Source organism: Streptomyces sp. NPDC001381, assembly GCF_042895685.1.
In the GTDB taxonomy this organism is placed as follows: Bacteria; Actinomycetota; Actinomycetes; order Streptomycetales; family Streptomycetaceae; genus Streptomyces.
On record NZ_JBIAWO010000004.1, the window covers coordinates 640,383 to 697,127 of the forward strand.

Genomic DNA, 56,745 nt, shown 5'->3' on the forward strand with positions numbered 1-56,745 from the left:
GGGGTTGGTCGCGCAGTTCCCCGCGCCCCTTCATGTGCTTGGCTGCGGCTGGCGGGTCGGCTGCGGGCCGGTGGGGGTTGGTCGCGCGGTTCCCCGCGCCCCTTTCGCCGCGGTGGCTGCGCGCAGTCGTGCCGCTGGGGGCGGTCGGTCGCGCGGTTCCCCGTGGCCCTTCGCCGCAGCTGCGGGCAGTCGTGCCGCTGGGGCGGCACGGGTGGGCGCAGCGGCACCCCGTGGGCGCCGGGCCGCGCGACCCACCCCCGCCCAGCCCCCGCGCCGGTGCGTGCCGGGCCGGCCCGCCCGACACCGCCGTATCCCCCACACTGGACCCATGTCCATTCACGAGAACCTCCTCGGGGGCCCGCCCCCGACCCACCTCCCCGACGACCCGGAGCCCCGCGACCTCCTCGCGAGCGGCACCGCGCCCGCCGACGTCGCCGCGAAGTACCCGACGTCCTCGCTGGCCTGGGCCCAGCTGGCCGACGACGCGTTCGAGCGGGGCAGCGTGGTGGAGTCGTACGCGTACGCCCGTACCGGGTACCACCGCGGCCTGGACGCCCTGCGCCGGGGCGGCTGGAAGGGCCACGGCCCGGTGCCCTGGGAGCACGAGCCGAACCGCGGCTTCCTGCGCGCCCTGCACGCCCTCGCCCGCGCCGCGCAGGCGATCGGCGAGCAGGAGGAGTACGAGCGCTGCACGCAGTTCCTGAAGGACTCCTCCCCGACGGCGGCCCAGACCCTGGGCTAGCCGCCGCCCGTCCCCCGCGGGCCCGTCCGTGATCCGGGCGGGCCTTGCGGGATCCGGGTCTGATGCGGAAGATGCCGGTGGGGACCGGGGCCCCCGTGTCGGCATCGGCAGGGGCGGACCGCTACCCGGAGTACTACAGGAGACAGCGATGTCCCAAGAGGCTCACGCGACCCACGAGCCCGAGACCCCGCATCTCGACTTCGCCGGCACCACGCCGTACGAGGACTACGTCAAGGCCGACGTGCTCACCCATCTCCAGCACACCCTCTCCGACGACCCCGGAGAGATGGTCTTCCTGGTCACGACCCAGGTCATGGAGCTGTGGTTCACCGTCATCGTCCACGAGTGGGAGACCGCCGCGCAGGCGCTCCGCGAGGACCGGGTGCCGGTCGCGATCGACGCGCTGAAGCGTTCCGTACGGGAACTGGAGGCGCTGAACGCCTCCTGGCGGCCGCTCGCGCAGCTGACCCCGGCGCAGTTCAACGCGTACCGTGCCGCCCTCGGTGAGGGATCCGGCTTCCAGTCGGCGATGTACCGGCGGATGGAGTTCCTGCTCGGCGAGAAGTCCGCGTCCATGCTCGTGCCGCACCGGGGCGCGCCCCGCGTCCACGCCGAGCTGGAGAAGGCCCTGCACGAGCCGAGCCTGTACGACGAGGTGCTGCGGCTGCTGGCCCGGCGCGGGCACGCCGTCCCGGACGCCGTGCTGACGCGCGACGTGTCGCAGCGGTACGAGCCGTCGGCGGAGGTGGAGGCCGTCTGGACGGCCCTCTACTCCGGTGACGAGTCCGCCGAACTCGCGCGTCTCGGCGAGGCGTTGACCGATGTCGCCGAGCTGGTGTGGCGCTGGCGCAACGACCATCTGGTCGCCACCCGCCGCGCGATGGGCGCCAAGACGGGCACCGGCGGCTCGGCCGGGGTGGCCTGGCTGGAGAAGCGCGCGCAGAAGAACGTCTTCCCCGAGCTGTGGACGGCGAGGTCGTATGTCTGACCTCGCCTTCAAGGCACGGGAGCTGGACTCCGGCGACCCGCTCGCGGACAAGCGCGCCGCGTTCGTGCTCGACGAGGCGGTCTACCTCGATGGCAACTCGCTGGGCGCGCTGCCCGCGTCCGTCCCCGGCCGGGTGGAGGACGTCGTCCGCCGCCAGTGGGGCGAGCTGCGGATCCGTTCCTGGGACGAGAGCGGCTGGTGGACGGCGCCCGAGCGGATCGGCGACCGGATCGCCCCGCTGGTGGGCGCCGGGGCCGGGCAGATCGTCGTCGGCGACTCCACCAGCGTCAACGTCTTCAAGGCGCTGGTGGGCGCGGTGCGGATCGCGGGCGACGACCGGACCGAGATCCTCGTCGACGCCACGACCTTCCCGACCGACGGCTACATCGCCGGGTCGGCGGCCCGGATGACCGGCCGCACCCTGCGGCCGGTGACCCCGGCGGAGGTGCCGGGCGCGCTGTCGGACCGTACGGCCGCGGTGCTGCTGAACCACGTCGACTACCGCACCGGCCGTCTGCACGACCTGCCCACGCTCACCGCGGCCGTGCGCGCGGCGGGCGCCGTCGCCGTCTGGGACCTGTGCCACAGCGCGGGCGCGCTGCCCGTGGGCCTCGACCGGCACGGCGTGGACCTCGCGGTCGGCTGCACCTACAAGTACCTGAACGGCGGCCCTGGTTCACCGGCGTACCTGTACGTCCGCCGCGATCTCCAGGACCGCTTCGACTCCCCGCTGCCCGGCTGGAACTCGCACGCCGAGCCGTTCGGGATGCGGCCCGGCTACGAGCCGGCGGAGGGCGCGGTGCGCGGCCGGGTCGGCACTCCCGACATCCTGTCGATGCTGGCCCTGGAAGCGGCGCTCGAGGTCTGGGAGGGCGTCTCGGTCGAGACCGTCCGTGCCAAGTCCCTCGCCCTGACGGACTTCTTCCTGGAGTGCGTGGCCGATTACGTACCCGAAGGGCGCGTCGAGTCGCTGACTCCGGTGCGTCACGAGGAGCGGGGCAGCCAGGTGGCGCTGCGCTGCGAGGACGCCGGCGACGTGATGCGGCGGCTGGTCGAGCGTGGGGTCGTCGGGGACTTCAGGCGCCCTGACGTGCTGCGGTTCGGGTTCACCCCGCTGTATGTCGGGTTCGCGGACGTGGAGCGGGCGGCCCGTGTGCTGGGGGAGACCCTGGGCTGAGCGCGCGCCGGACCGACACCGACCACCGATGTTCTGAGTGACGTCGGTGGTCGGCTGCGTATGGGGGGTGGGGTGCGGGGACGGCGCGTACAGAACCGTTTACCCTCACCGAGCGTGACATCCGCGTGTCCGCGCACGTCACCGGCCTGATACCGTCCCCGCCAACGGCCGAATCCTCACCTGGTCCGCCACCCCGTACCGTCCAAAACCGTTTCGTCGCTGAGAGGTTGGAGCATGTCGGACGACGTCGTCGCTGCCCGGGCCGTTGCCGAGGAGAAGTCGGCCTTCTCCCACCCGCCCGTCGACCCCGACGCCACCGCCGCGTACGGAGACCACCCCGACCAGGTGATCGACTTCTACGCCCCGAAGCGGGACGCCGGTCCCGGCGGCGCCGCGCCCCTCGTCGTGGTGCTGCACGGAGGCGCCTGGCGGGCACCGTACGACCGGCGGCACATCACGCCGTTCGCCGACTACCTGGCGCGCCGCGGGTTCGCCGTGGCCAACGTGGAGTACCGGAGGGGCCCGGAGGGCGCCGACGGCACGCCTCCGGTCGCCGGGCGCTGGCCCGACACCTTCGACGACGTCGCCGCGGCCCTCGACGCGCTCCCCGCGCTCGTACGGCGGACGCTGCCGGGGGCCGACCCTCGCCGCACGGTGCTCACCGGACACTCGGCGGGCGGTCACCTCGCGCTGTGGGCGGCGGCCCGGCACCTCCTGCCCGCCGACGCGCCCTGGCGCACCACCGGCGCCGCCCCGCTGCGGGGCGTGGTCGCCCTCGCCCCGATCGCGGACCTCGCGGTCGCGGACAAGCTGGACGTGTGCGGGGGCGCATCCCGTCAACTGCTCGGCGGCGACGAGCTGTTCGCCGAGCGCCAGCCGTACGCCGACCCCGCGCTGCTGTTGCCGACGGGCATCGCCACGACCCTGGTCCAGGGGCGGACGGACCTGGTCGTCCCGCAGGCGGTCGCCGAGGCGTACGCCGACGCGGCGGCCAAGGCGGGGGAGGTGGTGGGGGTGACGCTGCTCGAGGACGTGGGCCACTTCCCGCTGATCGATCCGGTGGCGGACGCCTGCGCCGTGGTGGCGGAGGAGATCGCCCAACTGGCGTGGTGATCCCCTGGGTGTCGTACCCGTAGTACCTGAGAGCTACGTCGCAGGAGAGTCCCCCAGCGGGACGCGAACGACGAGCTCCGATCCGTAACTTCCAAGCCGGAAAGGCCCGATGTCGGGCGAACCGGCGGGGGAGGGGCGGGGATGAAGCGGTTCGACGGGGTCCGTCGCCGGATGCGGCCACAGCGCGCGGGGCGTGACGACCGGGACAGGGGGACGGCTCCCGGCCGGCGCCCGCTGCGCCTGCTTCTGGCCGTCCTGATCACCGCGGCCGTGGTCGTCCCCCTCACAGCGGCGGCCCGGCCCGACATCCCCGCCCCGGCCCCGGCCCGCCTCGCCCCGCCGACGGCGGCGACGCTCGACGAGGTGTACGCCGCGAACCGTGCCAACGCGGCCCTGGCGTCCCGGATGGCCGCGACCCACGGCGACCACCACCGGGCGGCGGCCGACCGGGCGCTGGCGGCCCCCTCGCGCAGGCTCCTCGCCTTCGACGGCCGGGGGGAGGGCCGTGCCACGGAGGTGTTCGGGGACCTCGGCCACGCCGACCGCGTCGCGGTCCTCATACCGGGCTCCGACACCTCGCTGGACACCTACGGCCGCTTCCGCGCCGGCGCGGCGGCCCTGTACGAGCGGCTCGCCCGCCGCACCGGCGCCGGCAGCCGTACGGCGGTGGTGGCCTGGCTCGGCTACACCACACCGGGCACGGTCAGCACGACGGTGCTCACGCCGGCCCGCGCCGACGAGGCGGCACCGGAACTGCGCGACCTCGTACGCGCACTGCGCGCCGTCACCGGTTCGGACACCCGCATCGCCCTCCTGTGTCACTCGTACGGCTCGGTCGTGTGCGGCCGTGCCGCTCCCCGCCTGGACGTGGACGACATCGCCCTGATCGGCAGCCCCGGCACGGGCGTCGACACGGCGGCCGGCCTGCACACCCGGGCGCGGGTCTGGGCGGCCCGGGGCGCCGACGACTGGGTGGCGGACGTTCCGCACGTCAGCGCCGGCCTGTTCGGGACGACGGTCGGCTTCGGCACCGACCCGGTCGCCGCGTCCTACGGCGCCCGTGTCTTCGCCGCCGGTGCGGGCGGCCACAGCGACTACTTCTCCCCGGGCTCGGTCTCCCTGGCCAACCTCGCCCGGATCGTGCTCGGCGAGACGACGGAGGTGACCCGTGGGTGAGACACGGCAGGTGCGCGGGCTGTCCGGCGCACGGCGGGCCGCGGCCCGCATCGAGGCCGCCACGCCCCCGCGGCGCGACCGCGCCGTCGACGCCCTGCGCGCCCTGGCCATCCTCGGAGTGGTCCTCGGCCACTGGCTGGTGACGGCCCTGGTCGCGGACGGCGGCACCCTGCGTGCGGCGAGCCCCCTCGGCCCGATGCCCTGGCTGGCCCCCGTCTCCTGGGTGTTCCAGACCCTCGCGGTGTTCTTCATGGTGGGCGGCCATGTGGCGACCCGCAGCCTGGCCTCCGCCCGGGCGCGCGCGGCGGCACCGGGGCAGCACGGGCGCCACGGGGTCTACGGCGCCTGGCTGCGGGCGCGCCTGGCCCGGCTGTTCGGGCCGGTGACGGCCGTACTGGCGGTGTGGACGGTGGCCGCGGCGGGCCTGCTGCTGGGCGGCGCGTCCTTCGTCACCGTGCACACCGTGGTCAAACTGGCGCTGTCCCCGCTGTGGTTCCTACTGGTGTTCGCCGCGCTGACGGCCGCGACCCCGCTGCTGGCCCGGCTCAACCCGCTGTGGCCGCTGGCGGTCGTCCTCCATGTGGACCTGGTGCGCTTCGGCCTCGGCGGCCCGTCCTGGCTCGGCTGGGTGAACCTCGCGGCCGGCTGGCTGGTGCCGTACACCCTGGGCGCGGCATGGACCCGGGGCGAGCTGGAGCGCCCGCGCGCCGGCTGGGCCCTGCTCGTCGGAGGTGCCGCGGCGACGGCGGTGCTGGTCGGCGGGGCGGGCTACCCGGCGTCGATGGTGGGCGTGCCCGGCGCGGCGGTCTCCAACCTCAACCCGCCGACCCTGGCCGCCGTCACCTTCGGCCTCGCCCAGTGCGGGGTGGCCCTGCTGCTGCGCGACCGGCTGCGCCGCGCCATGACCCGGCCGTCGGCCTGGGCGGCCGTGGCCCTGGTGAACCTCTCCGCGATGACCGTGTTCCTCTGGCATCAGACGGCCATGATGGCGACCACGGCGACAGGCCTCCTGGCAGGCCGTCTGCCCGGACTGCACACAGCTCCGGCCGGCCTGGACTGGGTCGCGGCCCGACTGGTGTGGCTGCCGGTGTTCGCCCTGGTCCTGGGGGTGTGCCGGGCGGCGTTCCACGGGTTCGAGAGCCCGCGCACCCGTCGGACCCCGAAGCCCCCGGTGGCCCGCTCGCGGGTCGTACGCACGGGAGGCGGCCGGAAGCCGCCGGGTCTGCGGGAGGTGCACCGTATCTAGGGTGGACCGGGTGAGGAGCGGGGTGGAGATGAGGCTGACCGGGGTGCGGGCGCGGGCGGTTCGCGGACTGAGAGTGCTGCGGGACGATCTGTGGACGACGCGCTCGGCGCCGCTGCCACCCTCGGTCCGGGTGCGGTGGCTGCCGCACGGGCTGGTGATCCTCGTCGCCTTCGGCGTCACGCTGGCCGGCGTCGACCTGATCGCCAACGCCTTCCACCAGGCGGCGGAGTACGGCCTGCTCTGCTCGGCGGTGCAGGGCATGGCGGTGCTGCTCGCCCTGCGCAGGCCGGTTCCGGCGTGGTGGCTGTCGACGGCCCTCATGGTGGTCGTCGCCCTGGCCGCACGCTCCCAGCTGATCTCGGGCCAGGCCACCCCCGACGCCTCCTGGCCCTGGATCCCGAGCGCCCTGATCGGGCACGCCATGGTGCTGCTCCTGCTGGCGCTGCGCGTGCCCACCCGCGCCTCCGTGGCGGCGCTGGGCCTGACCGCGCTGGCCACCTATGTCGTCCAGGGACTCATCGGCGCCGCCGACTACGCGCCGACCGGCGCCGTCGCGGTGATCGTGTTCGCGGTCGTCGTCCTCCTCGGCACCGCGCTGCGCGGCCGCCGTGAAGCCCGCAGCCAACTCGTCGAGCAGGCCGGCATCACCGCGGAGGAGCGTGCCCGCCGCACCCTCCTGGAGGAGCGCAACCGCATCGCGCGCGAGCTGCACGACGTGGTCGCCCACCACATGTCGGTGATCTCCATCCAGGCCCAGGTGGCTCCCCACCTGGTGGAGAACCCGTCCGAGGAACTGAGGGAGAACCTCGCCGGCATCCGGCAGAACGCCCTGGAGGCGCTCACCGAACTGCGCCGGGTGCTCGGCGTGCTGCGCTCGGAGAACCCCGAGGACCCCTACGGCCTCGGCGCGGCCGGGGACGGCTCCGCCCCCGACACCCCGCAGCCCACCCTCGACCGCCTCGACGCCCTGCTGGAGAACACCCGCGCGGCGGGGCTGGACGTCGTCGCCGCCGTCGAGGGCGAGCCGTCGGGGTATTCGCCGGGCGTGCAGCTGTCGGCGTACCGGATAGTCCAGGAGGCGCTGAGCAACGCCCTGCGGCACGCACCGGGGTCCACGGTGCGCGTCCAGGTCACCCACCATGCCCAGGGCCTGAACCTGGACATCACGAACTCCCGTCCGAGCCGCCCGGTCCGGCCCTCGCCCGGCGCGGGGCACGGGCTGCTCGGCATGCGGGAGCGGGCGACGATGCTCGGAGGGCAGGTCGTGGCCCACCCGACGCTGCAGGGCGGGTTCTCGGTCGTGGCGTTCCTGCCGAGGGACGGAGTCGCGCTCCCGGAGAAGGATCCCGAAACCCCGGAGGACCTGGAACTCGTCTTCCCGCCCGACCCGCCCCCTACAGGAGACGAGAAGCGATGACGAGCGGCGCCACCATCCGCGTACTGATCGCCGACGACCAGCAGATGGTCCGGCAGGGCTTCACCGTGCTGCTCAACGCGCACCCCGGCATCGAGGTGACCGGACAGGCGGTGGACGGTCTGGACGCCGTGGCGCAGGTCGCCGAACTCGCCCCCGACGTCGTCCTGATGGACATCCGCATGCCCGGGCTCGGCGGCATCGAGGCCACCCGCCGCATCACCCTCGCCCACCCCACCGTCAAGGTGCTGGTGCTCACCACCTTCGACCTCGACGAGTACGTGTACGAGGCGCTGCGCGCCGGGGCGTCCGGCTTCCTGCTGAAGGACGCCTCCGCGGACCAGCTCGCCGAGGCCGTCCGGGTCGTGGCGGCCGGTGACGCGCTGCTCGCCCCGGGCATCACCCGCAAGCTGATCTCCGAGTTCTCCCGGCTGAACGGCACGCCGAGACCACCGCTGAAGGAGCGCGTCGGCGACCTCACCGAGCGCGAGACGGAGGTGCTCACCCTGATCGCGCAGGGACTGTCCAACGCGGAGATCGCCCGCCATCTCGTCGTCGCCGAGCAGACCGTGAAGACGCACGTGGGCCGCATCCTGGTGAAGCTGGGTCTGCGCGACCGCACCCAGGCGGCGGTGTTCGCGTACGAGTCGGGGCTGGTGAGACCGTCGGGGTACTGAGCGGGGCGCCGGTCCGGCCCGGTCCGGTCCGTGGTGGGCGCCGGTGCGACCCGTAGTACTTGAGACGGACGTACCGGAACCCCCCTCACTGGTGACGACCGCGACCCCCGTTCCCGCCTACCGTTCTGAACGTGACGGAGACGACGCAGACGCACATGACGCCCCAGGACGACCCCTACGGCGCGTACCAGCCGAAGAGCCCGGAGGTCCGGGCGGCCATGGACGCCCTGCGCGGGATGCGGAAGGACCTGATCGACGACGCCCTGGTCTACCGCCCGCTCCCCCCGAGGGAGCCCACCGGCCGCATCACCGGCCGGCTGAAGGGCCGCAAGCGGGAGTACGCGACCTGGTCGCGGCACATCCTGGTCGCGGCGGCCGGCATGGTGGCGCTGCTGAGCGCCACGCTGCCCGGGAACGGCTCGACGGATCTTCTGATCGGCCTGTTCGTCCTGGCTCCCGTGCTGATGACGCTGGTCCGCCCGGCCGCCGCGTTCTGGCTGTCGCTCGTGTCGACCACGTTCGTCGCCGCCATGGGCAGCGCGTACGGCAACTGGCCCTGGCTGCCCCCGAGTTTCATCTCCCACCTGGTGGTGCTGACCGTCGTCGCGATCCGTACCCGTCCGCGCACGGCGGCCTGGATGTGGCTGCTGACGGCGGCCTACGGCTTCGTCGCCGAGACCGCCTTCGGCTGGGGCCACTACGACACGAACGTGGCGCCCATGCTGGTCTTCTCCGCGATCGTGCTGCTCGTCGTCACCGTCCGGCACATCCGCCGGGAGGCCGAGCAGGAGGTGACGGCCCAGCAGACGGTGACCGAGCACGAGCGCTCCCGGCGCACCCTCCTGGAGGAGCGCACCACGATCGCCCGCGAGCTGCACGACGTGGTCGCCCACCACATGTCGGTGGTCGCCATCCAGGCGGAGGCCGCCCCCTACCGGGTGGAGAACCCGCCGGAGGAGCTGGAGAAGGCCTTCGCGACGATCCGGGAGAACGCGGTCGCGGCCCTCACCGAGCTGCGCCGGGTACTGGGCGTGGTCCGCGCCGAGGACTACGAGGCGCCGGACGCCCCGCAGCCCACCCTCGCCGACCTGGACGCGCTGCTGGCGAACGTACGGGAGGCGGGGGTGGACGTGACCAAGACGGTCACCGGCGCGGTCCGCGAACTCCCGCAGGGCGTCGAGCTGTCGGCGTACCGGATGGTCCAGGAGGCCCTGAGCAACACCCTGCGCCACGCCCCCGGCGCGAGCGCCCGCGTGGAGATCGGCTACGTCCTCGGCGGCCTCGGCCTGCGCATAGTCAACGACCCGCCGCCGAACCCCGCCCTCATCAAGCCCTCCCCGGGCGCGGGCCACGGCATCACGGGAATGCGCGAGCGGGTGACGATGCTGGACGGCGAGATGACGGCGGAGCCGACACCGGCGGGGGGCTACGAGGTGACGGTGTTCCTGCCGGTGGCCGTGACCGAGGGTGGAGCATGACGATCCGTGTGCTGATAGCGGACGACCAGATGATGGTGCGCGAGGGCTTCTCGGTCCTGCTGAACGCGATGCCGGACATCGAGGTCGTAGGTGAGGCGGTCAACGGCCGCGAGGCGGTGGACCGGGTCCGTGAACTGTCCCCCGACGTGGTGCTGATGGACATCCGCATGCCGGAGCTGAACGGCATAGAGGCGACGCGGGAGATCGTGGCGGCGGACAGCACGGCGAAGGTTCTGGTGCTGACCACCTTCGACCTCGACGAGTACGTCTACCAGGCCCTGCGCGCGGGTGCCTCCGGCTTCCTGCTGAAGGACGCCTCGGCCCGCCAACTGGCCGACGGGGTACGGGTGGTGGCGGCGGGCGAGGCCCTGCTCGCGCCCTCCGTCACCAGACGTCTGATCACCGAGTTCTCCAGACTCACGGACGCCCCCCGCCTGGCCCGCACCGCCCAGGCGTCCTACGGCGAACTGACCGAACGGGAGACGGAGGTACTGGTCCTGATCGCCCAGGGCCTGTCCAACGTGGAGATCGCCGGCCGCCTGGTGGTCGCCGAGTCGACGATCAAGACCCATGTGAGCAGGATCCTGGTCAAGCTGGGCCTGCGGGACCGGACCCAGGCGGCGGTGTTCGCGTACGAGGCGAGGCTGGTGACGCCGGGCTAGCCGGTGGCGGGGTGATCCCTCGGACGGGCGGCCATCCGGTGCAATCGGTCACCCCGAAGGGCGAACAGCCTCCCGTGAGGGAAGCTTTCGACCCGCCCGAGGAAGTCCTTCCGCATGCGAAGAATCTTCACGGCCAGGCGCCGGGTCCTCGCGGCCGGCGCCGCGTTCGCCGCGGCCGCCGCGATGGGAAGCGGTGCCGTCCCGTCCGCCGAGGCGGCCCCGGCCGCCGGGCGGGTCCTGCACGAGAACTCCCCCTACGGCATCGACAACAGTTACCTCGTCGTGCTGAAGAAGTCCGCCCGGTTCAGAGCGGCCTCACCGGAGGGCACCAGACTGGCGGCCAGGTACGGCGCCACCGTGGACCGGGCCTACCGCTCCGTGATGAACGGCTACGCCGTCAACGTCAGCGCGGCCGGGGCACGGAGTTTCGCGGGGGATCCGGCCGTCGCGTTCGTCGAGAAGAACCAGAAGGTCACCCTCGACGCGACCCAGGTCAACCCGCCCTGGGGACTGGACCGCGTCGACCAGGCCACGCTGCCGCTCAGCAGGACGTACACCTACCCGGACACGGCCGGCGGGGGTGCCACGGTGTACGTCGTCGACACCGGGGTGCGCATCACGCACCAGCAGATCGCCGGGCGCGCCACGTACGGGTACGACGCGATCGACGGGGACGCCGTGGCCGCCGACGGCAACGGCCACGGCACGCACGTCGCCACCACGATCGCCGGCACCACGTACGGGGTGGCGAAGGCGGCCAGGATCGTGGCGGTGCGGGTGCTCGGCAACGACGGCTCGGGCACGACCTCGGGCGTGATCGCGGGCGTGGACTGGGTGACCTCGCACCGCGTCGGTCCCGCGGTCGCCAACATGTCGCTCGGCGGCGGCGCCAGCACCGCGCTGGACACCGCGGTGAGCAACTCCATCGCCGCGGGCGTCACCTACACCGTCGCCGCCGGCAACGCGAACGTGAACGCCGGCACCACCTCGCCCGCCCGCGTGGCCGCGGCGATCACCGTGGGGGCCACGACCAGTTCCGACTACCGGGCCGGCTACTCCAACTACGGCTCCGTCCTGGACCTGTTCGCCCCCGGCTCCTCGATCCTCGCCGGCTGGTACACCGGTGACACCGCCACGGCCACCCTGTCCGGCACCTCGATGGCCGCTCCCCATGTCGCGGGGGCCGCGGCCGTCTACCTCACGTCCCATCCCACCGCCGGCCCGGCGGCCGTGCAGAGCGCACTCGTCGGCGGCGCGACGGCCGGCGTGCTGCGCAGCGTCGGCACCGGATCGCCCAACAGGCTGCTCAGGATCGTCCCCTGAGCCATGGACGCTTCCGGCTCGGCAAGACCCCCTGGTCAGCAGCCGGGCGAGCGGCTAGCGTCCGTCCATGGCAGCAGCTGACGACCTCCGCTTCGACCCCTGGGACCCGGCGTTCCTCGCCGACCCCTACCCCGCCTACGCCGAGCTCCGGGGACGGGGCCGGGTGATCCACTACGAGCCCACGCAGCAGTGGCTGGTCCCGCACCACGCGGATGTCTCGGCGCTGCTGCGGGACCGGCGGCTGGGGCGGACGTATCAGCACCGGTTCACGCACGAGGACTTCGGGCGGAGCGCGCCGCCGGCCGAGCACGAGCCGTTCCACACGCTCAACGATCACGGGATGCTGGATCTGGAACCGCCGGACCACACCCGGATCCGCCGGCTGGTGTCGAAGGCGTTCACACCGCGCACGGTGGAGCGGCTGAAGCCGTACGTGCGGCAGCTGGCGGGGGAGCTGGTGGACCGGCTGGTGGAGGCGGGCGGCGGCGATCTGCTCAGGGACGTCGCCGAGCCGCTGCCCGTCGCCGTGATCGCCGAGATGCTCGGGATCCCGGAGGCGGACCGCGCGCCGCTCAGGCCCTGGTCCGCGGACATCTGCGGGATGTACGAGCTGAATCCCTCGGAGGAGACCGCCGCGAGGGCCGTGCGGGCCTCCGTCGAGTTCTCCGGCTATCTGCGGGAGCTCATCGCGGCTCGGCGCAAGGAGCCGGGGGAGGACCTCATCTCGGGGCTCATCGCCGCGCACGACGAGGGCGACCGGCTCACCGAGCAGGAGATGATCTCCACCGCCGTGCTGCTGCTGAACGCGGGCCACGAGGCGACGGTCAACGCCACCGTCAACGGGTGGTGGGCCCTCTTCCGCAACCCCGCCCAGCTCGCCGCGCTCCGCGCCGACCACGCGCTCGTGCCCGCCGCCGTCGAGGAGCTGATGCGGTACGACACCCCGCTGCAGCTGTTCGAACGGTGGGTGCTGGACGAGATCGAGATCGACGGGACGACCATCCCCCGGGGCGCCGAGATCGCGATGCTCTTCGGCTCCGCCAACCACGACCCCGGGGTGTTCCGGAACCCCGAGAGCCTGGACCTCACCCGCGAGGAGAACCCGCACATCTCGTTCTCCGCCGGCATCCACTACTGCATCGGCGCTCCGCTCGCCCGTATCGAGCTCGCCGCCTCGATGACGGCCCTCCTGGAGAAGGCCCCGACACTGGCCCTGGCGGAGGAGCCGCGCAGAAAGCCGAACTTCGTGATCCGGGGACTGGAGGGGCTCAGCGTCACCGTATGACCCACCGCCACCCCGGGTGACCCGGCCCGGCCCGGCCCCGCCCCGTCCCGTCCCGGCCCGAGGGTCGTGCCAGGCCCCCGCCGACGGCCCGCGCACGGCGTCCCGCCACCGGCTGGGGCGCGTGTGAGCGGGGGCCGGGACCCGCGGAGGCCGTCGTCCCGGACGCGCCGGCCGGCGCCCGACGGGGGACGTTGCCTCGCGGAGGCCGGCGTCCCGGACGCGCCGGGTGGTGGCGTTGCCGGGTTCGTTCGCCGCCCTCAGGTGGTCAGGTCGCGTCGGCGCAGTGCGGTGAGGCCGCCGGCCACCGCCACGGCCGCCAGGCCCAGCAGCACTCCCACCGGCCCCCGGCTCATCTCCCCGCCCGGCAGCTTCGGCAGGTGGGCGAAGGGGGACAGGTCCAGTACCGCCTGCGGGGCGTCCAGCGCCGGTCCGATCCAGCCGATGAGCAGGATCGCGACGGCCACGCCCCAGGCGGCGGGAGCCAGCCGGGGGGCCACGCCGTACAGCAGGACCGCCAGCCCGCCGACCACCCACACCGCCGGGAGCTGCACCAGGCAGGCGCCCAGGATGGCGCCCGCCTCCTTGCCGTAGCCCGTCACGAAGCCCAGCCCCGCCAGCAGCATGATCAGGGCCGAGCCGCCGAAGGCGATCAGCAGATGGCCGGCGGCCCAGCGCAGCCGGCCGACCGCGTTCGCCAGGACCGGTTCCGCCCGGCCCGAGGTCTCCTCGCCGTGCAGCCGCAGCACCGAGGCGACCACGTACAGGGACGCGATCAGGCCCAGCATGCCGATCATGGCCGCCAGGAAGGCGTCCGTCAGACCCGACTGACCACCCATCCGCTCGAAGATCTCGCGGGCCTTGTCGTTGTCGCCGACGAGGTCGGCCGCGCCCTCCGTCAGCCCGCCGTAGACCACCCCGGCGAGGAAGAAGCCGATGCTCCAGCCCAGCACACCGCCCCGCTGCAGCCGCCAGGCCAGCGCGCCCGCCGACGCCAGCCGCCCGGCCGCCGGCCCCGGCCGGGTGGGCAGGAAGCTCATGCCCACGTCCCGGCGGCCGGCCAGGCCGTACGCCACCGCCGTCTGCGCCGCCACCGCCACGGCGAACAGCCCCAGCACCCACCACCGTTCGTCCGCGAACGCCCGCAGGTTCTCCAGCCAGCCCAGCGGCGACAGCCAGGTCCACACGGAGGACCCGTCGTCCGTCGCCGAGTCGCCCGCCGCGCGCAGCACGAACGCCGCGCCCAGCACCGCCGCCGTCAGCCCCCGCGCCAGCCGCGCGCTCTCCGTGAGCTGCGCGACCACCGCCGCCGTGGTGGCGAACAGCGTGCCCACCCCGGCCAGCCCCAGGCCCAGGGCCACCGCCCCCGCCGCTCCCCGGCCCGCCAGGCCCGCCGTCACCAGCAGCCCCAGTACGGCGTTCGCGACCCCGGCGGCCAGCAGGGCCGCCGTCAGCGAGGCGCGCCGGCCCACCGCACCGGACGCGATCATCTCCTGCCGGCCGCTCTCCTCCTCGTCCCGGGTGTGCCGTACGACGATCAGCAGGCTGGTGACCGCCGCGAGCACCCCCGCGTACACGCCGACCCGCCAGGCCGTGAGGGCGCCCACGGAGTCGTCGAAGACGGGGCCGATCAGCGCGCGCAGGGAGGCGTTGGTGTCCATCTGGCGGAGCAGGCCGGCCCGGTCGGCGGGGGTGCCGTACAGGTTCTCCAGGGTGTTCGGCATGGAGAGGACCATCAGGGTGTTCACGGCCACCCACACGGGGATCAGCAGCCGGTCGCGGCGCAGCGCGAAGCGCAGCAGGGTGCCGGTGCCCACGAGGGTGGTCATCGCGCCGCCACCTCGTCGTCCGTGTCCTGCGTGTCCTCCGTGTAGTGGCGCAGGAACAGTTCCTCCAGGGTCGGCGGCGTCGAGCGCAGCGACCGTACGCCCGACTCCGTCAAGGACCGCAGCACGGCGTCGAGTTTGTCCGTGTCGACCTGCAACCGGACGCGTTTTCCCTGGACGTCGAGGTCGTGGACGCCGGGCAGGCGGGACAGCCCGTTGGGCGGGCCGGCGAGTTCGGCCGTGACGCTCGTCCGGGTCAGATGGCGCAGATCGGCGAGCGAACCGCTCTCCACCGTCCGGCCCTTGCGGATGATGCTGACCCGGTCGCAGAGTTCCTCGACCTCGCTCAGGATGTGGGAGGACAGCAGGACCGTGCGCCCCTTGTCCCGCTCCTCCTCCACACAGCGCCTGAAGACCTCCTCCATCAGCGGGTCCAGGCCGGACGTCGGCTCGTCCAGGATGAGCAGGTCGACGTCCGAGGCGAACGCCGCGACGAGGGCGACCTTCTGCCGGTTGCCCTTGGAGTACGTGCGGCCCTTCTTCGTCGGGTCCAGCTCGAAGCGGTCGGTCAGCTCGGCGCGGCGGCGGGCGTCGAGGCCTCCGCGCAGCCTGCCGTACAGGTCGATGACCTCGCCGCCGGACAGGTTGCGCCACAGGGTCACGTCGCCGGGGACGTAGGCGATGCGGCGGTGCACCTCGACCGCGTCGGCCCACGGGTCGCGGCCGAGGACCCGCGCGGCGCCGGAGTCGGCTCGCAGCAGGCCGAGCAGGACGCGGATGGCGGTGGACTTTCCGGCGCCGTTGGGGCCGAGGAAGCCGTGCACCTCGCCGGTCTCGACCTCCAGGTCGAGGCCGTCCAGGGCGTGCGTACGGCCGAAGGACTTGTGCAGTCCGGAGACGGTGATGGCCTTCGTCATGCCCCTGAACGTACGCTTCTTTCAGAAATTTGTGAAGTTAAGGAAATGCGTGAAGCGCCGTTACGATGGCCGCATGAGCGAAACAGCCCGGGACGCGGAAGCCGTGTCCAGGTTCGTGGAGTCCTTCGCCGCGCAGCTCGTCGAAGCCGGGATGCAGCGCATGGCGGCCCGGGTCTTCGCCGCGCTCCTCTCCTCCGACGAGGGCGCGATGAGCTCCGCCGAACTGGGCGAGCAGCTGCGCATCAGCCCCGCGGCGGTCTCCGGTGCGGTGCGCTACCTGGCCCAGACGCACATGGTGTCGCGCGAGCGGGAACCCGGCTCGCGCCGCGAGCGCTACCGGGTGCACGGCGACCAGTGGTACGAGGCCCTGACCAACCGTGAGGCCGTCATCAAGCGCTGGGAGGGCGCGCTGCGCGAAGGCGTGGACAGCCTCGGCGCCGACACGCCCGCCGGACGCCGCATGGCCGAGACGCTCGCCTTCTTCGAGTTCGTCGAGGGCGAGATCGCGGCCATGATGGAGCGGTGGAGGGCCCACCGGGAGAAGGTCTTCGGAGACCGTTAGCGCTCCCTGGTCTCCTCCAGCACCGTCCGCCCCAGCCGCAGGTACCTCTCGGGCGAGCGCCGCTTGAGGTACTGCGCGTAGCCGACGCCGGCCGCCGCGATCAGGGCGACGATCCACGGGGTCGCCTTCAGCACCAGCGAGCCCGACTCCGCCCCGGCGGCGACGTCCATGTTGGACACCAGCAGCGCCACCACCGCGAGCATCGCGACACCGCCGGCCAGCGGCGCGGCGAAGGTCCTGAACCAGTGCCGGCTCTCGGGGTGGTGGGAGCGGAAGTACACCAGCACCGCGAACGAGCACACCGCCTGGACCACCAGGATCGCCATGGTGCCGAGGATCGCGAGCAGGACGTACGTGCCGGTGTACGGGTCCTTGCCCGCCGCCCAGAAAGCGCCGATGAGGACGGCCGAGACGAAGGTCTGGACGACGCCCGCGATGTGCGGGGAGCCGTGCCGGCCGTGTGTGCGGCCGACGGTGCGCTGGAGGGACGGCAGGACGCCCTCCCTGCCCAGGGCGTACATGTAGCGGGCGGCGCAGTTGTGGAAGGCCATGCCGCAGGCCAGCGAGCCGCTGATCATCAGCCACTGCATGACGACGACCGCCCAGTGGCCGACGTACTGCTCGGTGGGGCGGAAGAACAGCGCCAGCGGGTCGGCGGTGGCGACCTTCACCGCCTCCGACTCACCCGTGCCGGTGATGGCCATCCAGGAGACGAAGACGTAGAAGACGCCGACGCCGAGCACCGAGATCATCGTCGCCTTGGGGATGATCTTCTTCGGGTTGCGGGACTCCTCGCCGTACATCGCCGTCGACTCGAAGCCGACCCACGACCAGAAGGCGAAGAACAGCCCGAGGCCGGCGGAGGTGCCCTTGAAGGCGTTGACCGGGTTGACGGGGTCGATGCTGAAGCCGTCCGGGCCGCCGCCGTGGAAGGCCACCGAGACCGCCATCGCGGCGAGGATCGTCACCTCGGTGGCGAGGAGGACGACGAGCAGCTTCTCGGCCACGGAGACGCCGAACCAGGTGCCCGTCGCGTTGACGGCGAGCATCAGGAGCGCGAACGCCCACCACGGGACGTGCAGCCCCGTCTGGTCCTCGAGGGTGGTCGTGGCGAAGGTCGAGAAGATGCCGATCAGCGCCGGCTCGAACACGACGTACGCGAAGGTCGCGAGGAGCCCCGAGGCGAGGCCGACCGAGCGGCCGAGGCCGTAGGAGATGAAGCCGTAGAAGGCGCCCGTGGACGTGATGTGCTTCGCCATCGACGTGAAGCCGACGGAAAAGATTGCCAGGACGACCATTGCGACGAGATAGCTCGCCGGTGCGCCGATGCCGTTGCCCGCCGACACCATGAAGGGCACGTTGCCCGTCATCGCGGTGATCGGCGCGGCGGTCGCTACGGCCATGAAGACCACGCCCAGCAGGCCCACGGCGTTGGGCTTGAGCCGGTGAACGACCCCTGCTTCTGTCGCGTCCGCCGCCTGGGCGACGCCCTCGTCCACTGCCATCGGGTGGCCCCTCTCCTTGCCCGTCCACTACGTGCTGGACCGGAACTCTGTAGCCCGAATGAGTCGAGCAAGGGTCTCGGGGAGTTAAATGCTTGTCAACCAGACCTTTAGAAATCTGGCGGCAACACACGGCTCGTACGGTCGCCGCCATGAGCGTCTACACCTCCATCCTCGGCGGCGAGCGGCACCGCTTCGGTTCCCTCGCCCGCCTCCTCGCCGCCGCGAGCCCCGAACGCTCCGGCGACCGCCTCGCCGGCCTCGCGGCCCGCACGGCCCGGGAGCGGGTCGCGGCGCGCTGGGCGCTCGCGGAGGTCCCGCTGACCGACTTCCTCACCGAGCCCCTGATCCCGTACGAGGACGACGACGTCACCCGGCTCATCCTCGACACGCACGACCGGACCGCCTTCGCGCCGGTCGCCTCGATGACCGTCGGTGAGCTGCGGGAGTGGCTGCTGTCGGACGCGGCGGACCCGGCGGCGCTGGCCGCGCTGGCGCCGGGGCTGACCCCGGAGATGGCCGCGGCGGTCTCGAAGCTGATGGGCAACGCGGACCTGGTGGCGGTGGCGCGCAAGGTGCGGGTGGTGACGGCCTTCCGCTCGACCATCGGTCTGCCGGGACGCCTGGCGACCCGCCTCCAGCCCAACCACCCGACGGACGACCCGGCGGGCGTGGCGGCGGCCCTGCTCGACGGCCTGCTGCTGGGCTCCGGCGACGCGGTGATCGGCGTCAACCCGGCGACCGACAGCCCGCGGGCGGTACGGGACCTGCTGGAGCTGCTGGACGGTGTGATCGGCCGCTACTCCATCCCGACCCAGTCCTGCGTCCTGTGCCACGTCACGACGAGCATCGACCTCATGGACAGGGGCGCCCCGGTGGACCTGGTCTTCCAGTCCGTCGCGGGCACCCAGGCCGCGAACGCCTCCTTCGGCGTGACCCTCGGCCTGCTCGACGAGGCGTACGAGGCGGCGCTCGCCCTGGACCGGGGGACCGTCGGCCGCAACGTCCTGTACTTCGAGACCGGCCAGGGCAGCGCGCTGTCGGCGGACGCCCACCACGGGGTGGACCAGCAGACGGCCGAGGCGCGGGCGTACGCGGTCGCGCGCCGCTACGACCCCCTGCTGGTGAACACCGTCGTCGGCTTCATCGGTCCGGAGTACCTCTACGACGGCCGGCAGATCCTGCGCGCCGCCCTGGAGGACCACTTCTGCGGCAAGCTGCTCGGCCTGCCCATGGGCCTCGACATCTGCTACACCAACCACGCCGACGCCGATGACGACGACATCGCCACCATGCTGACGATGCTCGGCGTGGCCGGGGCGTCCTTCGTGATCTGCACCCCCGGCGGCGACGACATCATGCTCAACTACCAGTCCGCCTCGTACCACGACGCGCTCTATCTGCGGGAGGTGCTGGGGCTCCGTCCGGCGCCGGAGTTCGAGGCGTGGCTGGACACGATCGGGCTGCTCGACGAGCGGGGCGGCATCCGCGAGGTCTCCGGCACGGCCCATCCGCTGACGGCGATCGGACGGGAGCTCGCGGCATGACGGACGTACCCGTGCACGGCGGTGACCCGTGGCCGGCGCTGCGCCACCGCACCCAGGCCCGGATCGGCCTCGGCCGGGCCGGCACCGCGCTGCCCACCCGGCACCGCCTGGAGCTCCAGGCCGCGCACGCCGCGGCCCGGGACGCCGTGCACTCGCCGTTCGCCCCGGAGCGGGTGGCGGCGGGGCTGCCCGGGATGGCGACGGTACGGGTCCGCAGCGCGGCCCCCGACCGGCCCACCTACCTCCAGCGCCCCGACCTGGGCCGGCGGCTGGACGCCACCGACCGGGCGCATCTCCCGGCCGGCGAGTGGGACGTGGTCTTCGTCGTCGCCGACGGGCTCTCCAGCCGGGCGGTGCACGAGCACGCGGCGGCGGTGATCCGGGTGACCACGGCCCGCCTGGGCGACGACTGGCGCACCGCCCCGGTCGTCCTCGCGGAACAGGCCCGGGTGGCCCTCGGCGACGACGTGGCCGCGGCGATGGGCGCGACGACGGTCGTGGTCCTCGTCGGCGAACGTCCCGGCATGTCGGCGGCGGACTCCCTCGGCGCGTACCTGACGTACCGCCCGGTCCCCGGCGTCACGACCGACGCCGACCGCAACTGCCTGTCCAACATCCGCCCGCCCCTGGGCCTGACGTACGAGACGGCGGCGGGGAAGCTGGCGGGCTTGATGGGGAGGGCACGGGAACTGGGGGGTTCGGGGGTGGGGCTGAAGGACGAGGAGTCCCTGCCGGGATAGCAGCGTCCCACCGGCGCCCCCACCCCGGCGCCTGCGCCTGCGCCGGAGCGTCCACCCCGGCCCTCCGGGCCCCCCGGCGTCTCGTCACCACCCCGGTGGCTCTGCGGGGCGTGCGGCGCCGGCCCTGCGGGCCTCCGCACGCCGCCGCCGGCGCCCGCGGGCCTCCGCACGCTCGCCGGACCGGCAGCCCCGGCCCACCCGGGGTGCCTGGACGTCCCGTCACCGGTCCGGCCTCCCTCACCGCCCCGGCAGCACCAACCCCAGCGCGCCCTCCCGCACGGTCCACGTCCGCCTCCGCACCGGCCCCGCCACCCCCGCGTCCGCCCGGTAGCGGAAGTCCGCGCCGGTCACCGTCACCACCCGCCCCCGGGCCTCCAGGGGTGCCGCCTCCGCGCCCACCGACAGGGGGCGTACGACCACCTCGGCCGCCCCCGACGACCCCGGTGTCACCGACACCGTCTCCACCGGCTGGTCCAGGTCGACCAGGGTCACCCCGTCCACCTCGACCCGCAGCCGGGCCGGGCCGGGCGGGGGCGTGGACGGGGCGGGGCGGGGCGGACGCGAGGGCACCAGGGTGCGGACCAGGGACTGCAGCCAGGGCCGCCCGGACGCCTCCTCCACCGCCGACGTCTCGGCCGGTACCGCGAGCGGCGGAATCCGCAGCGCGCCCAGCACCACCCCGTCGCTGTCGTCCACCAGTACGTCCAGCCGCCGTTCCGCGCCGTCGAGGACGGCCCGCGCCGCCGCGACGGCGCTCATGGGGATCCCCAGGGTCTGCGCCACCCCCAGCACGGTTCCCACCGGCACCATCGACAGCACACATCCGGCCAGCTCCCGCTGCCGGTGCAGCAGCGAGACCGTCCGCAGCAGCGCACGGTCGTCGCCGACCACCACCGGCCGCCGCGAGCCGCGCCGCGCCAGCACCCGGGCGAATTCCTCCGGGCCCTCCGGAAGACAGACCTTCGTACTCGCCGCACCCGCGCTGAGCACGTCTTTCGCGATCCGTACGGACTCCCCGTCCGTCCTCCGGGCGACCGGATCGATGATCACCAGCAGCTGGTCCGGCGTCGCGAAAGTCGCCACCTCGGTCCTGCCTCGCTTCCTCGGGTAGCATCTTTGTGCAAGAGCCCCTTGCGCTATTGCGCCAGGGGCTTCGTCTATTCCGGGGCATCCGGGTCCGACGGTGTGCGACCGGCTACGGTCGCGTGGCGGCCAGTGACGGTCGCGGTACTGCGGCCAACGACGGTCGTGGTGCACGCGGTGGTGCGAGCCTCCGCGTACGCCCCTGACCTTGGACATGCCCCACCCGGAAGGGGTGTACGCGCGTGCCCGCACTTGTGCTGCTCGGTGCTCAGTGGGGTGACGAAGGCAAGGGAAAGGCCACCGACCTGCTCGGCGGCTCGGTGGACTACGTAGTGCGCTACCAGGGCGGCAACAACGCCGGCCACACGGTCGTCGTCGGTGACCAGAAGTACGCACTTCACCTCCTCCCTTCCGGAATCCTGTCCCCCGGCTGTACGCCGGTCATCGGTAACGGTGTCGTCGTCGACCCGTCGGTCCTGCTCTCCGAGCTGAGCGGTCTGAACGAGCGCGGCGTCGACACGTCGAAGCTTCTGATCAGCGGCAACGCGCACATCATCACGCCCTACAACGTCACTGTCGACAAGGTGACGGAACGCTTCCTCGGAAAGCGCAAGATCGGCACCACCGGCCGCGGCATCGGTCCGACATATGCGGACAAGATCAACCGCGTGGGCATCCGTGTGCAGGACCTGTACGACGAGTCGATCCTCACCCAGAAGGTGGAGGCGGCGCTCGACGTCAAGAACCAGCTGCTGACCAAGCTCTACAACCGCCGCGCGATCGCCGTCGACCAGGTCGTGGCCGAGCTGCTGGACTACGCGGAGAAGCTGAGGCCCTACGTCGCCGACACGGTCCTGGTGCTGAACCAGGCCCTGGAGGAGGACAAGGTCGTCCTGTTCGAGGGCGGCCAGGGCACCCTGCTCGACATCGACCACGGCACCTACCCCTTCGTCACCTCGTCGAACCCGACCGCGGGCGGCGCCTGCACCGGCGCCGGCGTGGGTCCGACGAAGATCAGCCGTGTCATCGGCATCCTGAAGGCGTACACGACCCGTGTCGGCGCGGGCCCGTTCCCGACGGAGCTCTTCGACGAGGACGGCGAGGCGCTGCGCCGCATCGGCGGCGAGCGGGGTGTGACGACCGGCCGTGACCGCCGCTGCGGCTGGTTCGACGCGGTCATCGCCCGCTACGCGACCCGGGTCAACGGCCTGACGGACTTCTTCCTGACGAAGCTCGACGTCCTCACCGGCTGGGAGCAGATCCCGGTCTGCGTGGCGTACGAGATCGACGGCAAGCGCGTCGAGGAACTCCCGTACTCGCAGAGCGACTTCCACCACGCGAAGCCGGTCTACGAGACCCTCCCGGGCTGGTCCGAGGACATCACCAAGGCGAAGTCGTTCTCCGACCTGCCGAAGAACGCCCAGAACTACGTCAAGGCGCTGGAGGAGATGTCCGGCGCCCCGATCTCCGCGATCGGCGTGGGCCCGGGCCGGGACGAGACGATCGAGATCAACTCGTTCCTCTGACCGTCCCTCCGCACGCGGCTGTGCCCCCGACCGGCGACATCGGTCGGGGGCACAGGCGTGTCGGGCCGGGAGGGTGAGGGCCTTCAGGGCGTCAGCACGACCTTCCCGGCGACCGTGCCCGACTCGGCCAGCCGCAGGGCGTCGGCGGCCCGGGCGAGCGGCAGCCGGGCCGCGATCCGCGCCGTCACCTCGCCGCGCTGGAGCGCCCCGAAGACCTGGGTGAGGTCGGCGCGCAGCCGGGCCCGGAACCGGTCCCTGGACAGGGCCCGCCCGGCCCACACGTTGAAGAAGCAGGCCCGGCGCCGGTTCGGCAGCGCGTTCCACAGCCACACCCGGCCGAGCAGCTTGAGTACGGGTGCCTGCTTGGAGCCCTCGGCGTCCCGGGTGGAGGCGCTGCCGTACGAGACGAGCGTGCCGCCGGGCGCCAGCAGCCGCCAGGAGTCGACGATGCCCCGCCCGCCGACGTGGTCGAAGACGGCGTTCACGCCGCCGGGGGCGAGTGCGCGGATCCGGGCGGCGAGGTCCTCGGCGCGGTAGTCGACGGGTGTGACGCCCTGCTCGCGCAGGGCGGCGTGGTGGCGTGCGGAGGCGGTGCCGATCACCCGCGCGCCGGCGGCCCGCGCGAGCTGGACCAGGACCGAGCCGACGCCGCCGTTGGCGCCGTGCACGACGACGGTCTGGCCGGCCCGGACGCGCGCCTTGCGGTGCAGCATCTGCCAGGCGGTGACGCCGTTGACCACCAGGGTCTCGGCCTCGGCCGCGCCGACGCCCTCGGGCACCGCCACCACGTCCGCCGCGTCGAGGGTGACGTGGCTGGCCCAGCCGCCGACCTTGACCAGGGCGGCCACCCGGAGACCGGCCAGGCCCGGATCGACGCCCTCGCCGGTCGCCAGGACGGTGCCGACCAGGTCGTAGCCCGGCACGAACGGGAACGGAGGCTGGTCGTAGTACCGCCCGCGGCGCATCTGCTGCTCGGCGAAGGAGACGCCGGTGGCCTCCATCCGCACGAGGACCTGCCCGCGCCCCGGGGCGGGAACCTCTCCGTGCCGGATCAGGAGCCCCTCCGGCTCGACCTTGCCCGGCAGGACGACCTCGACGAGTCCTTCGGCGTTCATGACGGCCTCCACGGCGCTGGTTACTGGCTTTCGTGTTCGTTAGAAGTTGTAACTCACAGCGCGCGCGAGTGTCAATAACTTCAGTGATAGCCTCTAACCATGGTGGAGACGGACAGTACGAAGAGCCCGCGCGAGCGCTACCGCGCCCAGGTGCGCGCGGAGATCAAGCAACGCGCCTGGGAGCAGATCGCCACGGCGGGGGCGTCGGCGCTCTCCCTCAACGCGATCGCCAAGAAGATGGGCATGAGCGGGCCCGCGCTGTACCGCTACTTCGCCGGCCGCGACGAGCTGATCACCGAGCTCGTCAGGGACGCGTACCGCAGCCTCGCCGACACCTTCCGCGCGGCGGCCGGGCCCGGCCCCGACCCGGCCGCGCTCGCGCACGCCCTGCGCGGCTGGGCCCTGGAGGATCCCCAGCGGTACTTCCTCGTCTACGGCACTCCCGTCCCGGGCTACCACGCCCCCGACGACGTCACCGCGATCGCGTCCGAGATCATGGCGGCCCTGCTCGACGCCTGCGTCGCCGCACCGTCCTCCGGACCCGCGACGCCGCTCGACGAGCACCTCGCCTCCCACCGCGCCTGGGCGGCCGGCCACCCCGCCCCGCCCGCGGCGCTCCACCGGGCGCTGGCCTTCTGGACCCGGCTGCACGGCGTGCTGTCACTCGAACTCGCGGGCCACTTCACCGGCATGGGCTTCGATCCCGCGCTGCTCTTCGCCGCCGAACTGGAGGACCTGCTTCAGCGGTGACCGGGACGCGGGCCCGCCGGGTGCGTGGCCCGCCCTCGGCAGGGTGTCCCCCTTTGTCCGGGCATATCCTGGCGTCATCCGTCCGTGCGTGTCGACCAGAAGAAGGTGACTGCGATGCGCATGCTGCTGAAGGCGTCCATGGACACGGAGAAGGCGAACGAGCTCATCAGGAACGGGACCCTCGGGAAGCTGATCGAGGAGTCCATGGAGCAGATCAAGCCCGAGGCCGCCTACTTCACCGCCGAGGGCGGGCGCCGCACCGCCTTCCTGTTCTTCGATCTGAAGGACCCCTCCGACCTGCCGGTGATCAGCGAGCCGTTCTTCCTGGAACTGTGCGCCGACCTCACCTACACGCCGGCGATGAACCGGGAGGACGTCCAGAAGGGGCTCTCCCGCCTCGGCCGCTGACGTTCAGCTGAACACGATCATCGAACCCTGCGCCAGGCTCCGCGTCGCCGCGGCGTGCAGCCCCAGCCAGACGTGCCGTTCACGGGCGAAGGGGCTGGGGTCGTACGGTGCCGGCACGGCGGGCTCCTCCAACTCGGTGGGAGCGGCGGGGGGCTGCGGCGCGGCCGGGGGGTTCGCCGGGTCGATCCCGATCGACGGCGCGACGAACTCCAGCTCCCGCAACAGGGATTGGGACGAGCCCAAGGGGCCGCCCCCGGCCAGGAGTTCGTCGTTGGACAGCGGGTGCGGGAAATCGACCGGGACGTACGCGCCCGCGTGGTCGTAGTGCCAGACCAGGTGCGACTGCTGGGCCGTCGACTCGAACATCTCCAGCAACTGTTCGTAGTCGCCGCCCAGTTCGTCCACCGGGGTCACCGGCAGCCGGCACACCTGGAGCAGATAGGCGCGGCGCAGGAAGTGCAGCGCGTCGTAGTCGAAGCCCGCCACCGGGGCGACCTCGCCGGACAGGCCCGGCATGTACTGGTACACCGGCACCGGCGGCAGCCCCGCCTCGGCCAGCACCTTGTCGTACTGCGCGAGTTCCTCGGCGAACGGGTTGTCGGGGGTGTGGCACAACACGTCGACGAGCGGTACCAGCCACAGGTCACAGGCCAAAGAGAACTCCTCCAGTCGTGTGCGTCAGGGCAGGGTAATGGGTGCTCCCCTGCCGCGGCGTCAGCCGTGCGGCGACTTGTGCAGGTCCCATACCCACACTCCGTCCACCCGCCTCCCGTGCCGGCCCACCAGCTTGTCCACGGTCTCACGCAGGACGTCCGCGTGCGGCTGCGGGGCCAGCACGAGCGCGCCCGCCCGCCAGTACGCCAGGTCCCCGGCGGCCGCCTCGCGCGCGGCCGTGTCGATCACCGGCACCACGCCCGTGTACCGCGCGTCCCGCAGCAGGCTCGCCGTGAAGCGCAGCGGGACGCCGTACACGCCGGTGCGGTCGCCGTCGCCGTACGGGCCGTTGAAGTAGCCGCCGGGCATCCGGAAGCCGAGACCGGCGGCCGTCTGCCAGTGCAGCGCCTCGGCGGCCTCGGGCTCGGCGAGCGGCACCGGGACCAGGGTCTCGCCGGCGCGGACGTACGACCGCCAGGTCCCGTCGGTGAAGAAGGCGGGCACCTCGGCGCGGGGCTCGGAGCGCAGCGGGGCGGGGACGAGGGGGAGCAGGGCGAGGCCCACGGCCGCCAGGCCCGCGTACCGCACCGCTCCCCTCACCCCGTGCTCCGTCAGCCGGGCGACGGCCGCCGCCAGCAGCATGCCCAGCGCAGGGGCGCAGACCAGGGCCACGCGGCTCTCGATCACCGACTCGAACAGGGGAAGGCCGTCCAGCAGGGCCCAGGGGCCGGGAACGCCCACCCCGGCGAGCTCCACACGGGGGCCGAGGGAGAGGAGCGCCGCGGCCGACGCCGTGGCGGCCAGCGCCCGGACGGCCGGCCGGCGCCACAGCAGCACGGTGACCGCCAGGGCGAGCAGGACCAGGGGCCAGCCGTAGAACGCGTTCTGTTCGGTCGGGTTGAGGGAGAGGGCGTCCGCGGTCCCCGCGTCGCCCGCGAGCAGCGAGCGCTCGGCGAAGGTGAGCAGCGCGCGCACCGAGTTGGCGGTGCCGGGCGCGGTGCCGTGGTCGATGCCGTCGTAGCTCTGCGGCCCGGAGAACTGCCAGGCCAGCGGGTAGACGACGAGCGGGAGACAGACGGCCGTGGCGATCGCCAGCCCGCGCAGCAGGGGGCGTACGGCCCGGCGGGCCACGTCGGGGCGGGCGGCCGCGTAGGCGGCGGCGAACAGGAGCATGCCGAGGGCGGCCAGGAGCAGGGGTTCCTCGCCGAGGAAGAACTGGTAGGCCGCCATCAGACCGAGCACGGTCGCGTCCCGGACGACCCGGTCGCCCGTGCACAGGCGCAGGGCACGGTCGACGATCAGCGGGATCATGAACAGGACGACGAAGTTGGGGTGCGCGTTGGCGTGACTGACCAGGGGCGGCGCGAACGCGGCGAGCGCGGCGCCGGTGAAGGCGGCGGCGCGGCCGTCCACCAGCCGTTTCCTGATCAGCCGGTACCAGGCGGCGGCGGTGGCGGCCAGGCCCAGCGTCATCACCAGGCTGAGCGTGACCGCCGGGCCGGCCAGCAGCGTCAGCGGGGTCAGGGGGACGGAGAGGCCGAGCATGGCCGTGTTGGCCATCAGGTTCACTCCGCCGGGGAAGCCCTGGAGGTCGGTGAAGAGGGGGTTGCGCAGGTGGGCCACGTTGTCCGCGGTCACCGCGAAGAACCACTCCCACTGGTTCTGGTCCTGGAGGGAGTCGGTGAGATAGCGGTGCGCGGGGTCGAAGAAGCGGCCCGCGTACAGGGCGACGGAGAGGACGAGGAAGAGGGCGGCGGCCGACAGGTCGGCCCGGGCCGGCGTGCGCAGCCGGGCCAGGTCGCGCAGGAAGCGGAGGTAGTCCGGGGGGCGGACCTTCGAGCCGGGCCGGTGCGACCAGTGCACGGGCACCTCGGCGACCGGCCACCCCGCCCGCTGGAAGTACCGCAGGACCTCCACGTCGATCGCCCAGCCGTCGACGCGGGAGGCGGCGAAGGCGGCCCGGGCCTTGTCGCCGTCGAACAGCTTGAACCCGCACTGGGTGTCGCGTATCCCGCGCACCGCGGTGGCGCGTATGAGCAGGTTGCCCGCCGTGCCGAGCAGTTCACGGACCCGGTGCTGACGGTCCCCGAGCGTCGCGCCCGGGACGGCACGCGAGCCGACGGCCGCCGCGTGCCCGTCGGCGAGGGCCTTCTCCAGGTGCTCCACCTCCGTCGGCGGAGTGGGGAGATCGGCGTCCGTGACGAGGACCAGGCGGCCCCGGCTGGCGGCGACCCCGAGGCGCAGGGCGTGGCCCTTGCCCCGGCGGGTGCCGGCCCCGGTGACGAGCCGGACGCGCGGATCGCGGCGGGCCGTGACCAGTTCGCCGGTGGCGTCGGTGGAACCGTCGTCGACGACCACGATCTCCCAGTCCTCGCCGCTCGCGGTGAGATGGCGGACGAGGGCCTCCAGGGTCGGTCCGAGCCGCCGTTCCTCGTCGCGGGCGGGGACGACGACGGAGAGGCCGACGGCGTTCCCGGTGTCCTGGACGGCCTCTTCCGCCGGCGACCCCTCCGCCGTCACGTGGCCGCCAGCCGCTCGACCAGGGCGACGGAGTCGGCGTTGTACGCGGCGAGCATCGAACGGGCCGTGGCCATGTCGCGCCGGTACAGGGCGTCGACCAGGTCGGTGTGGCCGGACCACAGATGGCCGCGCAGATCGGTCAGCCGGCGCAGATGCTGCACGGTGCACACCCAGGTCTGCACCCGCAGCCGGTGCAGGAAGTCGGTGAGGTAGGGGTTGCCGAACAGGGCGCTGAGCTCGCGCCAGAAGCGCAGGTCGTAGCCGATGAGCACGGTGAGGTCACCGGCGGCCGCGGCCCGCTGGGCCTCCTCGCCGCGCCGCCGCACCCCCGTGACGGCGGCGGCGATCTCCGGGTCCTCCGGGGTGCGGAAGTCCTCCCGGTCCCCGTCCAGGCGCAGGAACATGCCCTCGATGATCAGGGCGCGCGCCTGGATCATGCCCCGGTAGTCCTGCACGGAGTACTCGTGGACCCTGAAGCCCCGGTGCTGGTCCGCCTCCAGCAGTCCCTGCGCCGAGAGATCCACCAGGGCCTCGCGCACCGGGGTCGCGGAGACCCCGTACTGGTCGGCGATCTCCTTGACCGTGAACTCCTGCCCGGCCTGCAGCCGTCCCGCCAGCACCTCGTCGCGCAGCGCGTCGGCGATCTGCTGCCGCAGGGTGCTGCGCGTCACGGCGCCGATGCCGCTGCTGCCGGACATGGTCGGGGCGTCTCCTCGGGCGTACGGACGGAAGGAACGGGCGTGCTCGTCGTTATGTACGAGCACGCCACCTTACGCGTTCGAGGTTTTCAAGGCCCTACACGCGTAGCGTGCGTGCCCTGTCCCGACGATGTCGGAAAACTGTCCTCACTCTGTGTACTCGTCGGCCACGGAAAGAGCCGTGTCCAGGGCCGCGAGACCCTCCTTCACCTCGGACTCCGAGACGTTGAGCGGCGGCACGAAATGGGTGCGGTTCATGTTGACGAACGGCCAGACGCCCGCCTTCCTGGCGGCCGCGCCGAAGGCGGCCATCGCCGCGTTGGCCTCGCCGGCCGCGTTGTAGGGGACGAGCGGTTCGCGGGTCTCCCGGTTCCTGACCAGCTCGACGGCCCAGAACATGCCGAGGCCGCGCACCTCGCCGACGCTCGGGTGCCGTTCGGCCAGCTCCCGCAGCCCGGGTCCGACGACCCGCTCGCCCAGGTTCCGCGCGTTCTCCACGACCCCTTCCTCCGCCATGACCTCGATCGTCGCGACGGCGGCGGCGCAGGCCAGCGGATGTCCGGAGTACGTCAGACCGCCGGGGTAGGGCCGCCTGGCGAAGGTCTCCGCGATCGCCCCGGAGATGGCGACACCGCCGAGCGGCACGTACCCGCTGTTCACGCCCTTGGCGAAGGTCATCAGGTCGGGTACGACCCCGAAGTGGTCGGCCGCGAACCACTCACCGGTGCGTCCGAACCCGGCCATCACCTCGTCCAGGACGAAGACGATGCCGTACTTGTCGCAGAGCGCGCGGACCCCGGCGAGGTAGCCGGGCGGCGGGACCATGATCCCGGCCGTGCCCGGAACGGTCTCCAGGACGATCGCGGCGATCGTCCCCGGCCCCTCGAAGGCGATCGTCGTCTCCAGGTGTTCGAGCGCCCGCGCGCACTCCTGCTCCTCGGTCTCGGCGTAGAAGCGGGAGCGGTACAGGAAGGGTGCCCAGAAGCGCACGACACCGGCGGAGGCGCTGTCGGAGGCCCAGCGGCGCGGGTCGCCGGTGATGTTGACCGCCTGCTGGGTGCCGCCGTGGTAGGAGCGGTAGGCGGAGAGGACCTTGGTCCGGCCGGTGTGCAGCCGGGCCATGCGCACGGCGTGCTCGACGGCGTCCGCGCCGCCGTTGGTGAAGAAGATCTTGTCCAGGTCGCCGGGCGTGCGTTCGGCGATCAGCCGGGCCGCCTCCGAACGGGCCTCGACCGCGAAGGCGGGCGCGAAGGTGGTCAGGCGCGCGGCCTGCTCCTGTATCGCGGCGACGACCTTCGGGTGCTGGTAGCCGATGTTGGTGTAGACGAGCCCGCTGGTGAGGTCCAGGTACCGCTTGCCGTCGTAGTCCCAGAAGTACGACCCCTCCGCGCCGGCCACGGCGAGCGGGTCGATGAGTTCCTGCGCTGACCAGGAGTGGAAGACGTGCGCACGGTCCGCGGCCTTCACGGCGGCGCCGGCCTGGGGGTCGGTCTGAGGGGTCATGCGGGGAGCGTAGGAGCTCTTGAGGGGGAGGGGGTATCGGCGACCTGTGCCGTGGTCGGGCGGATTCCGCGACAGGTTGTCGGGAGTCGGGGGAGCGCGCCGAGAGTTTGACAGCTTGCTGTCCAAGTGACAGTCTGTTGTCATAGCCGGGGAAAGCCCCGGTCGACGTCCCGTCGGGGATCCCCGGATCGAGGAGGAGTCATGAGCCGCAAGCCCGTGCATCTCGCCGTGTACGACACGCTCGCCGACTGGGAGACGGGGTTCGCCACCGCGTACCTCGCCCGCGGCGGATACGAGGTCCGGACGGTCGGGGCGTCCGGCGCCGGGCCCGTGACCAGCGTCGGAGGACTGCGGATCGTCCCCGACCTGGCGCTGGACGCCGTACGCCCCGAGGACAGCTCGCTGCTGATCCTCCCGGGCGCGGACCTGTGGGACGCGGGCGACGACCTCGCGCCCTTCGCCCGCACGGCCCGCGCGTTCCTGGCCGCCGGCACGCCCGTCGCCGCGATCTGCGGCGCCACCGCCGGACTCGCCCGCGAGGGCCTGCTCGACGACCGGGACCACACCGGCGCGGTCTCCTTCTATCTGGCCGCCACGGGCTACGGCGGCGGACCGCGGTACGTCGAGACGGACGCGGTCACGGACGGTCTCCTGGTCACCGCCGGGCCGACCGAGCCCGTCGCCTTCGCCCGGGAGATCCTGCGGCTGCTCGGGGTGTACGAGGGCGAGGTGCTGGACGCCTGGTACCGGCTGTTCCACGACTCCGACGCGGAGGCCTACGCGGTGCTGGAGAAGGCGGCGGGCCGGTGAGCCGTGCGCACCAGGAGCTGCTCAGCCGCAGCGCGCTCGGCGCGTTCCGGCTGAACGGCCGCTTCCTCGCCGTCGCCGAGGAACTCGCCCGGCCCGCCGGGATCACCGCCGCCTGGTGGCAGGTGCTGGGCGCGGTCCTGAAGGAGCCGCTGCCCGTGTCGGGGATCGCGCGGGAGATGGGGATCACCCGGCAGAGCGTGCAGCGGATCGCCGACCTGCTGGTGGACCGGGGGCTGGCCGCGTACCGGCCCAATCCGGCCCACCGGCGGGCCAAACTGCTCGCGCCGACCGAGGAGGGCCTGGCGGCGATCTCCCGTATCGACCCCGGGCACGCGGCCTTCGCCGACCGGCTGGCGGCGGCGTACGGGGAGGCGGAGCTCGCCGAGGCCGTACAGGTGCTGGAGCGGCTGTCCGAGGTGCTGGACGCCCTGGAGCCGCCCGTCGCCCACCCCGCAGGGCTCCCCGTTACGGAACCGTAGACATCGCGCCACGCGACTCCCCGAACGGCCGGTTTATTCTCGGCTCGATCACACATGTGGGGGAAAGGCGGCGCTGCCATGGAGAAACTGGGGCCGAAGGACCCGCAGCGCATCGGCGGCTACCGGCTGCTCGCGCGGCTGGGGGCCGGAGGCATGGGACAGGTCTACCTCGCCCGCTCCGACCGGGGACGGACCGTCGCCGTGAAGCTGGTCAGGCCGGAGCTGGCCGCGCGCGAGGAGTTCCGGGCCCGGTTCCGCCAGGAGGTGCGCAACGCGCAGCGGGTCGGCGGGTTCTGGACCGCGCCCGTGCTCGACGCCGACACCGAGGCCGCGGTGCCCTGGGTGGCCACCGGCTATGTCGCCGGGCCGAGCCTCCAGCAGGTCGTGGGCCACGACCACGGTCCGCTGCCCGAGCGGTCGGTGCGCATCCTCGCCGCCGGGCTCGCGCACGCGCTCACCAACATCCACGCCGCCGGGATCGTCCACCGCGACCTCAAGCCGTCCAACGTGATGGTCACCATCGAAGGCCCCCGCGTGATCGACTTCGGGGTCGCGCGGGCCCTGGAGACGGTGACCGACAGCGGTCTCACCCGCACCGGCGCGGTGATCGGCTCGCCCGGCTTCATGGCGCCCGAGCAGGTGCGCGGCGAGCAGATCACCCCCGCCAGCGACGTCTTCTGCCTCGGTTCCGTCCTCGCCTACGCGGCCACCGGCACCCTCCCCTTCGGCGGCGACGAGGGCGGCGGGGTGCACGCCGTGCTGCTCCGCATCACCGAGGAGGAACCCGACCTCGCGGGCGTGCCCGAGGGCATCGCCGACCTGGTCCGCGCCTGCCTGCGCAAGGACCCCGCCGCCCGGCCCTCGCTGGCCTGGATCCTGGAGCGGACCGGCGCCGGGGACACCGTCTCCGACGGCCACTCCCGTGAGCCGTGGCTGCCGGGCGCGCTGGTGGCCCAGCTGGGCCGGCACGCGGTCCGGCTGCTGGAGACGGAGGACCCCGAAAGCGCCCCGGAGCACGGCGCCCGGTACGGCGGGGGCACGCCGGGAGCGGTGACGCCGACGCTGATCGCGGGTCCCGGCCGGGTCCCGCCGCAGCAGCCGCCCGCACCCGCCGCCGTACCGCACCCGGCGTACGGCCACGCCGTGCGGCATCCGCAACCCGGCTACGGCCATCCGCAGCAGCCGACGGGCACGCCGACGCCGTACAACCCGTACACGGGCGGCGCCGGCGGCAACTCCGCGTACGGCACCTCGGTCCACGCCACCTCGCCGTACGGCGGCCCTCCGTCCGTCGGCGCGACCCCCTCGTACGGCGGCCCCCACGATCCGCCGTACGCCCCCGGCCCTTCCCACGACGAGCCGGAGCCGCCCCGCCGCGGCGGCCGGACCACCGCGCTGCTGGTGGTGATCGCGCTGGTCGTCGCGCTCGCGGCCGGCGGCGCGGTGTACGCGTTCAGGAGCGGCGACGGTTCCTCGGACACGAAGGCGGGTCCGACGCCGAGCCGGACGGCCGCCTCCCAGGGCTCCGGCTCCTCGGGGTCCGAGGAGTCGTCCTCCCCCTCCCCTTCGCCCTCCGCCTCCGACGGTGTGATCCCCGCCGCCTACCTCGGCACCTGGACCACCACGATCGACAACGCGAGCGGCGAGAACACCCGCCGGCTCACCATCGAGCAGGGCGAGGTCGGCGACGCGGTGCTCTCGCTCGTCGCCGACGGGGACACCTACCACTGCGAGTTCACCGCCGAGCTGGCCGGCCGGCCCGACGGCGACGGCCCGTTGGAGATCGGCCCGTCCACCGTCACCTCCGGCCGGCCGCGCTCCTCCTGCACCCCGGGCGCCGCCACCGAGGTCACGCTCCTGTCCGACGGCAGGCTGCAACGGGTCAACAACGACACGGGGGAGAAGCTGACCTACAGCCGCCGGTGAGCGGACACCTCCGTCACCGGACCCGCCCCGGCCGCCGGCCACCCCGTGCGCCGGGGGGCGTCACCGCGGCTCCGGCGGCCGCTGACGGGGCATGTTCGGGCGGGAGTTGGCGCCCGGCGGGAGGGGAAACCTGCCCTGCCCCGCCGCCGCGTCCTGCCGTCCCCCGGACGCCACCGCGGCCTGCATGCCCAACGGCGCCGACCCGGTGCGGAACTCCACCATCCAGTCGGCCGTCTCCGTGCGCACCAGCTCCATCACGTCCTCCGAGAACCGCCGCAGCACCCCCAGGCACCGCTCGGCCGCCTCACTCGCCGTCCCCTCCGCGGGCCCCAGCACCTCCCGCACACTCTCCGACGCCCAGTCGAACTGCAGCACCTGCAGCCGCCGCTGCACGGCCTGCGCCGTCGCCATGTCCCTTATCCATCCGGACGTCACCCCGAAGAACCGGTCCACCACCACACACGCCACCGCCAGCAGCAGCGCCAGATAACCCCACGGCGCCACACCCCCCAGCACCCCGGTGAGGTCCAGCAGCGGAAGCCCCGCCCCGGCGACCGCCCCCGCCGCCGCCCCGCCGCGCAGCACCCGCGCGCCCCGCCGCTTCCACACCCGGTCCGCGAGATACCAGGACGCCGTCTGCAACGCCCCCCGCTCCACCCACCGGTACAGCTCCTCCAGCCGCTCCGCCGGCTCGCCCCAGTCGCCGAGCGGCAGCGCCCGCCCGGTCAGATCGCCCGGCCGCAGCCCGGCCGCGCCCTCGCCCCGCCCGTCCTGAGGCGGACCCTCGGGCTGCTTCTCCGGCTGCTGACCCACCCGGCACTCCCTACTGATCCCGGCCGAACACGAACGGCGACGTCACGTGACACTCGATGACGACGGTGCTGCTGACACGCCGGATCCTTCCTACCGCCCAATGGGTGGCGGAGAAGCGGCTTTCGCCGCCTTTCCGCCCGGAAGTGGGCCTTGATCAGGTATAGACCGCCGACCGAACTCACTCGAAAGAGTGCTGGGGCGACACCCGCACAGACCACGTAGGCTCGTGCCGAGCGGGAAAATCCCGTACCGATCTCAGGCCCTGAGGGTCCGGAAGAGGAGCTGATCGTGATTCCCGGTGGTGGCCAGCCCAACATGCAGCAGCTGCTCCAGCAGGCTCAGAAGATGCAGCAGGACCTGGCCCGTGCCCAGGAGGAACTGGCGAACACGGAGGTCGACGGGCAGGCGGGCGGCGGTCTGGTGAAGGCCACGGTGACCGGCGCCGGTGAGCTGCGCGCGCTGAAGATCGATCCCAAGGCGGTGGACCCGGAGGACACCGAGACCCTCGCCGACCTGATCGTCGCGGCCGTCCAGGCGGCCAACCAGAACGCGCAGACGCTCCAGCAGCAGAAGCTCGGCCCGCTGGCCCAGGGACTGGGCGGCGGCAGCGGCATCCCCGGCCTGCCTTTCTAAGACGGGCCCCGGCCAACTACCGTACGTACTGCAAGGAACCCCAGGAAGGACGGCAGTCCGTTGTACGAAGGCGTGGTCCAGGACCTCATCGACGAACTGGGGCGGCTGCCCGGCGTCGGTCCCAAGAGCGCGCAGCGGATCGCCTTCCACATCCTCCAGGCGGAACCGACGGACGTACGGCGTCTCGCGCAGGCCCTCATGGAGGTCAAGGCGAAGGTCCGCTTCTGTGCGACCTGCGGGAACGTGGCGCAGGAGGAGCTGTGCGGCATCTGCCGCGACGCCCGCCGCGATCTGTCGGTCATCTGTGTCGTGGAGGAGCCGAAGGACGTGGTGGCGATCGAGCGGACCCGCGAGTTCCGCGGCCGCTACCACGTGCTGGGCGGAGCGATCAGCCCCATCGAGGGGGTCGGTCCCGACGACCTGCGGATACGAGAACTTCTCGCGCGGTTGGCCGACGGGACGGTGACGGAACTGATCCTGGCCACGGACCCCAACCTGGAGGGCGAGGCGACGGCGACGTACCTCGCCCGCATGATCAAGCCCATGGGCCTGAAGGTCACCCGCCTGGCCAGCGGCCTCCCTGTGGGCGGCGACCTGGAGTACGCGGACGAGGTCACCCTCGGCCGCGCCTTCGAGGGGAGACGACTCCTAGATGTCTGACGCCACGCTGCACGCGACCGAACGGAATCCGGACGACTTCGCGGTCCAGATCGCGGACCAGGTGGAGAGCTTCCTGGTGGCCGTCACGGAGGTCGCGAAGGGAGACGAGCCGGACTCGGCCGTCCCCTTCCTCCTCCTGGAGGTCTCCCAGCTGCTGCTGGCCGGCGGCCGCCTCGGCGCGCACGAGGACATCGTCCCCGACGAGCGCTACGAGCCCGACACGGGCCCCGACGCGGACGTCGACGAACTCCGCGAGAACCTGGCCCGTCTCCTGGACCCGATCGACGTCTACTCCGAGGTCTTCGACCCCTACGAGCCCCGCAAGGCGCCCGTCCCGGCCCGGATCTCCGACGACCTCGCCGACGTCATCACCGACCTGCGCCACGGCATGGCCCACTACCGCGCCGGCCGCACCTCCGAGGCCCTGTGGTGGTGGCAGTTCTCCTACTTCTCCAACTGGGGGTCCACCGCCTCCGCCACCCTGCGCGCCCTGCACTCCGTCCTCGCCCACGTCCGGCTGAACCAGCCCCTCGAGGAACTCGACGGGCTCGACACCGACCAGGGCATGGGCGACGACACCCTGGAGTTCGAGGCGGGCAAGGTCATGGAGCATGAGATCGCCGACCACCTGGGCCTGGGCCGCGCGAGGTGACGTCCGCCCCCGGCGGGCCCGGCCCCGAGCCCCTCGACCGGCTCGTGGCTCCGGCCCGGTGGGGGCTCACAGCCCCCACAGCCCCTTCGCCATCGCGCTGAACCCGCCCGTCAGGGACAGGGCCAGGATCAGCAGGCGGGCGCAGGGTTCCGGCAGACGGCCCGCGAGGGTTCCGCCGAGGAGGGCCCCCGCCGTCAGGGCGGCGGCGACCGAGGCCCACTGGGGGCCGGTCAGAGCCGGCGTTCCGTTCGCCGCCACCGAGAACGCGTTCACGACCACGCCGTAGAACTGCGCGTTCGGGACGAACTCCCGTACCGTCCAGTCCGCGTTGACGGCGTAGAGGGAGACCGGCGGGCCGCCGACGCCCGCCGCCGCGTTCATGAAGCCGCCCGCCGCGCCGGCCACCACCGCGCCCCGCACGCCCCGCAGCGCGGGGACCCGGGCGCCCCGCATGACCAGCAGGACCGCGAGGGTCACCAGGGCGCCCATCACCAACAGCAGGACCGCTTCGGGGAGTTGGCGGGTCAGCCAGGCCCCCGCCGGGACCGTGCAGGCCGCGGCCGCGCTCAGCGGGACCATCGCCGCCGCGCGTACCCGGCGCCAGCCGCCCGCCAGGCCCACGACGCTGATCGCGCCCGCCGCGCAGTTCGCGAGGACGACCCCCTCGAAGGGGCCGAGCAGCAGCACCAGCGCGGGGACCGCCACCAGCGCGAAGCCCATCCCGGTCAGCCACTGCACGCACGAACCCAGCAGCACGATGCCCGCCAGCAGTGCGTCGGCCATGCTCGCTCCACCCGTCATGGTGTACCTGCCTACACCACCGGTCCGGGGGTGCGCTCTCTCCTTCGTCCGGGCCGGGGACGGGATCGTTGATCCCGCAAGCGCAGCGCCCACGACTTCCGAAGGACACGCCCCCGTGAAGACGCTCCTCTCCTCCCGCCCCGTCCTGTGGTTCCTCTTCCTCTTCAATCTCGTCGTGGCCCTCGCCGCGCCCTTCGTGCTGGACGGGACGCGGGGTGTGACGACCGCCGTCGGCATGGGCGTCGTCTCGCTCGGGGCCGGCGTCGGTCTGGTCCGGGACCGGGGCGGCCGGGCCTCCGTCTGAGAATTGGCAGGGTCCTGGACGTCCGCTGTACGACGGCTGCACGGGCCCTAACCGGCCGGACGCGAGTCTTGGGTCATCCCGACAGGCACTGCCCGCACAGGAGTTGCGATGACCCGAAAGACCCGCATACGCGCCGCCCTCGTCACCGCCACCGCCCTCGTCACCGCCGCCACGGTGACCGCGGGGGTCAGCGCGGCCGGTTCCGAGAAGGCCCGCAAGCCGACCGAGAAGCAGATCGCCGCCCTCTTCGACGGCTGGAACGCCGCCCTGCGCACCGGCGACGCCGAGACCGTCGCGGACCGCTACGCCAGGGACGCGGTCCTGCTGCCCACCGTCTCCAACAAGGTCCGCACCGACCGCGCCGGCATCGTCGACTACTTCGCGCACTTCCTGCGGAACAAGCCGGTCGGCAAGAAGACCGAGACGCACATCAACGTCCTCGACGCCGACTCCGCGATCGACACGGGCGTGTACGAGTTCACCCTCACCGACCACGAGACCGGCGAGAAGCGTGTCGTCGAGGCCCGCTACACGTACGAGTACGAGAAGCGCGGCGGCGCGTGGAAGATCGTCAACCACCACTCGTCCGCGATGCCCGAGGGCTGATCACCCCACGCGCTGCGCCGCCCGCAGGGTGATGCGCACGCACAGGCCGCCCCCGGCCGCGTCCGCCAGGGCCACCGTCCCGCCGTCGTCCGTCACCAGCTGCTTGACGACGGCGAGGCCGAGCCCCGAACCGGAGCGCCCGGTCAGGCCCTGGCCGCGCCAGAAGCGGTCGAAGGCGCGGGACTTCTCCGCGTCCGACATGCCCGGTCCCTCGTCCGCCACGGACAGGACCACTTCACCCGCCCCGGCCTCCATCCGGACGGTGATCGTCCCGCCGTCCGGTGAGACCTCCAGGGCGTTCGAGAGCACGTTGTCCAGCACCTGGTCCAGATGACCGGGGCCGGCCAGCACGGACGGCCGGTCGCCGACACCACTCCCCCTGAGCGCGATGGTGACTCCGCGCTCGTCGGCGGCCGGTCTCCACACCGTCAGCCGTTCGTCCACGATGTCCTTGAGGGGCAGCGGCTCGGCGGCCGTCACCTTCGCCTCGGCCCGCGCCAGCACCAGCAGGCCGTTCACCAGACGGCTCATACGGACCACCTCCGCCGTCGCCTGGTCCACGTCCTCCCGCACGGACTCGTCGTCCACCCCGTCCGCGATGTTGTCCAGCGACAGGCGCAACGCCGTGAGCGGCGTGCGGAGTTGGTGCGAGGCGTCGGCCACGAAGATGCGCTGCGAGGCGACCAGGGTGTCCAGGCGTTCCGCGCCCTGGTTGAGGGTGCGGGCGAGGGTCTGGGTCTCCGGCGGGCCCGTCACGGGGGAGCGGGCGGTCAGGTCGCCGTCGCTGAACCTGCTCGCCATGGAGTTGAGTTCGCGCAGCGGCGCGGTGATCCGGCGGGCGGCGAACGCGCCGATCGCGGCCGCGGCGGCCAGGACGAGGACGGCGAGCCCGGCCCGGAAGCCCCAGATCTGCCACAGCCGTCTGGTCATGTCCGAGGTCGAGTAGACGATCCGCACGGCCGTCGCCCCCTGGGCGGGGACGGTCACCGTCAGACGCTCGCCCCAGATGAAGTCGGAGCCCCAGTCGGTCGTCGGATCGTCGTGCCTGACGGCCCGGGTCAGCGCCGCGTCCGGGGCGGGCTCCGGCAGGTGCGGGGCACAGCTGCCGGTGGGGGTCGCCTGGACGTCGCCGGGGGTCTCACGGCCGTACGCCCTGGCCACCTCGGTCAGCGCCTCGCAGGAGATGCGGTCGCCGTTGCCCAGCAGCAGCGCCATGGTCTCGGCCTCGCGCAGCACGGACAGCTCGGTGTCGTCCCGCAGCTGTCTGGTGAGCGTGAAGGCCACCGGCACGGTGAACAGCAGCACGGCCACCGCGACGAGCAGGATGTAGCTGCGGATGAGCTGCCGGTTCACGAGGCCTCGGCGTCCTGGACGATCTCCAGCCGGAAGCCGACCCCGCGCACCGCCTCGACGGCGAGGACCCCGGCGAACTTCCGCCGCAGCGCCGCCACATGCACGTCCAGCGTCTTCGTCGGGCCGAACCAGTTCGCGTCCCAGACCGCTTCCATGATCTGCTCCCGGGACATCAGGGCGCCCGGTTCCTCGGTGAGGAAGGCCAGCAGGTCGTACTCCTTCGGCGCGAGGGCGACCTCCTCGCCGTCCACGCGCACCCGGGCCGCCTTGCGGTCGATGGTCAGCCGGGACCCGTACCGGTCCGCTCCGCCGGCGTCGTCCGTCGTACGGGGCTGCGCGCGCCGCATCACCGCCCGTATGCGCGCGATGACCTCCCGCACCCCGAACGGCTTGGTCACGTAGTCGTCGGCGCCCAGCTCCAGGCCGACCACCCGGTCGGTCTCGTCGCTGCGCGCGCTGATCACGATGATCGGCACGTCACCGCGCCCGCGCAGCGCCCGGCAGACGTCGAGGCCGTCGGTGTCGGGCAGTCCCAGGTCCAGGAGGACGACGTCGTAGGGGCCCGCGTGGGCCAGGGCCGCGGCGCCCGTGGCGACCCAGTCGACCTCGAAGCCGTAGCGCTTCAGTCCGCGCCGCAGCGACTGGGCGACCGGCTCGTCGTCTTCCACCAGGAGTATGCGCACAGCCGCACGATAGTGCTTGAAACTTAATTCACAGCTATCACTTCGGCGTCAGGGGGAAGGGAAGTCTCCGAGCGGGCGTCCGGCACATCTCACGATGCGGTACTCGGGAGGTGAAATGCGGGCGCTCGTTAGACTGAGCCGACCCGCAGTACAAGGGCGTATGTGCGGAAAGAGACAAACTGAGCGAGGAGCGCACGTGGGCCTTGTCGTGCAGAAGTACGGAGGCTCCTCCGTAGCCGATGCCGAGGGCATCAAGCGCGTCGCCAAGCGGATCGTGGAAGCGAAGAAGAACGGCCACCAGGTGGTCGTCGTCGTTTCCGCGATGGGCGACACGACGGACGAGCTGATCGATCTCGCCGAGCAGGTGTCGCCGATGCCTGCCGGGCGTGAGTTCGACATGCTGCTGACCGCCGGAGAGCGGATCTCCATGGCACTGCTGGCCATGGCGATCAAAAACCTGGGGCACGAAGCCCAGTCGTTCACCGGCAGCCAGGCAGGCGTCATCACCGACTCGGTTCACAACAAAGCCCGGATCATCGATGTCACGCCGGGCCGCATCCGGGAGTCCCTGGACAAGGGCAACATCGCCATCGTCGCAGGGTTCCAGGGTGTCAGCCAGGACAAGAAGGACATCACGACCCTGGGCCGCGGTGGCTCCGACACCACCGCCGTCGCCCTCGCCGCCGCGCTCGACGCCGAGGTCTGCGAGATCTACACCGACGTCGACGGTGTGTTCACCGCCGACCCGCGGGTGGTGAAGAAGGCCAGGAAGATCGACTGGATCGCCTTCGAGGACATGCTGGAGCTCGCGGCCTCCGGCTCCAAGGTGCTGCTCCACCGCTGTGTGGAGTACGCCCGCCGTTACAACATCCCGATCCATGTCCGGTCCAGCTTCAGCGGACTTCAGGGCACCTGGGTCAGCAGTGAGCCGATTGGGGACCAGAAGGTGGAGCAGGCCATCATCTCCGGTGTCGCGCACGACACCTCCGAGGCCAAGATCACGGTCGTCGGTGTGCCGGACAAGCCGGGCGAGGCCGCCGCGATCTTCCGTACGATCTCCGACGCCGAGATCAACATCGACATGATCGTGCAGAACGTGTCGGCCGCGTCGACCGGGCTGACGGACATCTCCTTCACCCTCCCCAAGGCCGAGGGCCGCAAGGCCATCGACGCCCTGGAGAAGAACAAGGCCGGCATCGGCTTCGACTCCCTGCGCTACGACGACCAGATCGGCAAGATCTCGCTGGTCGGCGCCGGGATGAAGACCAACCCGGGCGTCACGGCTGACTTCTTCACGGCCCTGTCCGACGCGGGCGTGAACATCGAGCTGATCTCGACCTCCGAGATCCGCATCTCGGTCGTCACGCGCGCCGACGACGTCAACGAGGCCGTCCGCGCCGTGCACACGGCGTTCGGGCTCGACTCCGACAGCGACGAGGCCGTCGTCTACGGAGGCACCGGGCGCTGATGCCGGGAACCCGCCGGCCGACGCTCGCGGTCGTGGGAGCGACCGGAGCCGTCGGCACCGTGATGCTCCAGATCCTGTCCCAGCGTGCGGACATCTGGGGCGAGATCCGTCTCGTCGCCTCACCGCGTTCGGCCGGCCGCAAGCTGGCCGTGCGCGGCGAGGAGGTCGAGGTCGTGGCCCTGTCGGAGGAGGCCTTCGACGGGGTCGACATCGCCATGTTCGACGTACCGGACGAGGTCGCCGAGCAGTGGGCGCCGGTCGCCGCCGCCAAGGGCGTGGTCGTCGTGGACAACTCCGGCGCCTTCCGGATGGATCCGGACGTGCCGCTGGTCGTCCCCGAGGTCAACCCGCACGCCGTGCACATCCGGCCGCGCGGGATCGTCGCCAACCCCAACTGCACGACCCTGTCCATGATCGTCGCCCTGGGCGCGCTGCACGCCGCGTACGGGCTCCGCGAGCTGGTGGTGTCCTCGTACCAGGCGGTCAGCGGGGCCGGGCGGGCCGGCGTGGAGACGCTGCGGCAGCAGATGTCGCTGGTGGCCGGGACCGAGCTGGGCACCAGCCCCGGGGACGTGCGGCGGGCCGTGGGTGAGAACACCGGGCCGTTCCCGGAGCCGGTCGCGCTGAACGTGGTGCCCTGGGCCGGGTCGCTGCGCGAGGACGGCTGGTCGTCGGAGGAGATGAAGGTGCGGGACGAGTCCCGCAAGATCCTCGGGCTGCCGACGCTGCCGGTCGCCGTGACCTGTGTGCGGGTGCCGGTCGTCACCACGCACTCCCTCACCGTCCACGCCCGCTTCCAGGACTCGGTCACCGTCGAGGGCGCCCGCGAGATCATCGCCACCGCCCCCGGGGTCGTCCTGTGCGACAACCCCGAGGCGGGCGAGTTCCCCACGCCCGCCGACGTCGTCGGCACCGACCCGACCTGGGTGGGCCGGGTGCGCCGGGCCCTGGACGACCCGACCGCGCTGGAGCTGTTCGTGTGCGGGGACAACCTGCGCAAGGGAGCCGCCCTCAACACCGCGCAGATCGCCGAACTGGTGGCTGCGGAACGGGTGTGACGTCTGCGGCGCCCGCAACGCTAGGACAAGTGAGCGCTCCCATCCGGAAATGCCCTGGCCAGGACCGGGAGCGTTTGTAAGATCGCGGAACGAAGTGTGAGCCGGTCGATGGTCCGGACCACTTGTATCGGACATCTTTACTACCGAAGATTGTCCGAAGACTTTCCTCCCCGCCCTCCGCAACCATGCGGAGGGCGGGGAGCGTCTTTGCGGTCCCGGCGTGGGGACGCCGTGACCCGGGCGTGGGGACGCCCGTACATATGGATATAGGGGAAGAGCGGGACACATGAGACGGGTATGCGTGGCCTCGGTCGACGTAAAAGTGACGCCCGGCGCGTACAACCTCCACGGGGGGACGTGTGTCCAACTGGCGTGGCAGAAGTACTCGACTTCCCCGTGGCGACCCGCGGTACGGCCCTACGGCCGCCCCGCGCCGTCCTCCGACCCCGCGTGCCCGGGGCACCCGGCGGCATGCCGGTGATCGCGCCCATGCCCGCAGCGCGGCCCACCCGCATCCCCAGCCAGCGTGACGGTTCCGAGTACGCCGAACCCGCCGAGAACGCGGTCGCGGCCGGCACCACCGTCGACCACCTCACCGAGACCTACCGGGCCCACTACCGCTCGCTGCTCGGTCTCGCCGCCCTCCTCCTCGACGACACGGCCTCCTGCGAGGACGTCGTCCAGGAGGCCTTCATCCGCGTCCACTCCGCCCGCAAACGCGTCCGCGACCCGGAGAAGACCCTCGCCTACCTGCGCCAGACGGTCGTCAACCTCTCCCGCTCCGCCCTGCGCCGCCGCATCCTCGGCCTGAAGCTGCTCTCCAAGCCGATGCCGGACATGGCCAGCGCGGAGGAGGGCGCCTACGACCAGCTGGAGCGCGACTCGCTCATCAAGGCGATGAAGGGACTGCAGCGCCGCCAGCGCGAGGTCCTCGTGCTGCGCTACTTCGCGGACATGACCGAGGCCCAGGTCGCCGAGACCCTCGGCATCTCCCTCGGCTCGGTCAAGGCCTACGGCTCCCGCGGCATAGCCGCCCTGCGCACCGCGATGGGGGCGTCGGCGTGAACGACGAGGTCGAGGGCCGGGGCTCGCACGAGCGCCATGAACCCTACGCGTGGCACGAGCCGATGACGCCCCCCACACAAGAGCCGAAGCAATCGCACGCTGGGAACTCAACCGTGAACCACCACCTCGACGACCAGGGCTTTGACGGGCTCGACTCGGACGAGCTGGCACTGCGCCGGATGCTGCACCAGGCGGTCCAGGAGATGGAACCGCGCGACGGAACCCTGGACCACCTGCGCCGGGCCGTCCCCGCCCGCCGGGCCCGCAAGCGGCAGGCCACCGTCGGCATGGCGGCCGCGGCGCTCTTCCTCTGCACCGCCGTCCCCGCCGTGCTCCACGTGTCCAACGCGGGCGGCTCCGACGCCAACCCGGCCATCGCCGGCCAGGCCTCCCAGTCCGAGGGCGGCGCGAACGAGGGCAAGGGCCCCGAGGGCGGGTCCACCGGCAAGGTGGGCGGCCCCTCGGACAAGATCGAAGAGCAGGGCAAGGAGAGCGCGGGCGACTCCGGCCAGAGCAAGGGCACGGGCAGCACCGGCGCCGCCGGCGGCTCCGAGTCCTCCTCCACCTCCACCGCGTCCGCCCCTGCCTGCACGGCGTCCCAGCTCGGCTCCACCTCCGCGGGGGTCAACGGCCCCGACTCGGCCGGCACCGTCTACGGCACGTTCCGGGTGGCCAACGTCTCCGGCACCGCCTGTACCGTCGCCGGGGCCGTCTCCCTCACCCCGACCGCCCAGGGCGCCGCCGACCCCACGAAGATCAGCGTGGCGCAGCATGTCTCCGGCGACGCGGCGGCCGGCCTGCCCGACCCCTCGCTCTACGTCACCCAGCACGTGCTCGCCCCGGGCTCCGCGTACGAGGTGCGCTTCGCCTGGGTGCCGTCCGAGACCTGCCCCACCACGAACGGCAGCGGCGGCGGCACCGGAGGCGAGTCCTCTCCCTCCCCGACACCGACCGAGCAGACCGGCACCACGGGCGACAGCGCCTCCGGCGCCACCACCCAGCTGCTCACCGAGGACGGCACCGTCGACGGCAGCGTGGTCGTCACCTACACCGCGGACGACGGCTCCACGACGCTCTCGGCGACGGTGCCCGACGCGTGCGCGGGCACCGTCTACCGGACGGGCGTGCTGGCCTCGTCCTGAGCCGGCGCCTCCGCGGCGCCGGGAGCCTCGTCCGGGACGATCCCGAGGGCCGCGTCCCGGGCGAACTCCGCCTCGCGGCGCAGCAGCCGGAACCACATGAACACCACGAACCCGGCGAAGACGAACCACTCACCGGTGTAGCCCAGGTTCTGGAACGCCTTCAGGTCCAGCCCCGAGTCCGGCGCCGCGCTCACCGGCACCGTCGTCATCCCGGCGTCGGCGGAGCCGAGGGTGACCCAGGCGTCGTAGACGTCGTACGGCACGAGATTGATCAGGGACGCGGCGCTGATCGCCGCGGTCTGGCCGTCCGGCAGGCCGCCCCGGCCGCTCACCCCGTTGTCACCGGGCTGCTCGGAGGCCTGCAGCGCGCCGGTGACGGTGACCTCGCCGGAGGGCGGGGCGGGGGCCTCGGCCGGGTCCGCCTTCCCGGGCAGCCAGCCCCGTACGACGGGCAGCGCCTTGCCGCCGTCCGTCCGCAGCAGGGTCAGCACGTAGTACCCGCTCGCGCCGTCCAGGTCCCGGTCCGGCACCAGCAGCTGCTCGCCGTACCGCCCGCTCGCGGTGACCTTCTTGCCGACGGTCGCCTTGTCGACGGGCAGCAGCTCCGCCAGCGGCCGGGCCGCCTCCTCGCGGTTCGACTCGGCCCGAGCCGTCGCCTCGCGATGGTCGTCGACACGTGACTCGAACCGGCTCAGCTGCCAGGACCCCATGTACACGCAGAAGGGGATGGCCAGCAGTACGAAGACGTTGATCCCCCACCAGCGGGGCGTCAGCAGAAACCGGTACACGCCCTCCACGGTACGTGGCGGGGCCTCTGTGTCCGGGCGCGGGGTCGTCACCGGCGGGCAACGCGGTGCCGGGTGTCTTCCGCCCCCTCGTCGGAAAGCGGTTCACGCTGCTCTGACCTGCACGGATGTAAAGGTTGTCCACAGGCCTGCGGCCTCGGCGGTCGATTGTCGTCGCGGGCGGGCAGTATGGGTCCATGACTGAGAGCTACGGATCCGCCGCGTCGGAGTTGTACGAGGAGATGCCGGACTGGGAGAAGCGCTTCAGGGCGCCCAGGGTGTCGCTGCCGGACTGGGCGGAGGACGCGCCTGACCGTTCCCTGTTCGTTTCCAATGCGACGGGTACGTACGAGCTGTACGCCTGGGACCGCGCCACGGGTGAGCAGCGCCAGGTGACCCAACGGGCGAACGGCACGACGGACGGCGTGCTGACCCCGGACGGGGCGTGGATCTGGTGGTTCGACGACAAGGACGGCGACGAGTTCGGCGTCTGGCGCCGGCAGCCGTTCGAGGGCGGCGAGGACGAGCTGGCGACGCCGGGACTGGATCCCTCGTACCCGGCGGGGCTCGCGCTCGGCCGTGACGGCCGTACGGCGGTGGTGGGCCGCTCGACGGACGAGGAGGGCACGACGATCCATGTGGCACGGACCGGTGAACCCCCCTTCGAGCTGTACCGCCACCGGGAGTCGGCGGGCGTGGGCGACCTGTCCCACGACGGCTCGCTGATCGCCATCGAGCACACCGAGCACGGGGACGCGATGCACTCCGCGCTGCGGGTGGTGCGGCCGGACGGCACGGTCGTGGCCGAGCTGGACGACACCAAGGGCGGCCAGGAGGAACTGGGCCTGGAGGTCCTGGGCTTCGCGCCGGTGGACGGCGACACCCGGCTGCTGATCGGGCATCAGAGGCGGGGCCGCTGGGAGCCGCTGGTGTGGGACGTGGCCACGGGCGAGGAGACGGACCTGGCGCTGGACCTGCCGGGCGATGTCAGCGCCGAGTGGTACCCGGACGGCTCCGGCCTGCTGATCGCGCACAGCTTCGAGGCGCGGAGCGAGTTGTTCCGCTACGACCTGGTGAACGGCGGGCTGGACCGGGTGCCGACCCCGCGGGGCACGGTCTCCGGGGCCACGGCCCGTCCGGACGGCAGCGTGGAGTACCTGTGGTCCTCGGCCGCCGAGCCGCCGGTGGTCCGCTCGACGTCGGGCCGGGTCGTCCTCGACCCGCCGGGCATGAAGTCCCCGGGCTCGGTCCCCGTGGAGGACGTGTGGGTGGAGGGCCCCGGCGGCCGTATCCACGCCCTGGTCCAGAAGCCGGCGGGTGCCACCGGGCCCCTCCCCACCGTCTTCGACATCCACGGCGGCCCGACCTGGCACGACAGCGACGCCTTCGCGGCGGCCCCGGCGGCCTGGGTCGACCACGGGTACGCGGTGATCCGGGTCAACTACCGCGGCTCGACGGGCTACGGCAGGGCCTGGACGGACGCGCTGAAGGTGCGGGTCGGCCTGATCGAGCTGGAGGACATCGCGGCGGTGCGGGAGTGGGCGGTCTCCTCCGGCCTGTCCGACCCCTCCCGCCTGATCCTCACCGGCGGCTCCTGGGGCGGTTACCTGACCCTCCTCGGTCTGGGCGTCGAGCCGGACGCGTGGACCCTGGGCATCGCGGCGGTGCCGGTCGCCGACTACGTCACGGCCTACCACGACGAGATGGAGGCCCTGAAGGCGATGGACCGCACCCTGCTGGGCGGCACCCCCGAGGAGGTCCCCGACCGCTTCGAGGCCTCGTCCCCCTTGACGTACGTCGACGACGTCAAGGCTCCCGTGTACATCTCGGCCGGTGTCAACGACCCCCGCTGTCCCATCCGCCAGATCGACAACTACGTCAAGCGTCTGGAGGCGAGGGGAGCCACCCACGAGGTCTACCGCTACGACGCGGGCCATGGCTCCCTGGTCGTGGACGAGCGCATCAAGCAGGTGAGACTGGAACTGGAGTTCGCGGAGAGGCACCTGCGGTAGCCGGGCCGGGGCGCCGGGGCGCCGGGGGGGGGCGGGGCCGGGGAACATCTGCGGGCGCGTCGTGGCTGATCGCGCCGTTCCCCGCGCCCCTTTCCCGCCGATGAGGCTCCCCCCGCTCGAGCGAGGCCGAGCGCGGGGGAGGGCGGGCGCAGCGACCCGCCTACGCCTGCGCGGTGCCGCGCCTGCGGCGTCCCAGCAGTTCCGCCAGCCCGCGCCGAGTGGCCGCCAGCACCACCCGGTCCGAGTCCCGCAGTACGTACGTGTCGGGCAGGTCCCACACCAGCCCGCCCCCGCCCTCCCGCTCCGCACCCGCGTCCAGCGCCAGCACCCGCCACAACCCCGCCCGGAACGCCTCCCCGACCGTCCTGCCCGTCAGCTGCGCACACCCGCCGACCTCCAGCGCGGCGAACAGCAGCACCCGCCGCTCCACCGGGATCGCCCCCAGGATCTGCCGCCCCATCATCGCCCCCGCGAACGACGGCGCCGAAAGGTGCGACACACTCCGGCTCCGGGTCAGCGCCTGCGGATGCGCGGCCCGCAGCGTCCGGTACACCGCGGTCGCGAAGTCGTCGTCGTACAGCCGCAGCACCACCCGCAGATCGCCGCGCAACGACCGCGCGTACAACGCGGCCTCCAGATTCGTCGTGTCGGAACTGGTCACCGCCAGCAGCGCGTGCGCCCGGTGGATCTTCGCGGCCTCCAGCACCCCCTCCTGCGTGACGTCCCCCAGCACCACCGGCACCCGTAACCGGCGCGCCACCGCGAGCCCCCGTGCCTCGGGCCCCGCCTCCACGCACACCACCGGGATGTTCAGCTCCCGCAGCCGGGTCAGCACCCTTGTCCCGATCTTCCCCAGGCCGAGCAGTACGACATGCCCGCCCAGCCCCCGGGGCGGCCGCCGCAACGACCCCGCCCCCCGGAACGTCCCGAGCGCCTCCAGCACCGCCGCCAGCAGCACCGGCAGCAGCAGCAACCCCACCAGCCCGGACAGCAGTTGCAGCACCTGACGGGCCGTACTCGCCCCGACCGCCGGATCGTTGATCGAGAACAGGTCCAGCAGCGTCAGGTACAGCGCCCCCAGCGGATGGATCCGGGTCACCACCCACAACGCCACCGCCAGCGCGAACACACACCCCACCAGACCGGCCAGCGACCACCGCAGCCGCCGTGAGAAGAGGGAGGCGAACGGCGCCACGACCCCCATGCCCCGCCCCGCCTGCTGCGCGGGCCAGGCCGAGTACGACACCTGCTCCAGGACCACCGACCCGCGCCGCCCGGCCGCCTCCCGCACCGCCGCCGCGTCGGGCAGCAGCAGCGGCCCCTGGTCGCCGCTGTTCTCGGAGCCGTCCGCGAAGGCGGGGTCGTTGCCGGTCGCGGACAGCAGCGCGAGGGTGGGGCGGCCGCTGAGGCCGCCGGGGGCGTCCCCCTCCTCGGCCGGCGGCCGCTCGACCGCGCGCAGCATCAGCCCGTCCGTCTGGACGACCTTGGTGGTGCCGGCGACGGCGGACGCGGCCAGCGCGGGCGCGGCGGTGTCGGCGTCGGACAGCACGGTGGTGGAGGCGTCGCCCTCGTCCGGGGCGGAACTGCCGCCGGTGGCCAACGCCGCTGCCTGGTCGAGGAGTTCCTCGATGTGCTGGCCCAACCGCCGGTTGTAGAGCCGCAGCACGAGCCGCAGCCGCGGGTTGAGCCTGCGGGCGGTGAGGGCGGCGCGGATGTTGGTCTCGTCGTCGTCGTACACGAGCGCCAGCGCCGCGGCGCGCTCCACGCCCGCCTCGGCGAGCACTGCCTCGGTGGCCTCCACGGCCTCCAACGTCCGCTGTCCGCCGACGGGTTCACCCGCGGCGGGGGCGGTGCCGTTGCCGGCGGCCCGGCTCACCGCCGCGCTCACCACGCGGTCGAGGAGCGCCGCCGACACCGCGCGGGCGCGTCCGACGACCGGCGGCCGCACCGAGCGCTCGGCGGGCGGTACGACGAGCGTGACCTGCTCCTCGTAGACACCCCGCAGCTCGGCGGCGAGCCGGTGCGCGAGACCGTCGTCGCCGCATACGACCATGTGCGCGCCGGCGTCGCCCGGTGCCCGGCCCTGATTCGGAACGCTCCCCACGAGGGAGAAGACTGCCTCACCGGGACGCGAGGTTCCACGGAGCAGGTGAACACCGGGCACCCGGCTCCCGTAGAAAAGGGGAGGGAATGCGAGAAACAGGGATCAGGCAGAGCACGGAACGCGGAGGTGCCCGACCCGTGGCCATCACCAGACCGGCCCCGCAGGACGGGGACACCGGCAGGGACACCGTTCCCGCACCGCCCGACGAGCCCGGGCGGCTGACCTCGCCCCTCGCCCTGACCCTGCTGCTGCTCCTGCTGGTCCTGCTGCAGAGCCCCATCCGCCGCGCCCTGTCCGCCCCGGTGATGCAGAGCTGGACGACGGTGTTCGTGGCGGTCGTGATCCAGGCCCTGCCCTTCCTGGTGCTGGGCGTCCTGCTGTCGGCGGCGATCGCGGTCTACGTCCCGCCGTCCTTCTTCGCCCGCGCGCTGCCCTCCCGCCCCGCCCTCGCCGTCCCGGTCGCCGGGGTGGCGGGCGCGGTCCTGCCGGGCTGCGAGTGTGCCTCCGTGCCCGTCGCGGGGGCGCTGGTCCGCCGGGGCGTGACCCCCGCCGCGGCCCTCGCCTTCCTCCTCTCCGCGCCCGCCATCAACCCGATCGTCCTGACGGCGACGGCCGTGGCCTTCCCCCGCAACCCCGAGATGGTGCCGGCCCGTTTCGTCGCGAGCCTGCTGGCGGCGTGTGCGATGGGCTGGCTGTGGCAGCGGGTGGGCCGCACGGACTGGATGCGGCCCCCGGCGCACGCGCATCACGAGGGGCAGACCAAGGGCGCCGCGTTCTGGGACTCGGTCCGCCACGACGTGATGCACGCGGGCGGCTTCCTGGTGGTGGGCGCGATGGCGGCGGCGACACTGAAGGCGGTCGCCCCGGAGAGCTGGCTGCGCACGGCGGCGGACAACCCGGTGGTGGCGGTGCTGGCGCTGGCCGTCCTCGCGGTCGTGCTGTCCATCTGCTCGGAGGCGGACGCGTTCGTGGCCGCGTCCCTCACCCAGTTCTCCCTGACGGCCCGGCTCGCGTTCCTGGTGGTGGGCCCGATGATCGACCTCAAGCTCTTCGCGATGCAGGCGGGCACCTTCGGCCGCGCCTTCGCCCTCCGCTTCGCCCCCTTGACCTTCGCCCTGGCCCTCGCGTCGGCCGTACTGACAGGAGCGGTCCTGCTGTGAACCGACAGTCCCAGGCCGCCGTCCTCTTCCTCCTCGGCGCGGCCCTCCTCCACGCCGGCACCAGCGACCTCTACCTCCGCTACGTCAAGGCGGGCCTGCGCCCCCTGCTGCTGGCGTCCGGCGCGGTCCTGATCGTCGCCGCGCTGGCCACGGCGTGGTACGAGCGCCGCCGGAACAAGGGCGACGCGGCGGACGGCCCGGGGCACCCGCACCCCGAACCCCGGATCTCCTGGCTCCTCGTCCTGCCGCTGCTCGCCCTGATCCTGGTCGCCCCGCCGGCCCTGGGCTCCTACAGCGCGACCCGCACCGGCACGGCCCTCCAGGAACCCCTCGCCTACCCGGCCCTGCCGGACACCGACCCCCTGCCCCTCGGCCTCGTCGACTACGCGGGCCGCGCGGTCTACGACCACGGCCGCGGCCTCACCGGGCGCCGCGTCCAGCTCACCGGCTTCGTCGCCCTGGAGCACGACGGCACCCCCTACCTGGTCCGCATGGCGCTCAACTGCTGCGCCGCCGACGCCCAGCCGGTCAAGGTCGCCCTGACCGGCGACATCCCGCCGGTCCTTCAGCCCGACACCTGGCTGACCGTCACCGGAACCTACGTCCCCCGCCAGTCCCGCGACCCCGTCAACGACGGTCCCATTCCCTTCCTCGAGGTCACGACCGCGAAGCCGACGACCGAGCCCCGGGACCCGTACGACGAGTCGTACAACAACTGACGCAACGTCATTCCCTCACCAAAACCGCCCAATTACTCGAAGGGGGGCGCACCCGCTCACTACTATGTGGCCCCAACCTGACGAGGGGCGTACGTGGCGAGTACCCGTAATCAGCAAGTCCTGGCAGAACACCAGGCGCGGTTCGAGCAACAGGTCGTCGGTGGAAAGGAGTTCGTCAAGCTCCTGCGGGAGATCGACGCGCACGCCTACCGCTTCGAACAGGACAAGCTGGACCGGCACCGCTGGTGGATCTACATCACCCTGCCCGCCCACGTCCGTGAGACCTTCGATCTGCGCCTGGACGTTCTGTGCCTGTCCGCCTCGTACGACCGGGTGGAGCCGCGCAGCCTCACCCTCATTGCCGAACGGCTGCGTGGGCGCAACGACGCCCGCCTCGACCCGGACTTCGCGATCCTGTTCACACAGGACCAGGGCGCGGCAGACCTGGTGCGACGGCGCCGGGGACAGCTCGCCATCCTGACGATCAACTCGCACGACCTGATGAGCGGCCCGGGCATCGGCCTCCGCGAACGCATCGCCGAGATCATGACCACCCACGACCACTACGACCTGACCCGCCCCATCACCGAGCCGGCCGCCTTCTACGGCCGTCAGGCCGAGGTCGCCGAACTCCACTTCGCCCTGGACCGGGGGCAGTCCGTCGGGGTGTTCGGGCTGCGCAAGGCGGGCAAGACCTCGCTGCTCAACTTCGTCTCCGGGCAGCGCAAGGAGAACGACAAGCCCGTCGTCTCGCTGGACATCAGTGCCGTGCAGACCGCGGAACACTTCCAATTGACGCTGCTTGAGCGCTGCCACGACATCATCCGGCAACGGGAGCTGAAGCCGCCCCGGCTGATGTCCCTCACCCGGGAGGGGATCCCGAATCCCACGGTCTCGATCGGCACGTACTGGATCCGCGACCTCAACGCCATGCTGGACGCACTGCCGGACCGCCTGGAATTGTTCGTCGACGAGATCGACCAGGCGTGGCCGAGCCGCTCCAATCTCGGCGAGGAGCAGGCGAACGCCGTGCTTCTGTGCCTCAATCAGCTGCGCGGGGTGGTCCAGAGCCGGGAGGCGGACGGCAAGCACGGCGTCGCGATCGTGTGCGCCGGCGTGGACCCCGCCATCTTCGAGAAACCGCTGCTCGGCAAGCGCGACAACATGCTGTACAAGTTCGCCCGGCTGTCGTTCCTCTCCCCGATGAAGCGGGACGAGATGCGGGAGATGGTGCGCAGTCTCGGCAAGCGGATGGCGCTGCGCTATTCGGACCACCGGACCATCGACTTCCTGTACCAGGAGTTCGGCGGTCATCCGCTGCTCACCCGCAAGGCGTGCTCCGTGGCGGCCCGTAAACGGCCCCCGGACGAGATCCCCTGGCACGTCCCGCTCTCCGCGCTGGAGGAGGCCGCGCAGACGCGGGGCCACAACACTCCCCAGTCCGAGGTGCAGGACGTCCTGGACTCCTTCACCGAGTGGTTCGGCGATGAGGCGGCCATGCTGCCCCTGCTGTGGTCCGAGGATCAGGCCGAGCGTGAGGAGGCCAGGGAGTGGGTGCGCAATGAGCCCGACATGGCCGCGCACCTGATGTCGTACGGCATCACCGACGACGACTGGGCTCCCCGTATCCACGCGATGCGAGCGCTGGTGGTGGGGTGAGACTCCTACCGTCGCAGCGGGCCTGGGTGACGGCTGTGTGCGAGCACCTGATCGACGGCGATCTCGTCATCGTCAGGGGGACGCCCGGCTCGGGCAAGACCACCCTGCTGGAGGCCGTGGCGCGCGAAATGGGCGACACGGCCGTGGTGACCGGGGGGCGCGGCTACACGGAAACGAACCAGGCCACGCGCAGGGACGACCTCCAGCAGGGGATCGACGAGTCGCTGGCCAAACACGGTACGGCGCACCTGCTGTTCGACGACTATCCCCACGCCCTCCAGCGGTCGCAGGGGCTGCGCCTGCAGCGGCTGCTGCTGCACGTGCTGATCGACAGCGAACGATCGGTCGACATCGGCGCCCTGCTGACTGGCCGCTGGGCGCGCAGCATGCACTTGGTGAGCAGCGGGAGCCCGCTGGTGCCGAGGGCCCTGTTGAAGCCGCTGCCCATCCCCACGGAGGAGGACTTCGACGCCGTCGGCTGCCCTCGGTCGGCGCAGGCCGTCGCGACGGTGGGCGGCAACCCGACGCTGCTGGCGAAGGTCGTCACGGTCCTGGGCCGGCCGTCCCTGCACCAAGCGCGCGAGGCAGCCGAGTTGCTCGCCCCGAAGTGGGTGGAGGACGCTCCCTGGGGCGCCCTGCGCTGGCTGAAGGACGTCGTCCGCCAGGGGCCGGCGCCGCTCCCCGGGAACGATCTCGACGCCGAGGCGCTCGCCCCTCTGGTCTTCAGCGCGAACAGTGTTCAGGACGGTGGCGAGGAACGGTACGACGTCATGAGCGCGCTGAGGTCGCAGGCCGCGGTCGCGGTACTCGACGGCAGGGCACCCACCTGGCCCAGCGGCTGGGCGGATTCGGTGGCCACCTTCTGCGGACTGCTCGACGGCGCCCCGGCGATCGTATGGGTGGACCGGTATCTCGCGGCCGACCCGCCCGAGTTGCTGCGGTTTCTCCATGACGTCCGCCGGAGCTGCGCCACCCGGATCAAGATGCTGGTGGCCCAGGACGCGGCCGGGAGCGTCGACGCGTCGGTCGTGGCCGCTCTCGGGGCCCTGGACTGCGAGATCAGAATCATGCACTGGGGTGACCGCAAACAGCTCCACGACCGGCATCTGATCTTCCAGGGCGGACGCCAGGGTGGTGTGGTGATGCCGACGGGCCGGGTCGTCCTGTGCCAGGACCCGCCGGGTCCGGCCATGGCCGTTCAGGCACCGCAGCTCGACCAGAAGCTGATACGCGAGGCCTGGGGCCGGGGCCGCGCACCGAGCTGATCCGGCTGTCTCGTGAGGATCTCGTCAGTGCCTCGACGGCGGTGACGACCGGCGTGCTGGTCCTTGCCGGTGCCGTTGATCCCACACCCGCTGTCCATCCCGACAATCCGTGGGGCGCGGATGACGAGTCAGGAGGCCGAAGGGGACGTGCCGTAGGGGGATTCCTCGATGGTGCCGCCGAGTTCGGTCCGGGCCCTGTCCATCGCCGTGCGCGGGTCGGCCGAGAGCACCCAGCGGTTGCCGACCAGGTAGACACCGCCGTACATCTGCGCCGTGTCGAGCCATTCGCGCTGGCCCTGGGCGGTGTCGAAGGTCAGCAGCACGTAGTCGGCGTCCGCCGAGGCGCACACGCCCTGCCGGAAGTCGAGGGTCTTGCCGGCCTCCTTCGGCGCCGTCTCGCAGCCGACGGCCTTTCCCAGCGCCTCCAGGGTCATCGGGCGCGCGCTCGGCGCCGCGCTCTTCGACGCGGCGGCCCGCTCCTCGTCCCCGCCGCCGGAGCCCCCGCCGCATCCGGCGAGCAGCAGCGCCGCGGCGGCCGCGCACACCGGAACACCGAGAAGACGACGGACGGGACGGGACATCGGGACTCCGTACGCGGGTGGGGGACGGTCCCCCTGGAGTACGGGAGGCGGCTTGCGGGTGTTCAGTCGTCCTCCCCGCCGGCCGGGGCGGCACGCCCTCACCCCGGGCACCGCCGGGAGGCGCTACGGCCCGGTTACGTCTGCCTCAAACTCTGGTGGCCGTGCGGTGAGCACCCCATGATGGGGCTATGACGACGGCCTGGCATGCCCTGGCACAGCTGGTGAGTTGGCCCGATCTCACGGAGACCGGGTCGAGTTGCGGCACCGGCCGGGCGCTGCGCTCGGCGGGCGCCGAGCTCGCGCACTTCCACTCCGACCGACGGGTCGACCTGCACCTCACGGCCGGTGCCATCCGCCGGTACGAGCGGGACCTGCGGCGTTCGACCGCGATCCGGCTGGTGCCCGGCTCGCACTGGGTGACCGTACGGCTGGAGTGCGAGGCGGACGTCAGCCTGCTGATGACCTTGATGAGCGCCGCCCTGCGGGCCCACCAGGAGGGGCCGGACACACCCGACGCCCCGGCCGCGCGCTGCAACGACCGGCTCGAGACGGCGCTGGCACAGCGCGAGTATTTGTAGGGCGACGGCAGGCGGGGCAGGTGGCGGCGCGGCCTTCAAGCCGAACGAGATCGACCACTTCGAGGTCATGACCTTCGACGGCACTGGTGCGCCCTCCTCGTAGGCGGCCGGGCCCTCGGCGACGGCGACCGCGTGGGCGTGGGAGAGGCGCAGACCGAAGCGCTCGGCGCGTTCGGCGAGGCGGCCCAGGTCGCTGCGCCCGTAGAGGAGGTCGTCGATGAACTCCCGCCGCGCCGCCTCCTCCTGGCGCACGGCCAGGCGCTGGGCCCGTTCGTAGCCCTCGGCGAACGCGTCTATCGCCTGGTGCACGGCAGCCAGCGTGCTGTCGGACGCGGCCAGGACCTGCGGCCAGGTCGCGCGCGTGGCGGACAGATGGGCGCTGACGAGGCCGCGCAGTCCGTGACCTGCCTCCGCGGCCTGTTCGCCGAGCACGCGCCGAGCCTCGAGCTCTTCCCGGGTGAGGCGGCGGCCGGTGGCCGAGACCTCCTCCAGGATGCGGGTGTAGCCGTCCAGATACCGCTCCGGAATCCCCCGGTCCGTCACGTCGCCCCCGCATCCTGACGCGCCGTCGACACCGCATCGGCGGCCTCACCGGCATCCAGACCCTAGTGAACACTGCCGGAGATCGGCAATGCGCGGGCGGGCGCCGGTCGCCCATCATGGCCGAGGGGAGCACTGCGGAGGGTTCCGGTGCCGGACTCCGGCAACAGCACGGCAGGAGTACGGCACCGGGACCCGGACGCCACGGTGCGGCGATCGGGCCGCCCCGGTGAACGGAGCGCCGGCTCAGGACGCGGCCG

At 72.7% G+C, this 56,745-nt stretch carries 53 protein-coding genes and 1 pseudogene (1 of these 54 cut by a window edge); 36 read left to right on the top strand and 18 right to left on the bottom strand.

Annotated features, from left to right (window positions below):
* Positions 1-328: 328 nt before the first annotated feature.
* The 12 genes from ACFY2L_RS21535 (at position 329) to ACFY2L_RS21590 (ending at position 13,281) form a co-directional block, all read left to right on the top strand.
* Positions 329-742, top strand: coding sequence for a DUF3151 domain-containing protein (locus ACFY2L_RS21535; RefSeq protein WP_390659253.1), 414 nt, complete (start codon positions 329-331; stop codon positions 740-742).
* Between the two features lie 148 nt (positions 743-890).
* Positions 891-1,730 carry a tryptophan 2,3-dioxygenase family protein gene (locus ACFY2L_RS21540; protein ID WP_390659254.1) on the top strand — a complete coding sequence of 280 codons (840 nt, stop codon included), beginning with the start codon at positions 891-893 and terminating at the stop codon, positions 1,728-1,730.
* Positions 1,723-2,907: a kynureninase gene (kynU, locus tag ACFY2L_RS21545; RefSeq protein ID WP_390823081.1), complete on the top strand. Its 1,185-nt coding sequence runs from the start codon at positions 1,723-1,725 to the stop codon at positions 2,905-2,907. The genes ACFY2L_RS21540 and kynU overlap by 8 nt, the downstream gene beginning before the upstream one ends.
* A gap of 234 nt (positions 2,908-3,141) precedes the next feature.
* The gene (locus ACFY2L_RS21550; RefSeq protein WP_390659256.1) at positions 3,142-4,020 is read left to right on the top strand and encodes an alpha/beta hydrolase; all 879 of its coding nucleotides are present in this window, start codon (positions 3,142-3,144) and stop codon (positions 4,018-4,020) included.
* A 141-nt stretch (positions 4,021-4,161) separates the two neighbouring features.
* Entirely contained in the window at positions 4,162-5,196 is a 1,035-nt protein-coding gene (locus tag ACFY2L_RS21555) for an alpha/beta hydrolase (protein WP_390659257.1), read from the top strand.
* Positions 5,189-6,442, top strand: a complete 1,254-nt coding sequence (locus ACFY2L_RS21560) for an acyltransferase (protein WP_390659258.1) — start codon at positions 5,189-5,191, stop codon at positions 6,440-6,442. Before ACFY2L_RS21555 ends, ACFY2L_RS21560 begins: the two co-directional genes overlap by 8 nt.
* A 28-nt stretch (positions 6,443-6,470) precedes the next feature.
* A complete protein-coding gene (locus ACFY2L_RS21565; RefSeq protein ID WP_390659259.1) occupies positions 6,471-7,859 on the top strand; it encodes a histidine kinase in 1,389 nt (462 codons plus the stop codon).
* Positions 7,856-8,533, top strand: a complete 678-nt coding sequence (locus ACFY2L_RS21570; protein WP_390659260.1) for a response regulator — start codon at positions 7,856-7,858, stop codon at positions 8,531-8,533. Before ACFY2L_RS21565 ends, ACFY2L_RS21570 begins: the two co-directional genes overlap by 4 nt.
* Positions 8,534-8,664: 131 nt before the next feature.
* Positions 8,665-10,011: a sensor histidine kinase gene (locus ACFY2L_RS21575; RefSeq protein ID WP_390823082.1), complete on the top strand. Its 1,347-nt coding sequence runs from the start codon at positions 8,665-8,667 to the stop codon at positions 10,009-10,011.
* Positions 10,008-10,673, top strand: a complete 666-nt coding sequence (locus tag ACFY2L_RS21580; protein ID WP_390659262.1) for a response regulator — start codon at positions 10,008-10,010, stop codon at positions 10,671-10,673. Before ACFY2L_RS21575 ends, ACFY2L_RS21580 begins: the two co-directional genes overlap by 4 nt.
* Before the next feature lie 114 nt (positions 10,674-10,787).
* On the top strand, positions 10,788-11,996 hold the full coding sequence (locus tag ACFY2L_RS21585) for a S8 family serine peptidase (protein WP_390823084.1): 1,209 nt from the start codon (positions 10,788-10,790) through the stop codon (positions 11,994-11,996).
* Between the two features lie 67 nt (positions 11,997-12,063).
* Complete coding sequence (locus ACFY2L_RS21590; RefSeq protein WP_390659264.1) at positions 12,064-13,281, top strand: cytochrome P450; 1,218 nt, start codon at positions 12,064-12,066, stop codon at positions 13,279-13,281.
* Positions 13,282-13,538: 257 nt separating this feature from the next.
* Here the strand turns inward: ACFY2L_RS21590 and ACFY2L_RS21595 are convergent, their stop codons facing one another.
* Both ACFY2L_RS21595 and ACFY2L_RS21600 read right to left on the bottom strand, forming a co-directional pair.
* A complete protein-coding gene (locus ACFY2L_RS21595; RefSeq protein WP_390659265.1) occupies positions 13,539-15,107 on the bottom strand; it encodes an ABC transporter permease in 1,569 nt (522 codons plus the stop codon).
* Complete coding sequence (locus ACFY2L_RS21600; RefSeq protein WP_390823085.1) at positions 15,104-16,021, bottom strand: ATP-binding cassette domain-containing protein; 918 nt, start codon at positions 16,019-16,021, stop codon at positions 15,104-15,106. Before ACFY2L_RS21600 ends, ACFY2L_RS21595 begins: the two co-directional genes overlap by 4 nt.
* A 73-nt stretch (positions 16,022-16,094) precedes the next feature.
* Between ACFY2L_RS21600 and ACFY2L_RS21605 the strand changes: the two genes are divergently transcribed.
* Positions 16,095-16,583, top strand: a complete 489-nt coding sequence (locus tag ACFY2L_RS21605; RefSeq protein ID WP_390659267.1) for a GbsR/MarR family transcriptional regulator — start codon at positions 16,095-16,097, stop codon at positions 16,581-16,583.
* Here ACFY2L_RS21605 and ACFY2L_RS21610 read toward each other — a convergent pair.
* A complete protein-coding gene (locus tag ACFY2L_RS21610) occupies positions 16,580-18,088 on the bottom strand; it encodes an APC family permease (protein WP_390823086.1) in 1,509 nt (502 codons plus the stop codon). The genes ACFY2L_RS21605 and ACFY2L_RS21610 overlap by 4 nt on opposite strands.
* 149 nt (positions 18,089-18,237) lie before the next feature.
* Here ACFY2L_RS21610 and ACFY2L_RS21615 point away from each other — a divergent pair, with 149 nt between their 5' ends.
* A complete protein-coding gene (locus ACFY2L_RS21615) occupies positions 18,238-19,632 on the top strand; it encodes an ethanolamine ammonia-lyase subunit EutB (protein ID WP_390823087.1) in 1,395 nt (464 codons plus the stop codon).
* Positions 19,629-20,372 carry an ethanolamine ammonia-lyase subunit EutC gene (gene eutC, locus ACFY2L_RS21620; protein WP_390823088.1) on the top strand — a complete coding sequence of 248 codons (744 nt, stop codon included), beginning with the start codon at positions 19,629-19,631 and terminating at the stop codon, positions 20,370-20,372. The genes ACFY2L_RS21615 and eutC overlap by 4 nt, the downstream gene beginning before the upstream one ends.
* Before the next feature lie 237 nt (positions 20,373-20,609).
* On the opposite strand, the gene ACFY2L_RS21625 is transcribed toward eutC, so the two are convergent.
* The gene (locus ACFY2L_RS21625) at positions 20,610-21,455 is read right to left on the bottom strand and encodes a diacylglycerol kinase family protein (RefSeq protein WP_390659271.1); all 846 of its coding nucleotides are present in this window, start codon (positions 21,453-21,455) and stop codon (positions 20,610-20,612) included.
* 242 nt (positions 21,456-21,697) lie between these two features.
* Here ACFY2L_RS21625 and ACFY2L_RS21630 point away from each other — a divergent pair, with 242 nt between their 5' ends.
* Positions 21,698-22,981, top strand: coding sequence for an adenylosuccinate synthase (locus tag ACFY2L_RS21630; RefSeq protein ID WP_390659272.1), 1,284 nt, complete (start codon positions 21,698-21,700; stop codon positions 22,979-22,981).
* Positions 22,982-23,064: 83 nt separating this feature from the next.
* Here the strand turns inward: ACFY2L_RS21630 and ACFY2L_RS21635 are convergent, their stop codons facing one another.
* Complete coding sequence (locus tag ACFY2L_RS21635; protein ID WP_390823090.1) at positions 23,065-24,096, bottom strand: medium chain dehydrogenase/reductase family protein; 1,032 nt, start codon at positions 24,094-24,096, stop codon at positions 23,065-23,067.
* A 99-nt stretch (positions 24,097-24,195) separates the two neighbouring features.
* Between ACFY2L_RS21635 and ACFY2L_RS21640 the strand changes: the two genes are divergently transcribed.
* Both ACFY2L_RS21640 and ACFY2L_RS21645 read left to right on the top strand, forming a co-directional pair.
* On the top strand, positions 24,196-24,846 hold the full coding sequence (locus tag ACFY2L_RS21640; RefSeq protein WP_390659274.1) for a TetR/AcrR family transcriptional regulator: 651 nt from the start codon (positions 24,196-24,198) through the stop codon (positions 24,844-24,846).
* A 114-nt stretch (positions 24,847-24,960) separates the two neighbouring features.
* The gene (locus ACFY2L_RS21645; RefSeq protein ID WP_390823091.1) at positions 24,961-25,254 is read left to right on the top strand and encodes a hypothetical protein; all 294 of its coding nucleotides are present in this window, start codon (positions 24,961-24,963) and stop codon (positions 25,252-25,254) included.
* A gap of 3 nt (positions 25,255-25,257) precedes the next feature.
* Here ACFY2L_RS21645 and ACFY2L_RS21650 read toward each other — a convergent pair whose 3' ends face one another.
* The 4 genes from ACFY2L_RS21650 to ACFY2L_RS21665 form a co-directional block, all read right to left on the bottom strand.
* Positions 25,258-25,908, bottom strand: coding sequence for a hypothetical protein (locus ACFY2L_RS21650; protein WP_390659276.1), 651 nt, complete (start codon positions 25,906-25,908; stop codon positions 25,258-25,260).
* A 60-nt stretch (positions 25,909-25,968) separates the two neighbouring features.
* Positions 25,969-28,428, bottom strand: coding sequence for a glycosyltransferase (locus tag ACFY2L_RS21655; RefSeq protein WP_390659277.1), 2,460 nt, complete (start codon positions 28,426-28,428; stop codon positions 25,969-25,971).
* On the bottom strand, positions 28,425-29,126 hold the full coding sequence (locus ACFY2L_RS21660; RefSeq protein ID WP_390659278.1) for a GntR family transcriptional regulator: 702 nt from the start codon (positions 29,124-29,126) through the stop codon (positions 28,425-28,427). The genes ACFY2L_RS21655 and ACFY2L_RS21660 overlap by 4 nt, the downstream gene beginning before the upstream one ends.
* Positions 29,127-29,273: 147 nt before the next feature.
* On the bottom strand, positions 29,274-30,629 hold the full coding sequence (locus ACFY2L_RS21665) for an aspartate aminotransferase family protein (protein WP_390659279.1): 1,356 nt from the start codon (positions 30,627-30,629) through the stop codon (positions 29,274-29,276).
* Positions 30,630-30,830: 201 nt separating this feature from the next.
* Here ACFY2L_RS21665 and ACFY2L_RS21670 point away from each other — a divergent pair, with 201 nt between their 5' ends.
* From ACFY2L_RS21670 to ACFY2L_RS21680, 3 genes are all read left to right on the top strand, one after another.
* On the top strand, positions 30,831-31,439 hold the full coding sequence (locus tag ACFY2L_RS21670) for a DJ-1/PfpI family protein (RefSeq protein ID WP_390659280.1): 609 nt from the start codon (positions 30,831-30,833) through the stop codon (positions 31,437-31,439).
* Positions 31,436-31,918: a MarR family winged helix-turn-helix transcriptional regulator gene (locus ACFY2L_RS21675; RefSeq protein WP_390659281.1), complete on the top strand. Its 483-nt coding sequence runs from the start codon at positions 31,436-31,438 to the stop codon at positions 31,916-31,918. Before ACFY2L_RS21670 ends, ACFY2L_RS21675 begins: the two co-directional genes overlap by 4 nt.
* A 78-nt stretch (positions 31,919-31,996) precedes the next feature.
* Positions 31,997-33,844 carry a protein kinase gene (locus ACFY2L_RS21680; protein ID WP_390823093.1) on the top strand — a complete coding sequence of 616 codons (1,848 nt, stop codon included), beginning with the start codon at positions 31,997-31,999 and terminating at the stop codon, positions 33,842-33,844.
* Positions 33,845-33,904: 60 nt separating this feature from the next.
* Here the strand turns inward: ACFY2L_RS21680 and ACFY2L_RS21685 are convergent, their stop codons facing one another.
* Positions 33,905-34,657 carry an SLATT domain-containing protein gene (locus tag ACFY2L_RS21685; RefSeq protein WP_390659283.1) on the bottom strand — a complete coding sequence of 251 codons (753 nt, stop codon included), beginning with the start codon at positions 34,655-34,657 and terminating at the stop codon, positions 33,905-33,907.
* 288 nt (positions 34,658-34,945) lie between these two features.
* On the opposite strand from ACFY2L_RS21685, the gene ACFY2L_RS21690 reads away from it, so the two are divergent.
* From ACFY2L_RS21690 to ACFY2L_RS21700, 3 genes are read left to right on the top strand one after another with little or no spacing between them, the layout of a single operon-like run.
* Positions 34,946-35,290, top strand: a complete 345-nt coding sequence (locus ACFY2L_RS21690; RefSeq protein ID WP_390659284.1) for a YbaB/EbfC family nucleoid-associated protein — start codon at positions 34,946-34,948, stop codon at positions 35,288-35,290.
* 60 nt (positions 35,291-35,350) lie between these two features.
* Positions 35,351-35,950, top strand: a complete 600-nt coding sequence (gene recR, locus ACFY2L_RS21695; RefSeq protein WP_390659285.1) for a recombination mediator RecR — start codon at positions 35,351-35,353, stop codon at positions 35,948-35,950.
* Positions 35,943-36,602: a DUF5063 domain-containing protein gene (locus ACFY2L_RS21700; protein WP_390659286.1), complete on the top strand. Its 660-nt coding sequence runs from the start codon at positions 35,943-35,945 to the stop codon at positions 36,600-36,602. The genes recR and ACFY2L_RS21700 overlap by 8 nt, the downstream gene beginning before the upstream one ends.
* A 66-nt stretch (positions 36,603-36,668) precedes the next feature.
* Here the strand turns inward: ACFY2L_RS21700 and ACFY2L_RS21705 are convergent, their stop codons facing one another.
* Positions 36,669-37,385 carry a TSUP family transporter gene (locus ACFY2L_RS21705; RefSeq protein WP_390823094.1) on the bottom strand — a complete coding sequence of 239 codons (717 nt, stop codon included), beginning with the start codon at positions 37,383-37,385 and terminating at the stop codon, positions 36,669-36,671.
* A gap of 133 nt (positions 37,386-37,518) precedes the next feature.
* Here ACFY2L_RS21705 and ACFY2L_RS21710 point away from each other — a divergent pair, with 133 nt between their 5' ends.
* The gene (locus tag ACFY2L_RS21710) at positions 37,519-37,707 is read left to right on the top strand and encodes a hypothetical protein (RefSeq protein WP_390823095.1); all 189 of its coding nucleotides are present in this window, start codon (positions 37,519-37,521) and stop codon (positions 37,705-37,707) included.
* Between the two features lie 108 nt (positions 37,708-37,815).
* Complete coding sequence (locus ACFY2L_RS21715; protein ID WP_390659289.1) at positions 37,816-38,313, top strand: SgcJ/EcaC family oxidoreductase; 498 nt, start codon at positions 37,816-37,818, stop codon at positions 38,311-38,313.
* Here ACFY2L_RS21715 and ACFY2L_RS21720 read toward each other — a convergent pair whose 3' ends face one another.
* Entirely contained in the window at positions 38,314-39,666 is a 1,353-nt protein-coding gene (locus ACFY2L_RS21720; protein WP_390823097.1) for a sensor histidine kinase, read from the bottom strand. It abuts the gene before it with no gap.
* Entirely contained in the window at positions 39,663-40,349 is a 687-nt protein-coding gene (locus tag ACFY2L_RS21725; RefSeq protein ID WP_390823099.1) for a response regulator transcription factor, read from the bottom strand. Before ACFY2L_RS21725 ends, ACFY2L_RS21720 begins: the two co-directional genes overlap by 4 nt.
* A 196-nt stretch (positions 40,350-40,545) precedes the next feature.
* Between ACFY2L_RS21725 and ACFY2L_RS21730 the strand changes: the two genes are divergently transcribed.
* The 4 genes from ACFY2L_RS21730 (at position 40,546) to ACFY2L_RS21745 (ending at position 45,082) form a co-directional block, all read left to right on the top strand.
* Positions 40,546-41,817 (top strand): aspartate kinase, encoded by a 1,272-nt coding sequence (locus tag ACFY2L_RS21730; protein ID WP_390659292.1) that lies wholly within the window; start codon positions 40,546-40,548, stop codon positions 41,815-41,817.
* Complete coding sequence (locus ACFY2L_RS21735; protein WP_390659293.1) at positions 41,817-42,875, top strand: aspartate-semialdehyde dehydrogenase; 1,059 nt, start codon at positions 41,817-41,819, stop codon at positions 42,873-42,875. The genes ACFY2L_RS21730 and ACFY2L_RS21735 overlap by 1 nt, the downstream gene beginning before the upstream one ends.
* Positions 42,876-43,247: 372 nt before the next feature.
* Entirely contained in the window at positions 43,248-43,940 is a 693-nt protein-coding gene (locus ACFY2L_RS21740) for a SigE family RNA polymerase sigma factor (RefSeq protein ID WP_390659294.1), read from the top strand.
* A gap of 113 nt (positions 43,941-44,053) precedes the next feature.
* Positions 44,054-45,082 carry a hypothetical protein gene (locus ACFY2L_RS21745; protein ID WP_390659295.1) on the top strand — a complete coding sequence of 343 codons (1,029 nt, stop codon included), beginning with the start codon at positions 44,054-44,056 and terminating at the stop codon, positions 45,080-45,082.
* Here the strand turns inward: ACFY2L_RS21745 and ACFY2L_RS21750 are convergent.
* The gene (locus tag ACFY2L_RS21750; RefSeq protein WP_390659296.1) at positions 45,052-45,870 is read right to left on the bottom strand and encodes an SURF1 family protein; all 819 of its coding nucleotides are present in this window, start codon (positions 45,868-45,870) and stop codon (positions 45,052-45,054) included. The two genes, ACFY2L_RS21745 and ACFY2L_RS21750, sit on opposite strands and share 31 nt — an antisense overlap.
* 194 nt (positions 45,871-46,064) lie before the next feature.
* Here ACFY2L_RS21750 and ACFY2L_RS21755 point away from each other — a divergent pair, with 194 nt between their 5' ends.
* A complete protein-coding gene (locus tag ACFY2L_RS21755; RefSeq protein WP_390659297.1) occupies positions 46,065-47,879 on the top strand; it encodes a prolyl oligopeptidase family serine peptidase in 1,815 nt (604 codons plus the stop codon).
* Positions 47,880-48,039: 160 nt separating this feature from the next.
* Here ACFY2L_RS21755 and ACFY2L_RS21760 read toward each other — a convergent pair whose 3' ends face one another.
* A complete protein-coding gene (locus ACFY2L_RS21760; protein ID WP_390823204.1) occupies positions 48,040-49,932 on the bottom strand; it encodes an NAD-binding protein in 1,893 nt (630 codons plus the stop codon).
* A 188-nt stretch (positions 49,933-50,120) separates the two neighbouring features.
* Here ACFY2L_RS21760 and ACFY2L_RS21765 point away from each other — a divergent pair, with 188 nt between their 5' ends.
* The 4 genes from ACFY2L_RS21765 (at position 50,121) to ACFY2L_RS21780 (ending at position 54,786) form a co-directional block, all read left to right on the top strand.
* Positions 50,121-51,143, top strand: a complete 1,023-nt coding sequence (locus ACFY2L_RS21765) for a permease (protein WP_390823100.1) — start codon at positions 50,121-50,123, stop codon at positions 51,141-51,143.
* Entirely contained in the window at positions 51,140-51,862 is a 723-nt protein-coding gene (locus ACFY2L_RS21770) for a TIGR03943 family putative permease subunit (RefSeq protein WP_390823102.1), read from the top strand. The genes ACFY2L_RS21765 and ACFY2L_RS21770 overlap by 4 nt, the downstream gene beginning before the upstream one ends.
* A gap of 93 nt (positions 51,863-51,955) precedes the next feature.
* Positions 51,956-53,521, top strand: a complete 1,566-nt coding sequence (locus tag ACFY2L_RS21775; protein WP_390659300.1) for a hypothetical protein — start codon at positions 51,956-51,958, stop codon at positions 53,519-53,521.
* On the top strand, positions 53,518-54,786 hold the full coding sequence (locus ACFY2L_RS21780) for an AAA family ATPase (protein WP_390823103.1): 1,269 nt from the start codon (positions 53,518-53,520) through the stop codon (positions 54,784-54,786). Before ACFY2L_RS21775 ends, ACFY2L_RS21780 begins: the two co-directional genes overlap by 4 nt.
* 128 nt (positions 54,787-54,914) lie before the next feature.
* Here ACFY2L_RS21780 and ACFY2L_RS21785 read toward each other — a convergent pair whose 3' ends face one another.
* A complete protein-coding gene (locus tag ACFY2L_RS21785; protein WP_390823104.1) occupies positions 54,915-55,367 on the bottom strand; it encodes a hypothetical protein in 453 nt (150 codons plus the stop codon).
* A 188-nt stretch (positions 55,368-55,555) separates the two neighbouring features.
* Here ACFY2L_RS21785 and ACFY2L_RS21790 point away from each other — a divergent pair, with 188 nt between their 5' ends.
* Positions 55,556-55,945, top strand: coding sequence for a luciferase family protein (locus tag ACFY2L_RS21790; RefSeq protein WP_390659303.1), 390 nt, complete (start codon positions 55,556-55,558; stop codon positions 55,943-55,945).
* A 69-nt stretch (positions 55,946-56,014) separates the two neighbouring features.
* Here the strand turns inward: ACFY2L_RS21790 and ACFY2L_RS21795 are convergent.
* Both ACFY2L_RS21795 and ACFY2L_RS21800 read right to left on the bottom strand, forming a co-directional pair.
* Positions 56,015-56,488: pseudogene (locus ACFY2L_RS21795) on the bottom strand (PucR family transcriptional regulator); the annotation flags it as partial.
* A 243-nt stretch (positions 56,489-56,731) separates the two neighbouring features.
* Positions 56,732-56,745, bottom strand: partial view of an STAS domain-containing protein gene (locus ACFY2L_RS21800; protein ID WP_390659305.1) — the 3' end only. 364 nt of this gene lie beyond the right edge of the window; only the last 14 of its 378 coding nucleotides appear in the window; its start codon lies beyond the right edge, outside the window; its stop codon occupies positions 56,732-56,734.

Coding starts and splice junctions, on each gene's coding strand:
- ACFY2L_RS21565 (WP_390659259.1), top strand. CDS start 6,471: ATGAGGCTGACCGGGGTGCGGGCGCGGGCGGTTCGCGGACTGAGAGTG.
- ACFY2L_RS21585 (WP_390823084.1), top strand. CDS start 10,788: ATGCGAAGAATCTTCACGGCCAGGCGCCGGGTCCTCGCGGCCGGCGCC.
- ACFY2L_RS21715 (WP_390659289.1), top strand. CDS start 37,816: ATGACCCGAAAGACCCGCATACGCGCCGCCCTCGTCACCGCCACCGCC.
- ACFY2L_RS21635 (WP_390823090.1), bottom strand. CDS start 24,096: ATGAACGCCGAAGGACTCGTCGAGGTCGTCCTGCCGGGCAAGGTCGAG.
- ACFY2L_RS21605 (WP_390659267.1), top strand. CDS start 16,095: ATGAGCGAAACAGCCCGGGACGCGGAAGCCGTGTCCAGGTTCGTGGAG.
- ACFY2L_RS21660 (WP_390659278.1), bottom strand. CDS start 29,126: ATGTCCGGCAGCAGCGGCATCGGCGCCGTGACGCGCAGCACCCTGCGG.
- ACFY2L_RS21645 (WP_390823091.1), top strand. CDS start 24,961: ATGCGCATGCTGCTGAAGGCGTCCATGGACACGGAGAAGGCGAACGAG.
- ACFY2L_RS21610 (WP_390823086.1), bottom strand. CDS start 18,088: ATGGCAGTGGACGAGGGCGTCGCCCAGGCGGCGGACGCGACAGAAGCA.
- ACFY2L_RS21680 (WP_390823093.1), top strand. CDS start 31,997: ATGGAGAAACTGGGGCCGAAGGACCCGCAGCGCATCGGCGGCTACCGG.
- ACFY2L_RS21570 (WP_390659260.1), top strand. CDS start 7,856: ATGACGAGCGGCGCCACCATCCGCGTACTGATCGCCGACGACCAGCAG.
- ACFY2L_RS21580 (WP_390659262.1), top strand. CDS start 10,008: ATGACGATCCGTGTGCTGATAGCGGACGACCAGATGATGGTGCGCGAG.
- ACFY2L_RS21785 (WP_390823104.1), bottom strand. CDS start 55,367: ATGTCCCGTCCCGTCCGTCGTCTTCTCGGTGTTCCGGTGTGCGCGGCC.
- ACFY2L_RS21665 (WP_390659279.1), bottom strand. CDS start 30,629: ATGACCCCTCAGACCGACCCCCAGGCCGGCGCCGCCGTGAAGGCCGCG.
- ACFY2L_RS21700 (WP_390659286.1), top strand. CDS start 35,943: ATGTCTGACGCCACGCTGCACGCGACCGAACGGAATCCGGACGACTTC.
- ACFY2L_RS21555 (WP_390659257.1), top strand. CDS start 4,162: ATGAAGCGGTTCGACGGGGTCCGTCGCCGGATGCGGCCACAGCGCGCG.
- ACFY2L_RS21550 (WP_390659256.1), top strand. CDS start 3,142: ATGTCGGACGACGTCGTCGCTGCCCGGGCCGTTGCCGAGGAGAAGTCG.
- ACFY2L_RS21755 (WP_390659297.1), top strand. CDS start 46,065: ATGACTGAGAGCTACGGATCCGCCGCGTCGGAGTTGTACGAGGAGATG.
- ACFY2L_RS21600 (WP_390823085.1), bottom strand. CDS start 16,021: ATGACGAAGGCCATCACCGTCTCCGGACTGCACAAGTCCTTCGGCCGT.
- ACFY2L_RS21540 (WP_390659254.1), top strand. CDS start 891: ATGTCCCAAGAGGCTCACGCGACCCACGAGCCCGAGACCCCGCATCTC.
- ACFY2L_RS21735 (WP_390659293.1), top strand. CDS start 41,817: ATGCCGGGAACCCGCCGGCCGACGCTCGCGGTCGTGGGAGCGACCGGA.
- ACFY2L_RS21595 (WP_390659265.1), bottom strand. CDS start 15,107: ATGACCACCCTCGTGGGCACCGGCACCCTGCTGCGCTTCGCGCTGCGC.
- ACFY2L_RS21535 (WP_390659253.1), top strand. CDS start 329: ATGTCCATTCACGAGAACCTCCTCGGGGGCCCGCCCCCGACCCACCTC.
- ACFY2L_RS21640 (WP_390659274.1), top strand. CDS start 24,196: ATGGTGGAGACGGACAGTACGAAGAGCCCGCGCGAGCGCTACCGCGCC.
- ACFY2L_RS21760 (WP_390823204.1), bottom strand. CDS start 49,932: ATGGTCGTATGCGGCGACGACGGTCTCGCGCACCGGCTCGCCGCCGAG.
- ACFY2L_RS21615 (WP_390823087.1), top strand. CDS start 18,238: ATGAGCGTCTACACCTCCATCCTCGGCGGCGAGCGGCACCGCTTCGGT.
- ACFY2L_RS21705 (WP_390823094.1), bottom strand. CDS start 37,385: ATGGCCGACGCACTGCTGGCGGGCATCGTGCTGCTGGGTTCGTGCGTG.
- eutC (WP_390823088.1), top strand. CDS start 19,629: ATGACGGACGTACCCGTGCACGGCGGTGACCCGTGGCCGGCGCTGCGC.
- ACFY2L_RS21590 (WP_390659264.1), top strand. CDS start 12,064: ATGGCAGCAGCTGACGACCTCCGCTTCGACCCCTGGGACCCGGCGTTC.
- ACFY2L_RS21790 (WP_390659303.1), top strand. CDS start 55,556: ATGACGACGGCCTGGCATGCCCTGGCACAGCTGGTGAGTTGGCCCGAT.
- ACFY2L_RS21670 (WP_390659280.1), top strand. CDS start 30,831: ATGAGCCGCAAGCCCGTGCATCTCGCCGTGTACGACACGCTCGCCGAC.
- kynU (WP_390823081.1), top strand. CDS start 1,723: ATGTCTGACCTCGCCTTCAAGGCACGGGAGCTGGACTCCGGCGACCCG.